This is a genomic window from Dysgonomonas sp. UBA7710, assembly GCF_002482385.1.
GTDB lineage: Bacteria > Bacteroidota > Bacteroidia > Bacteroidales > Dysgonomonadaceae > Dysgonomonas.
The window spans coordinates 1-57,671 of record NZ_DLFW01000045.1 but is presented as its reverse complement, the minus strand read 5'-3'; the positions used below and the strand labels follow the sequence as shown (position 1 = coordinate 57,671).

37 protein-coding genes, 1 tRNA gene and 1 pseudogene (1 of these 39 running past the window's edge) are annotated in these 57,671 nt (G+C 40.5%); 18 read left to right on the top strand and 21 right to left on the bottom strand.

The features are described from left to right. The 3 genes from nrfA to ccsA all read left to right on the top strand — a co-directional run. Positions 1–42, top strand: partial view of an ammonia-forming cytochrome c nitrite reductase gene (gene nrfA, locus B3317_RS14920; RefSeq protein ID WP_414647511.1) — the 3' portion only. The gene continues 1,458 nt to the left of window position 1, outside the view; 42 of the gene's 1,500 nt are visible here — the last part of the coding sequence; its start codon lies beyond the left edge, outside the window; it ends in the stop codon at positions 40–42. 78 nt (positions 43–120) lie between these two features. After that, positions 121–1,383 (top strand): cytochrome c biogenesis protein ResB, encoded by a 1,263-nt coding sequence (locus B3317_RS14915; RefSeq protein ID WP_291113022.1) that lies wholly within the window; start codon positions 121–123, stop codon positions 1,381–1,383. Continuing rightward, positions 1,370–2,155 (top strand): cytochrome c biogenesis protein CcsA, encoded by a 786-nt coding sequence (ccsA, locus tag B3317_RS14910; RefSeq protein WP_291113020.1) that lies wholly within the window; start codon positions 1,370–1,372, stop codon positions 2,153–2,155. The genes B3317_RS14915 and ccsA overlap by 14 nt, the downstream gene beginning before the upstream one ends. A 463-nt stretch (positions 2,156–2,618) precedes the next feature. Here ccsA and hcp read toward each other — a convergent pair whose 3' ends face one another. Beyond that, on the bottom strand, positions 2,619–4,259 hold the full coding sequence (gene hcp, locus B3317_RS14905) for a hydroxylamine reductase (protein WP_291113017.1): 1,641 nt from the start codon (positions 4,257–4,259) through the stop codon (positions 2,619–2,621). 22 nt (positions 4,260–4,281) lie between these two features. Then, complete coding sequence (locus B3317_RS14900; protein ID WP_291113015.1) at positions 4,282–5,145, bottom strand: ATP-binding protein; 864 nt, start codon at positions 5,143–5,145, stop codon at positions 4,282–4,284. Positions 5,146–5,260: 115 nt separating this feature from the next. On the opposite strand from B3317_RS14900, the gene B3317_RS14895 reads away from it, so the two are divergent. From B3317_RS14895 to B3317_RS14855, 8 genes are all read left to right on the top strand, one after another. After that, positions 5,261–5,935, top strand: a complete 675-nt coding sequence (locus tag B3317_RS14895) for a Crp/Fnr family transcriptional regulator (protein ID WP_291113013.1) — start codon at positions 5,261–5,263, stop codon at positions 5,933–5,935. Between the two features lie 85 nt (positions 5,936–6,020). Beyond that, positions 6,021–6,710 carry a Crp/Fnr family transcriptional regulator gene (locus B3317_RS14890; protein WP_291113011.1) on the top strand — a complete coding sequence of 230 codons (690 nt, stop codon included), beginning with the start codon at positions 6,021–6,023 and terminating at the stop codon, positions 6,708–6,710. 524 nt (positions 6,711–7,234) lie between these two features. After that, positions 7,235–8,923, top strand: coding sequence for a potassium-transporting ATPase subunit KdpA (gene kdpA / locus B3317_RS14880; protein ID WP_291113009.1), 1,689 nt, complete (start codon positions 7,235–7,237; stop codon positions 8,921–8,923). Between the two features lie 18 nt (positions 8,924–8,941). Beyond that, positions 8,942–10,957, top strand: coding sequence for a potassium-transporting ATPase subunit KdpB (gene kdpB / locus B3317_RS14875; protein ID WP_414647510.1), 2,016 nt, complete (start codon positions 8,942–8,944; stop codon positions 10,955–10,957). 14 nt (positions 10,958–10,971) lie between these two features. Further along, entirely contained in the window at positions 10,972–11,532 is a 561-nt protein-coding gene (locus tag B3317_RS14870) for a K(+)-transporting ATPase subunit C (protein ID WP_291113007.1), read from the top strand. A 574-nt stretch (positions 11,533–12,106) separates the two neighbouring features. Further along, positions 12,107–13,231: a sensor protein KdpD gene (locus B3317_RS14865; RefSeq protein ID WP_291113005.1), complete on the top strand. Its 1,125-nt coding sequence runs from the start codon at positions 12,107–12,109 to the stop codon at positions 13,229–13,231. Then, positions 13,228–14,994 (top strand): ATP-binding protein, encoded by a 1,767-nt coding sequence (locus B3317_RS14860; RefSeq protein WP_291113003.1) that lies wholly within the window; start codon positions 13,228–13,230, stop codon positions 14,992–14,994. Before B3317_RS14865 ends, B3317_RS14860 begins: the two co-directional genes overlap by 4 nt. Then, positions 14,972–16,309, top strand: coding sequence for a sigma-54-dependent transcriptional regulator (locus tag B3317_RS14855; protein WP_291113001.1), 1,338 nt, complete (start codon positions 14,972–14,974; stop codon positions 16,307–16,309). The genes B3317_RS14860 and B3317_RS14855 overlap by 23 nt, the downstream gene beginning before the upstream one ends. A gap of 454 nt (positions 16,310–16,763) precedes the next feature. On the opposite strand, the gene B3317_RS14850 is transcribed toward B3317_RS14855, so the two are convergent. From B3317_RS14850 to B3317_RS14815, 8 genes are all read right to left on the bottom strand, one after another. Then, entirely contained in the window at positions 16,764–19,322 is a 2,559-nt protein-coding gene (locus B3317_RS14850) for a hypothetical protein (RefSeq protein ID WP_291112999.1), read from the bottom strand. Between the two features lie 189 nt (positions 19,323–19,511). After that, positions 19,512–22,142 carry a glycoside hydrolase family 78 protein gene (locus B3317_RS14845; protein ID WP_291112997.1) on the bottom strand — a complete coding sequence of 877 codons (2,631 nt, stop codon included), beginning with the start codon at positions 22,140–22,142 and terminating at the stop codon, positions 19,512–19,514. 219 nt (positions 22,143–22,361) lie between these two features. After that, positions 22,362–23,792 carry a DUF3863 domain-containing protein gene (locus B3317_RS14840; RefSeq protein ID WP_291112995.1) on the bottom strand — a complete coding sequence of 477 codons (1,431 nt, stop codon included), beginning with the start codon at positions 23,790–23,792 and terminating at the stop codon, positions 22,362–22,364. Between the two features lie 85 nt (positions 23,793–23,877). Further along, positions 23,878–25,560, bottom strand: a complete 1,683-nt coding sequence (locus B3317_RS14835; protein WP_414647509.1) for a hypothetical protein — start codon at positions 25,558–25,560, stop codon at positions 23,878–23,880. Positions 25,561–25,672: 112 nt separating this feature from the next. Next, complete coding sequence (locus B3317_RS14830; RefSeq protein ID WP_291112993.1) at positions 25,673–27,031, bottom strand: DUF3863 domain-containing protein; 1,359 nt, start codon at positions 27,029–27,031, stop codon at positions 25,673–25,675. A gap of 20 nt (positions 27,032–27,051) precedes the next feature. Further along, positions 27,052–28,716: a RagB/SusD family nutrient uptake outer membrane protein gene (locus tag B3317_RS14825; RefSeq protein ID WP_291112991.1), complete on the bottom strand. Its 1,665-nt coding sequence runs from the start codon at positions 28,714–28,716 to the stop codon at positions 27,052–27,054. A gap of 21 nt (positions 28,717–28,737) precedes the next feature. Beyond that, positions 28,738–32,112: a SusC/RagA family TonB-linked outer membrane protein gene (locus B3317_RS14820; protein WP_291112989.1), complete on the bottom strand. Its 3,375-nt coding sequence runs from the start codon at positions 32,110–32,112 to the stop codon at positions 28,738–28,740. Between the two features lie 261 nt (positions 32,113–32,373). Further along, entirely contained in the window at positions 32,374–33,405 is a 1,032-nt protein-coding gene (locus B3317_RS14815) for a FecR family protein (protein WP_291112987.1), read from the bottom strand. 195 nt (positions 33,406–33,600) lie between these two features. Between B3317_RS14815 and B3317_RS14810 the strand changes: the two genes are divergently transcribed. Next, complete coding sequence (locus tag B3317_RS14810; RefSeq protein WP_291112985.1) at positions 33,601–34,137, top strand: RNA polymerase sigma-70 factor; 537 nt, start codon at positions 33,601–33,603, stop codon at positions 34,135–34,137. A gap of 61 nt (positions 34,138–34,198) precedes the next feature. On the opposite strand, the pseudogene B3317_RS14805 reads toward B3317_RS14810, so the two are convergent. The 5 genes and pseudogenes from B3317_RS14805 to B3317_RS14785 all read right to left on the bottom strand — a co-directional run. Beyond that, a pseudogene (locus tag B3317_RS14805) lies at positions 34,199–34,884 on the bottom strand (helix-turn-helix domain-containing protein); the annotation flags it as partial. A 121-nt stretch (positions 34,885–35,005) separates the two neighbouring features. Continuing rightward, positions 35,006–35,722, bottom strand: coding sequence for a hypothetical protein (locus tag B3317_RS14800; RefSeq protein WP_291112983.1), 717 nt, complete (start codon positions 35,720–35,722; stop codon positions 35,006–35,008). A 9-nt stretch (positions 35,723–35,731) separates the two neighbouring features. After that, positions 35,732–36,412, bottom strand: coding sequence for a hypothetical protein (locus B3317_RS14795; RefSeq protein ID WP_291112981.1), 681 nt, complete (start codon positions 36,410–36,412; stop codon positions 35,732–35,734). 10 nt (positions 36,413–36,422) lie between these two features. Next, entirely contained in the window at positions 36,423–37,283 is an 861-nt protein-coding gene (locus tag B3317_RS14790) for a hypothetical protein (protein ID WP_291112979.1), read from the bottom strand. Between the two features lie 330 nt (positions 37,284–37,613). Continuing rightward, positions 37,614–37,697: transfer RNA gene (locus tag B3317_RS14785), tRNA-Leu, on the bottom strand. Between the two features lie 153 nt (positions 37,698–37,850). Here B3317_RS14785 and B3317_RS14780 point away from each other — a divergent pair. Together B3317_RS14780 and ahcY are read left to right on the top strand one after the other, a co-directional pair. Then, the gene (locus tag B3317_RS14780) at positions 37,851–38,933 is read left to right on the top strand and encodes a mannose-1-phosphate guanylyltransferase (RefSeq protein WP_291112978.1); all 1,083 of its coding nucleotides are present in this window, start codon (positions 37,851–37,853) and stop codon (positions 38,931–38,933) included. A gap of 14 nt (positions 38,934–38,947) precedes the next feature. After that, positions 38,948–40,366, top strand: coding sequence for an adenosylhomocysteinase (gene ahcY, locus B3317_RS14775; protein ID WP_291112976.1), 1,419 nt, complete (start codon positions 38,948–38,950; stop codon positions 40,364–40,366). 501 nt (positions 40,367–40,867) lie between these two features. Here the strand turns inward: ahcY and B3317_RS14770 are convergent. From B3317_RS14770 to B3317_RS14760, 3 genes are all read right to left on the bottom strand, one after another. Next, positions 40,868–41,305, bottom strand: a complete 438-nt coding sequence (locus B3317_RS14770) for a hypothetical protein (RefSeq protein ID WP_291112974.1) — start codon at positions 41,303–41,305, stop codon at positions 40,868–40,870. A 935-nt stretch (positions 41,306–42,240) separates the two neighbouring features. Then, the gene (locus B3317_RS14765) at positions 42,241–45,741 is read right to left on the bottom strand and encodes a BACON domain-containing protein (RefSeq protein ID WP_291112971.1); all 3,501 of its coding nucleotides are present in this window, start codon (positions 45,739–45,741) and stop codon (positions 42,241–42,243) included. 800 nt (positions 45,742–46,541) lie between these two features. Then, a complete protein-coding gene (locus tag B3317_RS14760) occupies positions 46,542–48,713 on the bottom strand; it encodes a helix-turn-helix domain-containing protein (RefSeq protein WP_291112969.1) in 2,172 nt (723 codons plus the stop codon). Positions 48,714–48,941: 228 nt separating this feature from the next. Here B3317_RS14760 and B3317_RS14755 point away from each other — a divergent pair, with 228 nt between their 5' ends. Next, positions 48,942–49,997, top strand: a complete 1,056-nt coding sequence (locus B3317_RS14755; protein WP_291112968.1) for a DUF6340 family protein — start codon at positions 48,942–48,944, stop codon at positions 49,995–49,997. Between the two features lie 4 nt (positions 49,998–50,001). On the opposite strand, the gene argS is transcribed toward B3317_RS14755, so the two are convergent. Next, positions 50,002–51,798, bottom strand: coding sequence for an arginine--tRNA ligase (gene argS / locus B3317_RS14750; protein ID WP_291112967.1), 1,797 nt, complete (start codon positions 51,796–51,798; stop codon positions 50,002–50,004). 487 nt (positions 51,799–52,285) lie between these two features. Next, positions 52,286–52,552 carry an HU family DNA-binding protein gene (locus B3317_RS14745; RefSeq protein WP_006801109.1) on the bottom strand — a complete coding sequence of 89 codons (267 nt, stop codon included), beginning with the start codon at positions 52,550–52,552 and terminating at the stop codon, positions 52,286–52,288. A 227-nt stretch (positions 52,553–52,779) separates the two neighbouring features. Between B3317_RS14745 and B3317_RS14740 the strand changes: the two genes are divergently transcribed. Genes B3317_RS14740 through B3317_RS14730 form a run of 3 tightly spaced genes read left to right on the top strand, consistent with a single transcriptional unit; the run spans position 52,780 to position 55,538 of the window. Continuing rightward, positions 52,780–53,538, top strand: a complete 759-nt coding sequence (locus B3317_RS14740; protein WP_291112965.1) for a rhomboid family intramembrane serine protease — start codon at positions 52,780–52,782, stop codon at positions 53,536–53,538. After that, positions 53,519–54,406: a rhomboid family intramembrane serine protease gene (locus B3317_RS14735; RefSeq protein WP_291112963.1), complete on the top strand. Its 888-nt coding sequence runs from the start codon at positions 53,519–53,521 to the stop codon at positions 54,404–54,406. The genes B3317_RS14740 and B3317_RS14735 overlap by 20 nt, the downstream gene beginning before the upstream one ends. Next, positions 54,390–55,538 carry an endonuclease/exonuclease/phosphatase family protein gene (locus tag B3317_RS14730; RefSeq protein ID WP_291112961.1) on the top strand — a complete coding sequence of 383 codons (1,149 nt, stop codon included), beginning with the start codon at positions 54,390–54,392 and terminating at the stop codon, positions 55,536–55,538. The genes B3317_RS14735 and B3317_RS14730 overlap by 17 nt, the downstream gene beginning before the upstream one ends. Positions 55,539–55,553: 15 nt before the next feature. Here the strand turns inward: B3317_RS14730 and rlmD are convergent, their stop codons facing one another. Then, positions 55,554–56,969: a 23S rRNA (uracil(1939)-C(5))-methyltransferase RlmD gene (gene rlmD, locus B3317_RS14725; RefSeq protein WP_291112959.1), complete on the bottom strand. Its 1,416-nt coding sequence runs from the start codon at positions 56,967–56,969 to the stop codon at positions 55,554–55,556. Between the last annotated feature and the right edge of the window lie 702 nt (positions 56,970–57,671).

Genomic DNA, 57,671 nt, shown 5'->3' with positions numbered 1-57,671 from the left:
GAAAAAGCTAAAAAAGAAGGGAAATTAACAGCAAATATTTAAACAGGCCCTTAAACGGCAGATAAAAAAGAAGAGAGTGTCTGAGAAAGACTTCAGGTACTTTCTTCTCTTCATATACATATGGAACAAGGAAAACGTAAGATGTGGCAATTCCCGTGGCGGTACAAAGAAAGTATTGCTTTTGTGGCAGGTTTTGTCTTCATTGGTTTTATGCTTCAGATTACAGTAGGAAAGTTTGACTTTTACCTGCTACAGGCTCCGGTCAACCTTATCCTCGGTGGCGCGGTAATAGCATTTCTCATATTACTCTCATTCGCCCGCAAAAGTGCTTTCTACCAATGGATATCGGGTGTTCCGCTTTCGGTAACCCTCATTGCCACGCTGTTGGTATTGGGGCTGATAATGGGACTTACTCCGCAATTCGCGCGTCTCGATCCTCACGATAAAGATATATTCACGGTGCTTGGATTCAGGCAGGTAACAAGCAGCTGGCCTTTCGTTCTGATATATTTCCTTACGCTGATTTCCTTAGGTTCACTGATTGTAAGAAGGCTGGTCGCTTTCCGCAAGCAGGATTATGCTTTCTATTTCAATCATATAGGGCTCTGGATTCTCCTTTTTGCCGCAGGGCTGGGAGCCGCCGATATAAAAAGATATGTAATGCATGTCCGCGAAGGTGAAGTGGAATGGCGTGTCTATAGCGAAAACAAAGATGTGCTGGAACTTCCAGTCGCCATACAGCTCAATGATTTCGAGATGGAAGAATACCCGCCTAAACTCACAATAATAGACAGGGAAAGCGGCGAATCACAGCCTAAAAACAAACCTGATTATTTCCAGATAGACGAAAAGAGGCCTAACGGCACACTCGATAAATGGGATATCAGACTTGAAGAATATATCCATCAGGCAGTACGCAACAGTGACAGTACTTATCAGGCTGTGCCTATGCCCGGCTCCAGTCCGGCAGCAAAAGTATCGGCAAGGAACAAACAAACAGGCGAGATGCGTAAAGGATGGGTATGCGGAGGCAATATGGCACAGTTATATATGACATTACCTCTCGACTCTCAATATTGTATTGTAATGACACAACCCGAGCCAAAGAGATTCCTGTCGGACATAGATGTATTCATGGAAGACGGAAGCGAACAGCACGCGGTTCTGGAAGTAAATAAACCTTTAAGAATAGGCAGTTGGACTATCTACCAGTACGGATATGACAATCAGGCCGGCAGAATGTCCACATACAGCAGTATGGAACTGGTATACGACCCGTGGCTCTATCCTGTCTATGCCGGAATAATTCTATTATCCGTAGGTTCAATCTGTTTATTATGGTCGGGAAACAAAAAAAGAAAGGCGGAAGATGACTTGGGATGAATTTCTTTGGTTTGCAATACCTGCAATGATTTGCTGGATAAGCGCAGGAGCACTGGTATATAAATGTAAGAAAACATTTATCGTAGAAGGACTAATGATAGCCGGCATTGCTATTTTTGCCACGTTTATCATCGGCTTATGGATAGGACAGGAACGCCCTCCGCTCCGTACAATAGGTGAAACCCGGTTATGGTACTCATTCTTTCTGGCAACAGTTGGTTATTTTACATACAAGCATTGGAAATATAAATGGCTGTTGTCATTCTCCAGCCTGGTCGCCTGCGTTTTTGTCTGTGTAAATATATTCAAGCCGGAAATACATTCGACCAATCTGATGCCTGCCCTCCAAAGCTATTGGTTTGTGCCGCACGTTACAGTCTATATTTTATCCTATGCCATGCTTGGGGCTGCGACCATTGCTGCTATTATTCAGTTGGTAAATCTGAAAAAAGACAGGCTGGATGATAACCTGTACAAGCTGATGGATAATGTTGTTTATATCGGTTTCGGCTTCCTCATACTGGGAATGCTCATGGGAGCAGTATGGGCAAAGGAGGCATGGGGACACTACTGGTCGTGGGACCCGAAAGAGACATGGGCGTTTATTACATCGGCGGGATATTTAGTCTATATCCATATGCGGCTGCAAAAATATCATGTTAAGTTTGTTTTATGGATGCTGCCAATCGCGTTTGTTTTACTTATGATTACCTGGATCGGCGTCAATTATCTTCCTGCCGCACAGAATAGTATTCATGTTTATTCAAATTGAGAAAGTTCTTCCACATTAATAAGTTGAAAAAAGGTTCGATTTTTTTATCATATAAGCGTTGTTTGTAAAAACTTTTATTTTTCAGTTCATGTCTGCCGCGCCCTGCCGGGCTTGTCCTCACTTTTGGCATTGCCCAAAAGTAAGTAAAAGGCTAAAAAACGAAAACGTGTTTGAGCTTATCGACCGATTCGTATTATACTCTATTCAGAGCGAGTTTTTTCGTTTAGCCTTTAAGTCCGTTATGGGTCGGCCCATAAAGTGGGCGTAAAAGCATTTTTGGTTCCTTTTGGGGCTTTGGCCAAAAGGAACACAAGCAATCTTTGATTGCGCGTAGCTGAAAAAAAACAACAATTTTATACAACACTAATAATCTTAACAGCAGATTAATACCCCCATATAATCGCAAAATAAAAGCCGGATACATTAATGTATCCGGCTTTTATTATATACTTATCTGATATCCTTAGCTGGCAAGGAACATTTCAATATCCTCCTCAACAGAAGATATACCGCCGATTCCGAAATTCTCAACCAGTACTTTCGCTACATTCGGAGAAAGGAACCCCGGAAGAGTTGGCCCGAGGTGTATATTTTTCACTCCCAGATGAAGCAGAGCAAGTAACACTATTACCGCTTTTTGCTCATACCATGCTATATTGAAGGCGATAGGCAGGTCATTAATATCCTCCAGCCCGAATACTTCTTTCAGCTTGAGAGCGATAACTGCCAATGAATAACTATCGTTACACTGTCCGGCATCCAATACACGCGGAATACCGCCTATATCGCCCAATGGCAGTTTATTGTAACGGTATTTGGCACAACCGGCGGTAAGAATAACCGTATCGTTAGGCAATGCCTCTGCAAAGTCAGTGTAATAATTACGGCCTTTCATACGTCCGTCACAACCTGCCATTACAAAGAATTTCTTTATTGCACCCGATTTTACAGCATCCACAACCTTGTCGGCTAATGCCATTACCTGTGCATGGGCAAACCCTCCTACGATTGTTCCGTTTTCGATTTCCTTCGGAGTCTGGCAGTTTTTCGCCATTTGTATTATTTCCGAAAAGTCTTTCTGTTGCCCGTCTTTACGCTCCGGTATATGTTTTGCACCATCAAGGCCTGAAGCACCTGTGGTAAATATCCGCCCTCTGTATGCCGCATTTTTGGAAGGAGGTACGATACAGTTCGTAGTGAATAAGATTGGCCCGTTAAACGACTCAAAGTCTTCTTTTTGTTGCCACCATGCACCGCCATAATTACCGACCAGATGTTTATATTTTTTCAGATGCGGATAATAATGCGCCGGCAACATCTCGCTATGTGTGTAAACATCTACTCCCATACCTTCGGTCTGCTGTAAAAGTTCTTCAATATCCCTCAGGTCGTGTCCGCTGATAAGAATTCCCGGATTCTTTCCCACACCGATATTTACCTGTGTAATTTCAGGATTCCCGAATCGTCCGGTATTGGCCGCATCCAGCAATGCCATTACCTGTACACCGTATTTACCTGTTTCGAGAGCCAAAGCGACCAGTTCGTCAACAGAGATATCCTCTCTCGTAATTTCAGCTAATGCGCGCTGCATAAACATGTATATCTCATCATCCGTCTTATCCAGATTATAAGCATGCTCGGCATAGGCTGCCATACCTTTAAGCCCGTAATGCGTCAGTTCCTTCAGCGAGCGTATATCTTCATCTTTTGTACGCAACACTCCTACTTCAAGTGCTTTGTCCATGAATCCGGATTCATCGCCATTCCATGTACATTCGTCCGGAAGAATAATAGATGTATTTCCCAGCCGGGCAGATAATTCTGCTTTCAATGATAAACCTTCCTTTACTTTCTCCTTTATCGCTTCGAAATCGAAGTTAGCATTGGTAATACTGATAAACATAGCGTCAACAATAAACTTGTCCGCTGTAGATGAAGCTTTCCCTTCTTTTCTCAACTCGTTGTTGTATACAGCGATCCCTCTGGTTACAAACAACAGTAAATCCTGAATATTCGAAACTTCCGGAGTTTTACCGCACACACCCATTAATGCGCAACCTGTGCCTTTAGCTGTCTCCTGGCACTGAAAACAAAACATGTCCATGATAATATTTTTTAGTTAGTGATTATATCCATTCTTCTTTTTTCACATCGCCCTGCACCGAAAGGACGATTACTTTCACAGGGACATTCCTCTCAGCCTCTTCCCTTGCCATCTGTACTATCCGTACTAATCCTCCGCAACACGGAACCTCCATGATAAGCACGGTAAGGGTATCTATTTGGGCCTCATCAATCATCTCAATTAACTTATCTATATACGATTGCGTATTACTGTCTAACTTAGGACAGGCAATAGCAAGAGCCTTGCCTTTTAGGAAACGGCTATGGAACTCGCCACTGGCAAACGCTGTACAATCGGCAGCCAGTAACAGATTGGCTCCTCGAAGAAATCCGGCATTCGGATTTAGTAAATGAAGCTGTACAGGAAATTGTCTCAGTTCGGATGGTTGTACTATCACAGGCGCAGCCATCGTGAATCCGGATGGGGCAGGCCTTTTAATCTCCTGCATCATGCTGCCCGGACAGCCGCAAGCGGGTTTGTCCTGCGTAATTGAGTTTTGTTTATTTTCGGCAGGAAAGTTCACTTTCACATTATGCTTTTTCAGATACTCCAATCCCTGATGTAACAGTTCGTATTCCTCATGCTCTTTCAGATGGTTCAGGTGAGCGAGTATTACCTTCTCCCCTTTCGGGAGCATGCGTTCCATCACAGCATACTCGTCATAGGGTTCAGCTTCACGTTCTTCGAGAGTAATAGCACCGACGGGACATTCTCCTATACAAGCACCAAGACCGTCGCAATAGAGATCACTAATCATAACGGCTTTGTCATTGATAAGCTGTAAAGCTCCTTCATGGCAACCTGATACGCAGGCACCACAACCGTCACATAGTTCTTCATCTATTTTTATGATCGTTCTTTTCATTATTTACCCTTTTTATTTTTTACAAAATTAAGTTGGTAGTACGTTTGAAATATGTCACATATGCGACGTTAGCCAAAATAATTATATCTTTATCTTTGAATACACAGATTAGGATATGGATTTAACAGCATTAAAAAAGATTCCGCTTTTTCGTTCAATACATGAAGCAGAAATAGAAATGATATTTTCGGAACTGAAAATTACCGAAACAGAATTTAGAAAAGGAGAGGTCCTGGCCCTACAGGATGAACTATGTAACAGGCTCATTATACTACTTTCGGGCAGCGTAAAGGGTGAAATGACCGACCCTTCAGGAAAGGTAGTGAAAGTAGAAGACATATATGCGCCAAGCCCTCTTGCCATCCTGTTTCTATTCGGACCGGATAACCGTTTCCCGGTGCAGGCAATAGCACGGGAGGATGTCACCGCACTGGTGATACCAAAACAATCGGTGCTCAGAATGCTGAGTATGAACCAGACTCTATTAAAAAATTATCTGGATATATCTGCCGACTTCGCATCCCGGTTAAGTAAGAAGCTTCATTTTATGTCTTTCAGGACTATCCGTCAGAAACTGGCGGTATATATACTTAACTTATCGAAAATAAAACAGGAGGATACCATAGAACTGGATAAAACCAAAAGTGCACTGGCTGAATACTTCGGAGTTTCGCGCCAATCGCTGGAACGTGAACTCTCAAATATGCAGCACGACGGATTGTTAACAGCCGATAAAAAAATGATTACAATAACGGATAAAAACAGATTGATCCATATTGTCCGTTTTTAAGAAACATGCTTGCTAAAAAGCTGTAACTCTTTTTGTAAAATAAACAACTAGAATTATCTTTGATAAACCTTAAAGTACAAGATTGATGGAGCACAATAATTACCTGACCGACCAACAAATCAATATCATCCACAAAATCCCTTTATTCAGGGGATTGAATGAGGATGCAAAAAAGACTTTGTTAGACAGGTTGGATTATACTGTGACCGAAATATCCAAAGGCGAAATTATTATCCGTCAGAACACGCCCTGCCTGCACATGTACATCTTGCTGAAAGGAAATCTTGAGGTAAACATTATCGATGTGTCGGGTAATAACGTCAAGGTGGAAAACCTTATAGGCCCACGGGCATTTGCTACCCCTCATCTGTTTGACGGGAATAGTATATTTCCCGCTACCTTCACTGTTGTGGAAGATGGTATTTTATTTAAAGCGACGAAAGAGTCTGCATTTAAGCTGATAAGTTCAGAGCCCGAGCTTCTAAAAAACTTTTTGAGGCTTACCGGAAATTGTAATGCCTGTACGGTAAGCAGATTACGGATATTATCTTATAAGAGCATCAGAAGCCGCTTTATCTATTATCTGTTTGAGCACAAACAGAGCGACACATTATCTGTAATGGAACACAATCAGACTCAATTGGCCGAATATCTGAGTGTGACCCGGCCGGCATTAGCCAATGAAATAAAAAGAATGGCTGGCGAAGGTTTACTAAAGATAGATGGCAGAAATGTGGAATTGTTGTCTATTCCTTCTTTACTGAAATACGTCTGACAGATTTTTCATCTGTACCGACACAGCTTTGATTACCGGTTTGACAAATGGATGTAAAAGATCATTGTAGATGAAAAACATACCATTCAAGAGATTGAAAATATAAAGGATTCCTAACAAGCCATAATTTAATAGCCTATCATAATGAGAATATCCCTCTCATTATGATAGGCTATTCCGATTTAGCCGTCACGCCAAATTCGCCATAACACACTAACCAACAACACATTCCACATCAAGACATTTCTTTGGCATATAAATGGCATATAGAAAAGAAACAATTAAGAGAATTTTATATGTATAACTAAAAAAGAAGAATATGCTTACCGTGATATTAGTAATAGCAGGTATTACCTGCTTCGGACTATTTTATAGAACAATAGATTTTTTTGAAAAAATATAAAATTTACCATTATGATCCCATTATTCATTATAGCAATAGGGGTGTTTTGTTACATCTGCTACGTTTTGGTACGTCCGGAAAAATTCTGATAAAATAACAGACAAGAAAAATATAAGAAAATATGAACACAGAAATTTTAGGCATAATTGTAATGTTTGTTCTATCTGTAACTCTGGCAATACCTTTAGGAAAGTACATCGCAAAAGTTTATGGAGGGAAAAAGACATTCTTTGATCCCGTCTTCAATCCGATAGACAGGCTATTATATAAATTGGGAGGAATTAACCCTCTGGCAGAGATGACCTGGAAGCAACATCTTGTAGCATTACTCACCATTAATTTTGTCTGGTTTTTACTGGGGATGCTGATCTTAATGACACAAGGCAGTCTTCCTTTGAATCCGGATAGTAATCCGGATATGTCTCCTGATCTGGCATTCAATACAACTATATCCTTTGTGGTAAACTGCGACCTGCAACACTACTCAGGGGAAACAGGGATATCATATCTGGGACAAATGTGGCTGATGTTCCTTCAATTTGTTAGCGCAGGTACAGGTATGGCTGCGGCAGCAGTTGTATTCAGGGCATTCCGGGATAAAAGTACGACTCAGTTAGGTAATTTCTATAATTATTTCATAAAATCATGTACCCGTATTTTACTACCTGTATCTTTAGTTATAGCCATTATACTTGTGTTTGAAGGCACTCCAATGACATTCGAAGGAAAAGACAGTATCACAACATTACAAGGAAATACTGTAGAAGTATCCAGAGGACCCGCCGCTGCATTTATAGCCATTAAACATGTCGGAACAAACGGAGGCGGTTTCTTCGGGGCTAACTCAACTCATCCGTTCGAAAATCCTTCTTATCTGACCAACATGGCGGAAATGTTTGCCCAGTTTGTTATCCCGATAGCCATGATATTTGCTTTCGGCTATTTTACACGAAGACGACGACTCTCGCGAATGATACTTGGTGTAATGACAATCGGATTCTTACTACTTGTTATTCCGAATATAATAATGGAAATAAATGGTAATCCCGCCATATCGGCGATGGGCGTCGATAATTCATTGGGAGCAATGGAAGGAAAAGAAACCCGCATAGGAGCTGCTGCTTCGGGATTCTGGAGTATTGTCACCACCGTTATTTCCACAGGGTCTGTCAACTCTATGCACGATAGTACGATGCCACTGTCGGGTATGAACCAGTTATTAGCCATGATGGTCAACTGCTTTTATGGTGGAGTCGGTGCAGGTATACTAAACTTCCTGATATTTATAATCCTCGCTGTATTCATCAGTGGATTGATGGTAGGGCGCACTCCCGAATTCTTAGGGAAAAAGATAGAGGCCCGGGAAATGAAAATAGCGATGATAATTGCGCTGATACACCCGTTCCTTATTCTGACAGGAACAGCACTTGCGACAGCCTTTCCCGACCAGGGAGCATCCACTCTTAATAATCCCGGATTCCATGGCTTCAGTGAAATACTTTATGAATACACCTCATCCTCAGCAAACAACGGTAGTGGATTTGAAGGATTAGGTGATAACACCCTGTGGTGGAATATAAGTACCGGAATTGTGCTGATATTATCCCGTTTTCTTCCGATAATAGGGCCTGTTGCCATTGCCGGACTTTTAGCTGAAAAGAAATTTATCCCAGAAGGCGACGGTACATTAAGAACCGATACGGCGACGTTTGGCACAATGGTATTTGCCGTTATACTTATTATCGCATTATTGTCCTTTCTACCTGCTCTTGCCTTAGGGCCTGTTGCCGAATACTTTACCTTGTATTAATATAATATTAAAGAAAATATGAATAAGAATCAATCTTTGCTTCAGAAAGGATTAGTGCAGGAAGCACTTAAACAATCTTTTGTGAAACTGAATCCTAAAATAATGTTCCGCAACCCGATTATGTTTACAGTGGAGATCGGGACAATAATTATGTTTTTCGTTAGCCTATGGACTTTATCCGGAGAAACTTCGCAAGGTAGTTTCGCATACAATTTCATTGTCTTTCTCGTTCTCCTGGCGACTGTATTATTCGCCAATTTTGCTGAAGCTATTGCTGAAGCACGGGGAAAGGCCCAGGCTGATAGTCTACGGAAAACGAGAGAAGAAACCCCGGCAAAACTTCAAGGCGGGAGTGTCGTATCTTCCGCTCTATTAAAGAAAGGAGATATCTTTGTTTGTGAAGCCGGAGATATTATTCCTGCCGATGGGGAAATCATTGAAGGGCTGGCGACAATAGACGAGAGCGCCATTACCGGAGAATCCGCACCCGTTATCAGGGAAGCCGGAGGAGATAAAAGTTCGGTAACAGGAGGTACAAAAGTTTTGTCGGATAAAATAATAGTACAGGTTACAACCCGGTCCGGAGAAAGTTTTCTTGACAAGATGATCGCTCTGGTAGAAGGTGCAAGCCGTCAAAAAACGCCCAATGAGATCGCTTTAACTATACTGTTAGCGGGATTCACGCTTGTATTTATTATTGTCTGCGTTACGTTGAAGCCTTTTGCCGATTACGCGAATGTATCGATTACAATTGCAGCATTTATTTCCCTGTTTGTATGCCTGATTCCCACAACCATTGGCGGATTATTGTCTGCCATAGGTATTGCCGGTATGGACAGGGCATTACGGGCAAATGTAATTACTAAGAGCGGAAAGGCCGTAGAAACCGCGGGAGATATCGATGTCCTGCTTTTGGATAAGACAGGGACTATTACAATCGGCAACCGTAAAGCAACTCATTTTTACCCTGCCGATGGAGTAAATAATGATGAGTTTGTCAGAATTACCGTTCTAAGCTCATTAGCAGATCAGACACCCGAAGGCAAATCAATCGTCGAACTGGCTCAGGTGAATCCGTCTAATTACGATATGCCTGCATCCCGTTTCAAGTTTATAGAATTCACAGCAGAGACACGTTGCTCAGGTGTTGATGTCGGAGATATGCAGATACGCAAAGGAGCTGCCGATGCTATCCGGTCATTAGCTGAAAGAAACGGAAACCCATATCCGGAAGATGTTGCCAACATGGTTAAAATAATTTCAGAGAACGGAGGTACACCCTTGGTTGTAGCTGTTAATAATAAAATCGTTGGAACCATTGAATTGCAGGATATTATTAAACCGGGTATACATGAACGCTTTGAACGCTTACGCAAAATGGGAATAAAAACAGTGATGGTAACCGGAGATAATCCGCTGACTGCAAAATATATTTCGGAAAAAGCCGGAGTCGATGATTTTATCGCGGAAGCCAAACCCGAGGATAAGATGAACTATATAAAAAAGGAGCAGAATGAAGGACGGCTGGTTGCAATGATGGGTGACGGCACAAATGATGCACCTGCTCTTGCACAGGCCAATGTAGGTGTAGCCATGAATAGTGGAACGCAGGCAGCCAAAGAAGCCGGGAACATGGTCGATCTGGATAATGACCCCACTAAACTGATCGAGGTGGTAGAAATCGGTAAACAGTTATTAATGACTAGAGGTACGCTTACTACATTCAGTATTGCGAATGATGTCGCTAAGTATTTCGCCATTATTCCGGCATTGTTCATTACAGCCATCCCTGCTTTGCAAAGCCTCAATGTCATGAGACTGAGCAGTCCCGAAAGCGCTATCCTTTCAGCTATTATCTTTAATGCAATAATCATTCCCATTCTGATTCCGTTGGCATTAAAAGGAGTTGCCTATAAACCGATAGGAGCATCGGCTCTGTTAAGACGAAATTTACTTATCTATGGTTTAGGTGGAATCCTTGTTCCATTTGCAGGAATCAAATTGATAGACATAATCGTATCATTATTCATCTGATAAAAATATAAAAAATGAAACAGCATATTATTCCGGCCATCAGGCTGACAGTCGCTATACTATTACTCTTCGCGGTTATATATCCGGTTGCGGTTTGGGGGATCGCGCAACTTTCCCCAAATCAAGGCAAGGGAGAGATAATAGAACTCAATGGGAAAAAATATTACTCGAATATCGGGCAATCATTTACGGATGATAAATATTTCTGGTCACGACCATCGGCTATCGGTTACAATGCAGCGGGCTCCGGAGGAAGTAATAAAGGACCATCCAACGAAGAATATCTGACACAAGTTCAGGCTCGTATAGATACCTTCCTTGTACATAATCCCGAAATAAATAAATCTGAAATCCCGGTCGATCTGGTAACAGCCAGCGGAAGCGGCCTTGATCCCCATTTTTCGGTACAGGCAGCAAAAGTACAGGTAAAAAGAATAGCAAAGACCCGTAATATAGAAGAATCCAAATTGCTTGAGTTGATTGACCGGGAAACTGAAAAACCACTATTTGACTTATTCGGCCCTGAAAAGATCAATGTATTAAAGCTAAATATAGCATTGGATAGCTTGAAATAATAAAGCCAGTTAAGAGTCTGTTTAAATTTTGTAATGAATAATGAATTTAATTATCTGTATGTAAATCATTTGATGTGATATATAAAGAATAAAAAGTTACTGTCGGAAAATGAGTAAAAACTGTTACATGTGTTACTTTTTAACAGTTACGAGTTACTTTACCCTTCGGGCAGTTACGAGTTACGGGTTGGCTGGCGTCTTATTTTGTTTCACGCAGAGACGCAAAGGCGCAAAGTTTTTATATCTTATGAGTTGTTAACTGATGACTGATGACTGATAACTGTTCACTGCAAATAGTGTTACGTTTGTTACCTTTTTTGAAAGAGATACAAGTAGACGAGATACAAGATACAAGTTGTTGACTGTTAACTGAAAAACCTGTTACCTTTGTTACCTTTTTTTAGTTACGAGTAATGATTTACAAGTTGTTAACTGATAATTGTAATGCCATTTGCTAATTGAATTTACTGTTTACTGATATTTTTATACTTTTATTTTATATAAAAAACTACTTTTAAAGCAGATTGTTTTTATACTAAGTATTTAAGAACTAATTTGAAGATCGTACTAAACGATGGATGAGGATAGAAAAAACGCTGAATATTTTCTCAATTTGATAAAACAATCGAAAAGAGGTAAATTCAAATTATATATAGGAATGATTGCCGGGGTCGGCAAAACTTACAGGATGTTGCAGGAAGCACATATCCTTCTGGAAGGAGGTGTAGATGTCAAAATCGGATACATTGAAACTCACAACAGACGGGAAACTGTAGCGTTATTGAATGGAATACCTGTGATTCCCAGACGGAAAATCTTTTATAAAGGCAAAGAACTGGAAGAACTGGATGTGCAGGCTGTTATAAATTTACGTCCCGAGGCCGTGATTGTAGATGAACTGGCTCATACCAATATAGAGGGTAGCAAGAACGAAAAACGATGGCAGGATATACTTGAGATACTCGAAGCCGGCATTAATGTGATAAGTGCAGTAAATGTCCAGCATATAGAGGGGTTGAATGAGGAGGTAAGAAAAATTACAGGCATAGAAGTCAGTGAACGTATTCCCGACCGGGTTGTAGCTATGGCGGATGAAGTTGTAAATATTGACCTGTCTGAAGATGATCTGGTGACCCGGCTTAAAGATGGGAAAATATATCCGTTTGATAAGATACAGGCTGCGTTAACCAACTTCTTTAAGACCGAACATATACTTCGCTTACGTGAACTTGCCTTAAAAGAGGTAGCGAGCCATGTACTGAAAAAAGCTGATGATGAAACATTTTCATCTCAGTCAGGACTACATAAAAACTTTATGGCATGTATAGGTAGTAATGGCAAGAAAGCCAATAACATAATCCGTAAAACCGCCCGTCTGGCCAGTTATTACAGCGGCGAATGGTATGTGCTATATGTACAGACACCCCAGGAGGAAGTTGATAAGATAGCCTTGGACAGCCAGCGGAAATTAATAAACAGTTTCAAGATGGCTGTTGAATTAGGAGGGCAGGTAATACAATTAAAGCATAAAAATATACCGAAAGCTATTTTGGAACAAGCTATTAAGAAAAATGTATCTACAGTCTGTATCGGAATGCCTTACATTAGCAGATGGCGTATGCTATTATATGTCGCCACATATAAGAAGATATTAAGTGAATTAAAGAAAGAAGGTATAGATATAATTATTCTGTCATGAAAATAAAAACCAAATTAACATCCGGAGTAGGATTGCTTTTCTGCCTGATTATAGTATTGGCTGGCGTTAGCATCTGGTATATCAATGGACTGAGGAAAGATACCGGAAATATACTTATAGCCAATTACAATACATTGGAATATTCCCGTAATATGTTGCTTGCTTTGGATGAAATGAAAACTGATCCGGGAGCCGTATCCGCATTTGAAGCAAATTTAAAAAAGCAACTGAAAAATGAAACCGAAATAGGAGAATCTGATATAACATTACAGATTTCAAACCTTTTTTCGTATTTGAAGCATGATACAGGAAATGACAGCCTCAAGGTCATAATACGAAGGGATATTGCTACTTTAATGAAACTCAATATGGATGCTATTGTTCAAAAGAGTAAGATAGCAAATAATACCGCAGAGAATGCCATTATCTGGATCATTATAACAGGAGCTTTGTGTTTTCTTATTGCTTTCGTTCTGCTCGTCAAACTACCCGGGAACATAGCGAACCCAATCCTTCAATTGACCGAAAGTATAAGAGAAATAGCCAATCAGAATTACCGGCAACGTCTCAACTATGAAAGCCATAACGAATATGGGGATCTGGCTAAATCTTTCAATATAATGGCTGAAAAACTGGAAGAATATTCAAACAGCAGACTCGAAAAAATACTCAAGGAAAAGAAACGGGTTGAAACGCTTATCAATAATATGCATGATCCTGTTATCGGGCTTGATGAGAATAAAGTTATTATTTTCATCAACGATGAAGCATTAAAAATAACAGGACTGTCCCGCAATGAGATTTTAAATAAACCGGTTCAGGATATCGCTGTCACTAATGATCTGATCCGTACACTTATTGTTGATCTGATTAATCCTTCGACAAAAAAAGACGAGGCACCGTTAAAGATATTCTCTGATGATAAGCAATCTTATTTTGAAAAAGAAATCATCCATATAGAAATTAATAAAACAGGAGAAAATATAACTGAACTAATCGGCTATGTTATCCTGTTAAAGAATATCACTATTTTCAAAGAACTGGACTCGGCTAAGACGAACTTTATCGCTACTATATCGCACGAACTGAAGACTCCTATATCTTCGATAAAGATGAGTACACAATTGCTCGAACACAACGAAACCGGATTGCTGAACGATGAACAAAAACAACTAATAGACGGTATAAAAGAAGACAGTACACGACTTTTACAAATCACCGGAGAACTACTGAATATGTCTCAGGTAGAAACAGGAAATATTCAATTGAATATTCAGGCGACAGATCCCGGACTTATAGTCAGATATGCTATTGATACGATAAAACTACAGGCAGAGCAAAAGAAAATAAAACTTCAGGTGGATATGGAATCTGATATTCCCGATATTGTCGCCGATGCAGAAAAAACAGCATGGGTTCTTATTAATTTCCTGACTAATGCCATCCGTTATTCGATGGAAGATGGTGAAATTCTTGTTTCTTTGAAAAAAGAAAATAAAGGAGCTTTATTCTCCGTAAAGGATTTTGGGAAAGGAATCGATTCCAGATATAAGAAAAAAATATTTGAGCGTTATTTTCAAATACCGGGAAGTTTAAAATCGGGATCAGGGCTGGGGCTGGCTATCAGTAAAGAATTTATAGAGACACAGGGAGGAACAATAGATGTGGATAGCGCCCCCGGTATGGGAAGTACATTCTTCTTTATTATCCCTTATAATAAAATTAAAAAAAGAGACCAGGATGAAAAAGATATTATTGATTGACGATGAAGAAAAACTTCGTAAGCTGATGGCCCGGATCATTGAGCTTGAAAAGATAGAAGTATCTCAGGCAGAGAATGCAACAGCAGGGTTAAAATTATTAGAAAAACAGGATTTCGATGTTGTCATTTGTGATGTCAAGCTACCTGATGCTAACGGTGTTGAACTGATTCCCCAAATGAAAAGAATACAGCCTCTGGCTGAGATTATACTTCTGACCGCATATGGGAATATACCAGATGGTGTTCAGGCTATAAAAAACGGAGCTTTCGATTACATAACAAAAGGCGATGATAACAATCGGATAATACCTTTGGTATACAGAGCATTGGATAAAGTAGAATTATCGAAACGGGTTAGCCAGCTGGAAATGAAAATTGAGCAAAAATATTCTTTTGATAATATTATAGGGAGATCTGTCCCTATTCTTTCCGCTATAGAAATGGGTCGAAAAGTAGCGCAAACAGATGCGACTGTATTATTAACCGGAGAAACAGGCACAGGTAAAGAAGTATTTGCCCAATCGATACACTACGGAAGCCAGCGAAAGAATAAGCCTTTTGTCGCGATCAATTGTTCTGCATTTAGTAAAGAATTATTGGAAAGTGAGTTATTCGGACACAAAGCAGGAGCGTTTACAGGGGCTTTAAAAGATAAGAAAGGGCTTTTTGAAGAGGCTCACGAGGGTACTATCTTTCTGGACGAGATCGGAGAAATGCCGGTTAATTTACAGGCTAAAATATTAAGAGTACTAGAAACGAAAGAGTTTTTAAAAATAGGGGAAACCAAATCCCAAAAGGTAGATGTAAGGATCATTGCCGCAACAAACCGGATTTTAGAAAAAGAAATTGAGACGGAACATTTCCGCCGTGATTTATTTTATCGCTTATCTGTATTCCAGATACATTTACCGCCTCTAAGAGAACGCATTTCAGACATAAAATTATTTGTAAGTGAATTTGTAAATCTGTTTGCAACTAAATCCAACAAAAGAATCAATACAATTTCTCAGGATTATTTAAAACTATTGGAACAAAACAACTGGAAAGGGAATATAAGGGAATTAAGGAATGTCATAGAACGAAGTGTAATTCTAACAGATAATAACTCTTTAAGCATCGAGACATTACCTTTGGAGATACAATATCCTGACACAGATACCTCCGATCTTATAACGACTATGGCATTATGTGATATCGAAAAGCTGCATATCAAGAAGATTTTGGATTATACAAAAGGAAATAAGACTGAGGCAGCCAGAATTCTCAAAATCGGGGTCGCAACATTGTATCGTAAAATAGAGGAATATAAACTGTAACCCACAGACTTTGTTATACTAAGTTTAAAGTCTGTCTTTTTTATAGGCTTCTATCATATCTAAAATTCGCAACACAGGCGTGACATACATATTAACAGGTTAACCGACCAATAAAAAGATAAATCCCCAAAATAGAAGAAAAGCCACACAATCAGCACAATAACCTTACCGTGATGGAGTTAAAACTAAAGACTTCATAATTATCTTTGGAGAAAGAGTGAACCTATAAAACGAGAAATTCTTTCAAACTCCCTCATTTTTTGGGGTGAGGGAAATCTGAAAGAATTTATATGATAATACTTCAACCTTGTGGTTGACATTTAGACGAAGTTATTAACAGGCCCATAGTTTCTGTTATTGCTCTCGTTTAGACGAAAAGCAGAAGAGAACTTTTTGTATAAGAGAGAGAATATGTACATTGAAATATTTAGTTTGTATACTAAAACCCAAGAAATCACATTCTCTTTATACTAAACTTTGTTGGATTTATGCAATGATGGCTTATGAAAATGGAGCCATTATCTTCCGCCCTAATATTTTGGGCTTTACCATCAATTGAATATGTATAAATTATATCCGGTTCGAGACCCGTTAGACGGAATTCATAATTATCTAGAGATGAAATTTTCCATGAATATGTATCAGATTTCCATTCTACAATCTCCATATTGATTGGGATACCCGATTCCGCAACGATTGTTAATGTCATAGAGTCTTCATTATTAGGGAAGAATATGAGTGATAAGTCTGACATATCTGCTCCAAAATAGCTCTTACTCTTTATCTTAAATTTATTTGTTGACATAGTATAATCATTGACATTAAGTTTTAGATTATAATCTGTTCCGCGAAGTTTATAATTGAACTCTGTTCCATCAAGTTCTTTTAGCATATTAGGCTCGAGTCCCATTCTGTTCCACTTTGGTCGTATTCCATATATATCCCTATAAAGAGCTGTAACGCTGGTACAAATTCCAGCCAGAATATCACTGCCTAAACCCTTTTGAGTAGTTCTGGAATATCGCTGAGATGATAACCCATCTTCTTTATACTGTTTCAGAATATTCTTGATATATTTAAGTGCAATATCCTTTTTATATCCCACATAAGATCTTACTCCCAAATATCCCCATGTCGGAAAAATATCTCCATTTTCATAAGTAGGGAATGCCTTCTGACTGGCAGCAACCTCCTCTTTTTGGTAAGAGTCAAAGCATAGAGGCCAATGGAAAAGATTTTCAGCAGCTGTTCTCTTCTCTACTTCATCTAAAATTATCTTAATCCTTTTCTCGTCATCACATAATTCAAATGCTATGACAGCAAAATTTACAGGTGTGACGAAGTTGTCGCCATGCACTGATCCATCTTTGTCTCTCCAGTATATATATTGTTTCTTTTGTGGAGCCCAGAAACCTCCTTCACTAACAGGCTTGTTAAAATTTTCTTTCAATCTTGATCCTACCGAACGATAATAATCTGATTTTGTCCTATCTCCTAAAATTGCCTCGCAATCAGCCCATAAATTAAGAGCTTCATACATTTGTGCATTTACAAATGCATTCTCGAAACTAGCCCAAACAATATCTAACCAATCGCTGGCAATTCCTTGAGAAGTATAATCATTCATCATCTCAAATATCCCGTTATCATTAGAATCTCGCTTTATCAGCCAGTCTAATGCTTTCTCACAGCTTTCTTTATGTGAGCGTAGCCAATTTAGGTCTCCACACAAATCAAACTGTTCGGTGGTATTAATTACATATCCAGTCTGCGAATCTATAGTATATCCCCAGCGGGCTTCATAATATCCTGTTTTGTAGTTATATGTACCGGGCATTTGGTCTTCGTCCGTATTATGCCAGCGCGATAGCACACGTCCTTCGCCAGTTAGTGCATAATCTCTTTCTGCGTCAAGAGTCGACGACATATTTTTTGTATAATTTTCATCATTAAGAGCCATTCCTATTTGAGAAAAGAAAGGCTCGTGTAAGCATTTCCAATTGGTTATCCAGCCATTAGCTCCTACGATAGTATTATCGACTACACCATATCTACCTGTTGTGTTCATCAGCTCACGAACAGCGTCAGCATCTATACCGGGCAGATTTCCTCTTGAATAGTCTGTAAGATAATCAACATATTGAATTTCCAGATCAATAGACACAGATCCTTTCTGAACATCGAAAGGAACAAATACATCCGATTTCTGGTGTACAAACCTGTTCCGATTGTAACGAGGTTCTAGTTCTGTGTCTGTAACAAATTGAGTACATGTAAATTCATTTTTATCACTTTTAGAATATTTTGTGGCTATGTATTTCCCATCTTTTGGTTGTGCCGTTATACGTAAACCATTGCCGGACTCTGGATTCCAAAACGTAACACCTCCTGTATGAACTCCGTATGTATCATTTATGTTTGATAAATACTTACACCAAACCATTCCGCCGTTATCTATGATTCCACCTTTCCATACAGATAAATCAGCAAAGTTCCATTGAGGAAATGCCGTTTCTTCCAACTTGGCAAGAGTACTGTATTTGCGATCAATATTCCATAATATTTTGTTGTTCGTAATGCTGAAAGTCCATGTCTCGTTTACTTCAATGGCATTATCTCCGTATATGATATTACTTAATTTAATCATACTCTGTGCTACTTCTACTTTCATTTGCTCTGCATCAACTGAAGAAAAAACACCTCCTCTAGTACTAAATGCTGTATAAACACCTGCAGGAGATAATGTATTTTTCCCTTTTATATTTAATTGACTGATTTTAGAGCCTTTTGAATAATCAATGAGGATACTGAGTTCGCGATCCGGAACGGAAAGTAAAATGTTTTTTGCTCCGGCATTATGAATAATAGCGGGTTCTATATCCAATCTATTAATGATATTGCTTCCAAATAAGGTCGGGGGCGGTATAGTTCCTTCTGATGCACATAGTCTCGTAGGGGGTAGGAATAAAATTAAGATAATAGCAAAAAAATGCTTTAGCTGTAATTGTTTCATTTTTTTAGAGTTGTATTTTGTATATAAATTTCGTTGTCAATATATTACTTGCCTAGGTTAGCGGAGACCAGTACTATAGACTATAAAGGGATTACCTCTAATTAGTTTTGAATCAGATTTTCGCTGCCATCTCTAAATATACCGGTTTTAGTCATTTTTTAATAATGCAGGTAACCTCTTTGTATGATATTATTTAACTACCTTCAAATTCAGGATATATTTGCCAGCTTCTAGTTTCATTACCTTCTCTCCCTTCACATTTTCGGGTAGGTAGAGTGTTGCCGTACTGTTTGCAGGTATAAGAACTTCATATATCACATCTTTTTTCTTCCATTCCCATTTTGAGATTATTTTTCCATAAGGAGATTTGTATTCTGCCTGGAAGTGTGTCAATTCTTTGACAAAGTTCGGGCGAAGAATTATGTGTTTGAATCCCGGTTTCTGCACATCAGGAAAAATACCGCCTAATCCTTTGAAAAACCATCCGCCGATTTCACCAAACATCATGTGATTATCCGATATATCACGCTCAGCCTTTAAATCCCAGTTTTCGAGTAAGGTTGTAGCTCCGTTTACAATCCACCACCCCCACGAAGGGTAAGTATCTTGAGCTGCCACTTTATAGGCTGTTTCAGCATAGCCGTTTTCACTCAGAGCGTTAAGTATCGCTTTAGCACCTAATACACCCACGTCTAAATGGAAGTCAGCCTCTTCAACCTTCTTTGCCAGATTTTGTGCAACCATATGAATCATATCTTCGGGCACAACTCTCCATTGCAGAGGAACACTTAATTCAGTTTGCGATCCGTCGGCATAAATACCTGTTTCTCTATTCAGGTATTTGTCATTTATAGCTTTTCTTATTTTCCCGGCCAATGCAGAGTAATACCGATAATCGTTTTCTTTGTTGAATAGTTTAGCTGCATCAGCCAATATTCTGGCATCTACATAAAAATATACAGAGGAAGTCAATTCTTTATTAGAACGGGACTTAACAGGTACCCAGTCGCCACGTCCCCAGGATGACAAATGCTCCGGACTGTTTCTATCGACATAATCTACATATCGCTTTATATTATCATAACAATCGTATAGAGGTTTACTCTCTCCATAGAATAAATAAAGGTTCCAAGGGATAATTGCTATAGTACTTGTCCAATCCAGTCCGTTGTCGGTTCCGTATCCCCAGCCTCCGGTAGGTATAATGTCGGGTAGAACCCCGTTTGGTTGTTGTTCATCCCGATGGTCTGCAAGCCATTTTTCGTATATAGTTATCCCATCGAAATTATATAAACCCGTTTCTATGGCAAAATGGCCATCTCCGGTCCAGCCATTTTTTTCACGCTGCGGACAATCGGTAGGATAACCCATCAAGTTTGACAGATAGGCATTGTTTGTAGCCCGCCATAATTTATCGATAAGGGGATTAGATGTTTTTATTTCTCCCACGGGAGAGACATCGCTATGCATAAAATAGGCGGTAAGGCTGTTCTTACCCAATTCAACAGGTTTGTTGCTTGTTATTTCCACATAGCGGAAACCTTTATAGTTGAATTTTGCCATAAACTCATCCTCTCCTTTGCCACTGAGTATCATTATATCAGTCTGGAAAGGATCTTTTTCTTTGTCGCCTCTGTAATATACATCTATATTAGACATGTCGAGACGTCCATTTTCATATAACCGCTCTCCATGCTTTATTCTTACTTCTGTTCCTTCTTCTCCTGTTATTCTTATCTTGGTTACGCCTGACATATTTTGCCCGAAATCAAAGAGGTAAGTTGTATCATCGAACTTTTTAATCGATTTTGCCGGAATTTCCAAGACATTCCGTATGGGCCTAAGTTGTTGAGACGTCAAAACCCGAGAAGGCGCAGCTCTGTAACCTACTCCATGCCATCCGGAATCGTCAAAACCAGGAGTGCTCCAGCCTTTCTGTTCAAGTCTGGCATCATAATGTTCGCCAGTATATATGCTATTAAAGATAACCGGAGAGCCCGATTTTCGCCAGCTCCGGTCAGTCACGATAGTTTCTGTACTGCCGTCTGTGTAAGTTATACGGAGGTCCATGCAGAAAGCAGGGCGATTACGCCATGGGGCACGGTCAAAATCCCATACAGCTTGGGATTGATGGTTGTACCAACCATTACCCAGCAGCACACCCATGACATTGTCCCCATTCTGGAGTTGAGAAGTTACATCATAAGTTACATAAAGGTTTCTTCTGTCAAAACGGGTATATATAGGGTCAAGGCGGTGGTTGCCTATTTTCTCTCCATTGATATAAAGCTCATATAGTCCTGCAACAGCTATATACGCACGGGCAGATTTTATTGTCTTTTTTGCCATAAACTTTTTGCGGAAATAAGGAGCCGGCTTGTAGTGGATATCCCTTCCGTCCCCGATCCACGAACCTTGCCAGTTCTTGATATCCATCATTCCTGTTTCGAATGAATTGACCGGCGATGAGCTTTCCGCACCATTCATATCCCAACTTATTACCTTCCAGTAATAGTGGGTGAATGGCTCCAGTTTTTTACCTGCATAAGGGACTATAACATCTTCAGAGTCGGTCTTTCCTGTGTCCCACATACTACCCTGATTATTGACTATTCTCAGTGAATCTGTATCTACAATGAGCCGGAAAGCTTTTTGTACAGCTCCCTGTCTGCCATCATCAAGCATCCATGTCAGCCGTGGAGATTCGGCATCGATACCTAAAGGGTTGGTGAGATGTTCGCACCGCAGGTTTATCGGTTGCGCCGCCCATAACGTATTGAAAAATATGAGGCTTGGTATATATAAAAGTGATTTGAGCATAGGTTATGTTTTTTATGTCGGATTTGGTATGATGCTTATTGTTTTAAGTGATAAAGACGTTTTACTAAAAGCTATGGAGCCATTGCATACGATATTTAGAGTGATAAAAGCTATTTCGTTTCTATTTAAGCATTAACAATTGAGGGATATACATGAATGAGTAATATCATTATAATAAAATAAGCTCTTAAAGTTTTATTCATAAGACTAAAAGGCTATTTACAATAAGCCCTTTTTATCATCAAATAACTCGGGATAATACTTTCTTATCAAATCCTGATCTTTCTTGTCCAGCTGTTCTAAAAGTTTTGGTTCGTCTTGGGGCCGTAATCCTTTTTGGTTCATCACATTTATTAAACTCCAGTCTTTGACAGGTTTTAGAGGTGTAGGGTTAGATGGTTCTTTTGCTTCGATATCGTAGCGAGTAAAATCAATAACACGGAACGGTGTCTTTCTATGCCAATCGCGCAATAAAGCCAACCGGAATTCTTTATTCATAAACCACTTTATCTCCAGATTATTATACGAATCGCCAAGTCCCGATCCCCTTTCCTCGAATTTGTAGTTCCAGTCGTCATTCGTCTTATTATGTTCACGCCAGATGTTTCCAAATTCTCCAAAACTTATAAAATGGGTATCAGGCCAGCGTTCTTTTGTCCCGCTCACCCACATTTCCATAGCTTTGCATATAAATTCCTTTCCAAATTCATGTATCATTTGTGCTTCCCAAATATTGGTCACCCATCCAAATCCGTTTAGTTCAACACCTTTATCGAAATGAATGGATTGTGTATGCATAACTTCCAGATGTCCCAAGTCGAGTCCCCAACCTTTATATGTCTCTATCGGGCCTACCCCGCGCCGGCTATTATATCCTTCAATACCATGTCCGCTTTGCCCACTACGACGTGCACAGAGGAAATCCATTGTCCAGCCATCGAGATTCACGCAGTCTATAAAATCTTTTTCGCCCTGCGCCGGCTTGCAGAAATGCTCTGTTGACGGATAGAATGGGTATGACGGGGAACCGTCAGCTCCGCCTCCGTCTATATTGTGCTGACTCCAGATGACAGCATGTGCCGTATGTATCTTTTCTTTTTCGGCAAGGTATTTTAAGTTGTCGGCTGATAAAAATCCACCGATAATTGACTGGGGGCGATATCCATTCCCAACCATATCGGATATGAGTTGAATTGCTTCAGACATTTCACGGTTTACCCTCTCACGGGGCAGATACATCGCCGGAAAATAACCCGGAAAGTAAGATACCTCGTCACCATATTTTTTCTGACATTCTACAATATACTGACGGATCTGCTTGTAATTTTCACGCTGGTCTTCCAATGCATTCATCGTAAACCCCCAGGTCAATCGTCCATCCGGATTGTTCTTGGCAAAGGCCTCTCTCAATGAACGAACCCCGTCCAGAGTATGCCAGTCTCCCTCGTCACGTGGATGCAGTTTTACATCGCGCGATACTTCCCAAGGGGTGGTACGTATCATTATACAGAGGGTTACAAATCTATTCCCCTTGAGCGGGATAGTTTCATTATTGGAGCCAAAGAAAGGTTCTGAGGCTTTTAGTAAGTTGGTAAAAGCAAAGATTACAAAGAGAATTATAATCTTTGGCAAAAGAATCTTTTTGTTCATATTTATTTGTTTTTACAACATCTTTCGGAAGGAATTAGAAACACAGTGCATCCTAAAAAAGCGAATGCACTGTGAGGTATTCATTTCATAGTTTATTTGTACAATCAATAACTAGTTTATTATTTACAGGTATCAGACGAAAGACATAGTTGGCAGTAATTCCCCTGTCTACTATCCCTTCTTTACATGTAATACTGTATTTATAGTTCATAAATTCAGCATCGATGCGATTGTTGTTTATGGAGCGGAATGGCAATTCTTTTCCTTCGGCAGTTTTAAGTTCGAGTACCCAGCTAAATTCTTTTTCAGCAGCTTCGCAGTTTACCTCAAACATATCTTCATGGAATACTATTCTGAAAACATTCTTGTTCTCATCCTTACATTCCACTTGCAGCACATCTTTAGCTATTTCTGTTACTACAGGCTCGTTCAGCAGTACTTCTTTCTTATTTCCATCTTTATCTATACTGTTTATGTACAATCCTGCACGGTCGTCGTTTACACTCCACATGAAGCCGTCGACAACCGGAAGCGTATAATATAAGAATTGGTTTCCTTCTCCGGGTTTATTCAGATAAGGAGATTCGAATTTCTCATCGAAAAGATGGATGTCGCGGAAACGGAAAGATTTTCCTTCCCATAAAAGATTGGTACGATAGTACCGGCTGTTGAACCAGACTGTTTTTCTACCCTCATTACGGATATCGGTCATGGTAGTCACTGCAGTAGCCGGAGTGGTTGAGAACTTCTCTTTAAACCATTTGCCCGATTCGCCCAATGTCTGTATCTTGATTTTATCTAATTTCTTTAGTGAATCGAATATCGGGAACTGCATTTCCAGTCCTTTCTGCATGCCATTCCATGTGAAAGAATTTTCCTGTCCGGCCTGTGCATAATTGAATGCCAGACAAGGCTGGTTGACAATTGATTCCAGGAAATATTCCACCCATTTCTTATCCATACCCGACTCGCGGTAAACAGGTTCCAAAGATATGACACCCTGCCTGTCGTGTCCCAGTCCGGTATCGTATTGATAAATAGGGTCGCTTCCCAGCATGCGGAAGATAGGTACAGGTATCTGTCTTTCTGCAGTTTGGGCAGGCATATAAGCATTTAGTTTGCTAGGATAATAAGCTTGGTTCCAATATCCTCCCCAAAGTGTGTAGCCGTCGGTACCCACCTGGTCTTTACAGTTGCATGAAGCTATTATTTTATACTTGTCGTACATGTAGGCCAATGTATGCGAATCGATATACCATGAGCCTACCGATTGCGGATATTTCCCGAATATTTCCTTAAATTTCTCCATGTATACATCTACCAGCTTTTCCCTTTCCTGTGGTGTATATCCTGTAGTGAAAGCAATATTGGCATGAGAAACCCATGAATGTTCCCCTCGCCACTTTATACCTGCTGCTTCCACATGAGGCTGGGTAATTTCCCACCACGCACCGACTTCAGAATCCGGTTTCAGTCCGTTCTTGAGTAAATCCTGATATTTAGGGTTAATCAAAGCATCGTATTGAAGCAGGAATGTCGCCGGAAAAGAATACTTATCCAGTAGTTTAATCTGCTCCTGAACTGTTTCGAACAGAAGACTATCGGCATTTTCGACACGGTAGTCGGTCTGGCGGATAAAATTTACAATATTGATTATCCGGGGAGCATCCGACGTCCCTTCCTGTTTGGTTTTACCGGTATTGGTAGTACAACTCATGCTCACGACGGAGAAGAGTAATACCAGAGCAGTCAGTTTTCTTAGACTCATAAATATCATTTGTTAATTAGAAATTTTATTTTAGAACCAGCTACCTATAAAAAGAATAAATAGCCGGTTATTATTATTTACTTAATCAGGGCATATTTAGTAACTGTGCAAATCAGTCAACAAGCAAATATGGGTAATATTTCTTAATTAGAGCAAGTCCATCCGGAGATATTTTATCAATTGTCTTCGGTTTATCTTGCGAACGGCTCTGTTTTTGATTGATTTCTCCCATCAGGCTCCATTTTCTGGTCATATCCTTAGGTTCTTCTGCCTTGAGATTATAGTTGGTAAAATCAATTACATTTTCCCGTCTGTTCTTCTGCCAATCTTTAATCAGTGCCAGACGGAAATCCTTGTTCATAAACCATCTGATTTTCAGATTAGAATCAGAGCCTCCGATACCTGAGCCTTTCTGCTCGAAACGGTAATTGAAAGAATTATCTTTGTAATGATCTCTCCATAATAAGCCGAATTCGCCCTGAGTGATGAACTTAACATCTGGCCAGTTTCGCTTTATCTCATTCAACCAGTCTTTCAGTCCTGAAATATCGATTGGAAGGGACAACTCCCAGCAATTAGTTACCCATGCAAAGCCGTTGAGCTCAAAACCCCTGTCATAGTGCATAGCGGTAGTATATAGCATCTGTGTCAGTCCTGTCAATTTCCCATAAGCCATTAAGGTCTCGATAGGGCCTACACCCATACGGCTGTTGAAGCCATCGGCAAAACCATCTCTACGAGCCGAGAGGAAGTCCATTGTCCATCCGTCCAGATTCACACAGTCAATAAAGTCATCTTTGCCTTGAGCGGGCTTACAAAAATGTTCCTTCGATGGATAGAAAGGATAAGAAACTGCCCCGTCGCCATCCTGATTATCGATAGAGAATTGGCTCCATATATTGCCCTGGCATACATGGATTCCCTCTTTTTCAGCTAAATATTGCTGATTTTCGGCAGCCAGAAAGCCGGCAAGAACACTCTTGGGGCGGAATCCGTTCCCGACTATTTCGCTCACCTTAGCCAGTCCATCGTGTAAATCTTTATTTACCTGTTCGCGTGTGTTATAAGCATTGGCAAAGTATGCACCCGGTATGAATGTAATATCGTCACCATACTTATGGTGATACCCGACTACCAGTTCACGAATCTTCTTATAATTTTCGGTTTGGTCATGCAATGCCAGCCAACTGAATGCCCATGTTATTCTTGCACCCGGAAACTCTGATGATACAGCTTCCCTGAATGCAATTACGCGTTCGGGAGTATGCTCCGAACGTTCGTCCATACCTTCGTTTCTGTCCCTGCTTACCTCAATCTGATTTACACGGATTATAGTATTCAGGGTGAGAAACCGGTTTCCCATCAGCCCTGCCGGTGCAGGCTCCCCCCTACCCTGTCCTTTCAGGGAAGATAGAGAGCCACACCAAACAAAAGTGAAGGTTAATAGAATTAATAAGTTTTTCTTTATCATCTTATAACCGTTAATATATTTTACCAGCCTGGATTATTGGGCAATAAATTCGGATTGAGCTTTGTTTCATCCAAAGGTAGAGAATAATAATAATTTTTAGGTGCCACAAACTTACGGTTTGTAGCAGGTTCTACGATATAGAAACCATTCTCATCCAGTTTTTTTGCACTTTCATCATCCAGCACCTTCAATTCTGCATACTCACTATCTTTATACCTGAAGCCTTTCAAAGCTCCGACCAATTCAGCTTCTGCAGTTTTCCAACGTCTGAGGTCATCACGTCTGAACCCTTCGAATGCAAGTTCTATAGTACGTTCCCTCCGTATCTCGGTCTGCATGTTCAGCCCGTTTGCCTGTACAAATTCGTTTGTAAGGGCAGGCATCTCTACTCCCTTTCGCGAGCGGACTACATTAATTGTATTATTCAGGACTTCATTGCTGATTTTATCATCTTTTTCGAATGTGGCTTCTGCCAGGATAAGTAATACTTCCGCGTAACGGATGATATGATAATCATAGTATGAATCGTTTACCCCGGTTCTTTCTTCTCCCATAAACTTCCAAAGCTTATATCCTGTCTTGGTATTAGGACGGGTCTCAAAACCCGGAGCACTGACCAACTGGCCATCCTGCGGGCTCAGGAATGTTGTCCCAGGTGTCAGGAATGTCTGAGTCATACGCGGGTCGCGATTCTTAAATTCATCTGCCATTCTGCTGTATCCTTCGAATCCGGAACTTGGATCATCTATAGGCAAGCCCGTACTTTTGCACAGATACATCTCAGCCAGCTTTTTTGTCGGAGTACCTCTCTGTCCCCAATATACTCCGTGCGCCTGCGAATGCATGCGTATATCCTTAAAGTAACGGTTGGAAAGAATCGCTTCCGGGGCATCGTCCCCTTCTTCGATAAACAGGTAACGGTAGCTTTCGGCTCCTGAGCCTTCGTACAGGGAATATTCACCACTTGTCCTTACCTTTTCGGCAGCAACGATAGCCTGTTCCAGTACATCCTTATAGTCGGTCCGGTGATTATGATATTTAGCCCAAGTGCCGGCGAACAATGCCACTCTTGCTTTCAGTGCTAATACCGCACCCTGAGTGATACGGCCCTTATCATCGGCTGCCAGCTCACTCTGTTTTGGCAATTTTGTATAGATTGCTTCCAGTTCCGAAAGTATAAAATCTTCTACTTTGGCCTGAGAATCCCTATGAGCAAATAATTCAGGGGAATCCACATTTAATGTTTTAGTAATGACAGGCACGTCAGCGAATCTCTTCATCAAACGCCAGTAGGTATAAGCCCTGAAGAAACGGGCTTCGGCGACATAGCGTTCTATTTCGGAAGGATTGCCTTCGTAGACTTCACTTTTCTCTATAATTTTATTACAATTACGGATATCAGTAAACCGGTCATTCCAATTCCCATCCGAAGGATTTGCGATATATGTCCCATTACTTACACTATTTGCTCCTTCGCCGTAAGCAATATCACTTTCACTGTCGCTTGTATTAAAACTTTCCATCCTGTCATACAAGAGATTTGCCGCTTTCTTATAATCGGCCGGGGTTTTCCAAAACTGAGGATCGCTTAGGTTTTCTTTCGGAAGCAAATCCATATCCTGGCAACCTGACATTACCATTAAAATAGCAATGAGCGCAGAAATTATTGATATATATTTTTTCATGATTATTTACTTTAGCGAAATTTAGAAAACAATATTAACACCTAACGAGTAATTACGGGCAAACGGATAACTCACAAAACTGCCTCCGTCTTCAGGGTCCCATCCGCCGGGCGCATTGTGTATTTCAAAGAGGTCTTCCCCACTGAAGTATATCCTGACTTTCTCCAGTTTCGCTTTCAGTGTATACTTTTTAGGGATAGTATAGCCGACCTGCAAGTTCTTCAACCTGATATACCCTACATTATGTTTGGTGTTGGTAGAGATATAATAGTTATAATTTTTTCTGGTACCATCGTTTGATATAGCCGGATACTTGGCATCGGTTCTTTCTGGCGTCCATGTTTTTCCATACCAGTATTCTGCCGACTGATACCATGGTGCATTAAAAGGTTTACTGGCATCTCCTTCGAGGAACATCGTGCGTTTGCCTACTCCCTGGAAGAATGCGCCTAAGTCGAATCCTTTATATTCAGCATTGAGATTGAATCCGAAGTTGTACCGCGGATTAGTGTTCCCTAAATAAACAAGGTCGCCATCCCCGTCGGCATATTCAGTCAGGTTACCATCGCCGTTCAGGTCTTTGTACTTGGCATCCCCTACTTGTATCCTCTTATCCTGTACGGTTCCGCTATTAGGGAAACGGGACTTGTATTCGGCGAGTTCCTGTTCATTTTGGATAATACCATCAAATACATATCCGAAATATGAATCCATCGGATAGCCGACAGGTGTCCTGTTATTCCCATATCCTATTATAGAGTTCCCGATTCTTTTGGCTATTTCATTCTGAGCATCACTTAAACTCGCTCTTACCGAATATTTGAAATCACCGATCTGGTCTCTCCATCCTAATATGATTTCCCAACCGTGGATTTTCAGTTCTCCACTGTTCGTTGAAGGAGCTGCAATCCCCAAAATGGAAGGATAAGTAATGGAAATCAACATATTCTCATTGGTTTTCCAGAAGTAGTCGAAAGACCCGTATAATCTGTTATTCAGGAAGCTGAAATCTGTACCGACGTTCACAGACCTGATAGTCTCCCATGTACGGGAAGTAGAAACCAGGTTCGACTGATTCGCCATCTGACCTTTTGCTCCATTGCCGAACGGATAATAATTTCTGCTGATATTAATTAGTTCAATGAAATCATAAGGGCCTATATTAGACTGATTTCCCATTTCTCCATAAGAAGCCCTGAATTTGAGGTCGTCGAAGATATTCAGTGGCTTTATAAATGATTCCTCGCCTATACGCCATGTTGCATTTACGCCCGGGAAATATCCCCAACGTTCACCCGGGGCAAACCGGGAACAACCGTCGCCGCGTAATGTACCTTCGATAAAATACTTATTGGCGAATCCATAATTAAGCCTCGAGAAGAAAGAGTTGATGGTCCATGCGTTACCATCACTGGCTGCATCCTGGTCTTCGGGGCTCCCCATGCTGACAGGCATCTGTTCCTGCTGATCGAAATTGATACGCTTTGCCCAGAATTTGTCATAGTCGGCGGATTCATGAGACCCTCCGAACATTATACCTATATCATGTTTTTCAGCAAATATCTTTTTGTACTCTCCATATAACGTAAAGTTTTTAGACAGCGTTTTGGCATAATTACGCTCGGCGCTATTGGGTTTTCTTGCTGTCCTATGATTTACATTTTCCCAATTGTAGCTGTAAAGCATCTTCTGGACTATATACTCATCGGCATCGCTCTTGCGAACTATAGCCCGGCCTATAAGGTTTAGCCCGTCTATGACCTGCCAACGCAATTGGTTGTTGAAAGTAAAATTTCCGGTTGTTCGCCGAGACTCTCCTCCATCTTCCAATACTTGTGCCGGATTATCAAAACCTTCGAAAGTATAGAAGTTTCCTGCCGGATTATATACAGGTGCCCAGCTGCGGGTTTTGTATATCAATTCCCATATATTCTGTCCCTGGCTAATGCCGGAAGAATAGTCCCTGTCGCTAGCCTCATAGGATATATTAAGGTCGTAATTCAGGTTTTTTATTATTTCTATATTGGATTTTGCACGCACAAAATAACGCTTGTCCGAATCTATTCCGAATTTAGGTAATCCCTCTTCTTTCTGGTAACCCAAAGAAATGAGATAGGTATATTTATCTCCCCCTCCGGAAAAGCTGACATTATAATTCTGAATATTGCCATTTCCTATAATATGTTCATTCCAATTCTGGTCTTTATAAAATTTGGGATATGCATTGCCCCAGCGTCCCCATGTGGTTCCGGATGGTATGACTTTATCGCTGCCCTCAAGAATGAGTTGCAATTCGTCCTGTGTATATTCTATCGGAAAGCTGCCGTCTGTGATTTCAAGAGCCATAGCAGCATGTTGATAAAGATTGGCAGATTTTTTCAACAATGCAGGTTTTTTTATCGAATAGTATGCATCGAGGGTTACTTTCAGCTTTTGATTCCTATTTGCTCCTTTCGTGGTAATCAGAACCACCCCGTCGGCAGCACGCGCCCCGTAGATAGCTGCTGTCCCGTCTTTCAGAACAGATATGTTCTCAATATCGGCAGGATTTATCGTACTCAGATCACCTTCTGCTCCATCAATTAAAATTAACGGAGAACCGCCATTGGTTGAAGATATATCACGTACACGCAAAACCGGACTGCTACCTGGGGCTCCGCTTGTACGTATCACGGTAAGGCCCGGAACCTCACCCTGAAGCGCAGAGGCTGCATTTTGTACAGGACGGGACTGGAATACTTTCGAGTCGGCTGTTGCGACAGCTCCTCCCAGATTGGCTCTTTTTACAGTACCGTAACCAATCACAACTACTTCATCCATTTCGCGAACTTCTTCTTTCAGTGATATATTTATAGATCTTCTATTGCCCACAGGCTCTTCATGTTTCAGAAAACCTATCATCGAATAAATCAGAACAGCATTTCCGTCGGGAACATTTATGGAATACTTGCCATCTGTATCGGTGATTGTACCTAATGTAGTATTTTTCAGGACAACACTTACCCCGGGTAATACTTCCCCGTTTGCATCTGTCACTACACCCATTATATTCATTTGCTGCTGATGGGCTTCGCGGGTCTTATTTTCTCCCCTGTTTTTTTCAGTAAGAATAACATCTTTATCAATTACTTTGTATTCTACATTGTAATTTGAAAACAATTCGTCCAGAATAGAAAACACGGCTTTCTTTTTCACTTTTACAGATACCGTACGCTCTACATCGACCAGTTTATTATTGTAGTAAAAGCGAAATTCCGATTGTTTTTCGATTTCGTCCAAAACATCAACTACTTTCTTGTTTTGGATGTCAAGTGATAATGTTACTTGTTGAGCATACGAATGAGCTGCAAAAGAGACATTAATTGACAAAATAAGTAATGCCAACGATAATTTCATAGTAAGAGGAATTTGGTGTAACTTGAGGAAACGGTTACAATATCCCCAAGTTTGTTGGAGATGATGGATTTTTCTCATATTTTTGTTATGCTTTAAGTAAAAAATAAATTGTTTTTCGAATTTGTTTTTTAGCGCGGAAATATGCTGGTAACATGTTTCCGTGTTTTTTTATTAGATTTCTTCCGGTTATTTTTTCATAGGCTGTTAAATTTTTAAGGTTAGTTGGTTTTCAATATATATTCGAGTTGTTTTCCTTTCGTTCTATCGTCTTAATACCACGACAGATTTGGTACCTTTTTCATCTTTCTGGTAAGTTATATTATAATCTATCTGCGATGATATTCTCATATAATCCAGCACCTGATACAATGGTTTGTCTTCGAAGGTTCCGGTGAATGTATAAGTATTTATGATTTTATTTCTCACATCGAACTCCACATTATAGAAACGGGACAATCGCGCCAGTACCTCCGGCATAGGTGTTTTCTTGAATACCAGACGGCTATACATCCAGTCTGTCTCTCTATCCGTATTGGCAGTTACGACCTGCAATTCGTTATCCTGTACAGAATAGATTGCTTTTTGTGAAGGCGACAAGACCGTCTTCGTATCCTTTCCCTGAATATCGACCTGAACACTACCGGCTATAAGCGTTGTCTGAATAACGTTGTCGTCCCTATAGGCCTGCATATTGAATTCTGTTCCGAGCACCTTAATCTGATACTTCTTATCCAGGGTGCTCACTACAAAAGGTATCTCTTCATTATGAGTCACTTTAAAATATGCTTCACCCGTGAGAGTAACATTGCGTTCACTGTCGGTATAATGGGACGGATATGTGATGCTGCTTCCTGAATTAAGACAGACTTCCGTTCCATCGGGAAGCACCAGACGGGTGCGGGAATTGTCATTCGATTCTACTGTAATCATGGATGGAAGGAAGCTCTCCTGCAAGCCCGAATATTGAAAGAAGAAAGAACCTATACCAAGAACTCCGATAATGAAAGATGCTGCTACAGCAACCCGCTGGAGAAATACACGCCTTACTTTTTTCTTAATTTTATTATTTACTATTCGAAATGCGGCTTCGGTATCACGGTTTTTAATCCGTTGCTGTGTCTTTTGAGCATAATATATACGGGCCAGCTGAATAAGGAGTTCTTCATTTCCGGTATCTTTCCTGCTCCATTCTTTGACCAATAACTTCTCCTCTTGCGTTACTTCTCCGGTAATATATCTAAGGAGCAACGACTCATCTGGCATTTCAATATGTGATTTTTCCTCTAATTCCATTTTTTAATATAAGCCTATTTACTATAGGTTTAATTTGCTTTTTATATATACGACACATATATTGTGCACCACCCTAAACTACAAGTCAAGTTTTTTATTAATTTTAATGGCCCTACTTTTCTTGAAAGTTTTATATGCTCATTATTAATGCTTATTATTGATGAAAAAATTATCTTTGTCTGTACCTTAAATATTATGGATGAACAATTGCTTCTAAACGGGATTCAAGAAGGGGATACTAGGGCTTACAAAGAAATGTTTGTTAAGTTCTACTCGCCTCTTTGCGAATATGTCTCACAATTTATTTCTGACGTTGAGGCTGAAGAATTAGTTCAGGATCTCATGTTGCATATATGGGAGAAGAGGAAATATCTGGCTGTCGAAACGTCCCTGAAATCGTATCTGTTCGTTGCTGCCAGAAACCGTACTTTTAATGCAATCAGGAGTCAACAATACAGAAAAAAAGTACATACGATATTATATGAAAAAATAAAAGAGCAATTCGAAGACCCCGATTATTACATGGTAGAAGAACTGGCAATCAGAATACAGTCCGCTATTAAAGAATTGCCTGAAAAATACAAAGAAGTTTTTGAAATGAGCAGGTTTGGAGAAAATACGAATGCAGAAATCGCTGCAAACCTCGGAATATCTATAAAAACGGTGGAATATCGCATAACAAAATCTTTAAAAATACTTCGTATCAAGTTGAAGGATTATATTATTCTGTAAACCAATCAGCTATAGGCAGTGTGCTATAGATGTCGGGATTAGGTATATATAAAGAACTACTTCTATAGCATCTTAGTTCATGTTCGTCAAAGAATGAAACAACTTGGTCATTCAGCATATCAGCAGCCACCAAAGCATTCTTCCTGTCGTAAAGCTTAGTAAATGCGAATTTAGAATAGGTATCAATAAAGGTTTGCTGATAAATATGTCCAACACCTTTGATGTCCCCAACATAATAGGTATCCTGTGCCCCCAAATAGCATGGATGATAAGTTTCTATTTCCCCATGAGCAACCTTTTCTTCTTTAGCTTTTTCTAAGACTATAAGCTGTGATCCAGTCAATATATATCCTTCTTGAGCTACTTTCGCTTCCAATGCTTTTAAACGTAATTGGAAGGTTTGTAAGTTGTGTCTGAGCCAAATACTACGAACACCACCTGCTGAGGCAGCCCACCCTTTTTCTTTAGTTCGTTACTAACTCTTACTTGTCCTAAAGCGGGGTTGTCGATAGCTAAGACTACCACCTGTTCTTCAATAGCTGTGTCAATACGATTTTTAAGAACAGATTTACCGCGAGATATTTCTTGTAATGCTAATTCTCCGCCTTGTTCATATAGCTCTTTAAAGCGATAGAAACTATCCCGACTATAGTCCATAATCTTACAAGCCCTGGATGCATTGCCTAATTGTTGAGCTAATCCTAAAACGCCTAATTTGTTCTTAATGATTTTTTGTGAAGTAGTCATTATTTAATCTTTTTATAATGTTACTGTTTTTATTAGTAACTGTCAGATTAAATCGTGACTATTTCAATTCATTGCCGGAAATAAAGTTCTAAAACAATATGTATCTTTACTATAATATCACTCATTTTTTAAGGTTAACTAATTCGTTTTTTATTGAAATGTTTTCTTTTTGTAGAATTTTTATCTTTTTATCCTGTTCGATGACATATAAAGTCAACTCTTCGATCTTTTGTAAAAGCTTAGCTTGCATTTCTCCTACACTGATGCCATTTTCCAGAATTTCTTTTTCCGATGGAATACCGGGCAGGTGCTGTTTCTCGTTTATATGTTTTTCTACATCCGAAAGTTTCGGTAAATCATAATTCTTATCGAAAACGAAATCAGACCAGCCAGAGGCTTCTATCTTCACTTCTTTAGAACGGATAGTACCATTGACATCGAGGGCGCAACTGGGATTAGATGTTTTTATACCAACACCAAATTCAGTCACAACGAACCAGTCTTTCCATGTATTGTTTGAATCCCATTTTATATTACCAACAACGAATCTGTCGGATATACCAGAATCATCTCCAATATTTACTCTAAGTTCTGTGCGTGCTTTATCCTCACTCACGAATTTTGCCAACCAAATAAAATCAGTATTAAAGTCATTTCCTCCAAAATATAACTTAGAGCCTAAACCCATTTTACCGGGGACTTCAAACTCTCCTACATATATATCGGCTTTTGTTACTATACTATGATTAACCCGCAGATTACCTGTAACCGTCTGGTCTTGTGCATATGTTGCAACAGATAATATAAATAGGATAATCAGTATTATATTATTTTTCATAGTAATATATTATTTTAATGTCTTTTTCAAATTGTTTAACTCTGTTTCCTGAATACTTAATCTTTCCTTTAGTTCTTTGTTCTGTCTATCTTGTTCTATCATATATAGAGTCAGTTCTTCGATCTTCTGTAAAAGTTTAGCTTGTATTTCTCCTACACTGATGCCATTTTCCAGAATTTCATTCTCTGATGGAATATCGGGCAAATGCCCTTTGTCTTTGATGTGTTGTTCTACAGCTTGCAGTGTTGGTAGTTTATAATTCTTGTTGAACACAAAGTCCGCCCATCCTGTAGCTTCTATCTTCACTTCTTTGGAACGTATAGTGCCGTTGACTTCCAGGCGCTCTTTAGGATTTTCAATTCCAATTCCAATGTTACCAATAGAATAGATTGATGATGATTTCATTTTCTTGTTGAAGACAATAGGAGCAGATTCATTAATATCAAAATACGCTAAAGCATCCAATCTATTCCCCCAACCTCCAAAAACAACTCCTCCAGAGAAGTCATTCGCAAAATTTATTGTTACTGAATTGCCTACAGTAGGCACCAATACTCGCCCACCTGTTCCTCTGTCTGAGTTTCTTAATAAAACATCCCCATACACCTTATCTTGATAAAACACGCACTTATCCTGAGCTAATACACTGAAAGTTATCGATATAGAAATTAGCAAAAAAATCTTCCTCATATTTTTTGAATTATTGGTTACTCTTCAATGATTTTATTTCTTTCTCTAGTTCTATCACATACAATGTCAGCTCCTCTATTTTCTGCAATAACTTAGCCTGCATTTCCCCCATACTAATACCATTTTCCAATACATCCGATTCCGATGGCATATCAGGAAGATGCCGATACTCTTTGATATGAGTTTCGACATCTGAAAGTGCAGGGAGTTTATAATCTTTTGCAAAAACAAAATCCGACCACCCTGTAGCTTCTATTTTTACTTCCTTTGCCCGAATAGTACCATTAATGTCAAGTTCTGATTTTGGAAAAGAAACACCAATGCCTATCTTACCATTAACTCCTAAATTTTTATTTACGATTAAATTCCCTTCTGTATTCTGATCTTCATAATATGTAACTATCAAATTTGAGATTTGGCAACCAACAGAACCATCATAAGTCTCTGCAATAAATCTCTGAGATAGACCAAATCCATATCCATTCGGCCGATCCACTGTAAAAACTTTCATATAGTGCAATGACTCATCTGTATTGGAAGTTATATGAAACTCATTGTGCTGTATCCTGAAAGACCAAGAATCTCCATGCGGGCTTTTCCCTACAACCATATTTGTAAATGGCTTCTTTCCTTTTTCATTAGAAACCAAGTCAAATTCTATTTTATATATATCCTTTTCTGTTGAGGTTGTAATTTCCTTACGAACTGAATAAGCTACTTGACCATATACAGTAGAGCTTGCCTTTGGTGGTAGCACTAAAGAACGACTATTTTCCAAGATAAGGTTCGGATCAAATTTTAAAGGATTTTGGGAAGATACATGAACAACACAAAATAAATATACCAAAATCAACAATATCGTCTTGTTCATACTACTTAAGGTTTTAAGATTTAAAGTATGAATATAATTGTTTATTTTTTAACTATTGTTATATAATGTGAAATATTTTAAATAAAATTATATTATCGCAAAAATTTTCCGCTATATATAAAAATAATAAGGATATAAAGCCAAAGAGTCCCTCTTATATAAAGGGTAACAATTAATTGTGATATTTTATTATAGTACAATATGAAGTAATTCTCAGGGGAATCTATAACTTTTTTGAATTAAGTTTGACTAATTAGCAATTTGCGGACACGTACGTCAAAACAAAAACGCTAAATATTTATATATAAATAATTTAGCGTTTGATATTTGTACCCAGAGCCGGGATCGAACCGGCATGGAAGTGAATCCACTGGTGTTTGAGACCAGCGCGTCTACCAATTCCGCCATCTGGGCTTGTGAGGTGCAAAAGTAAACAATATTTTCATATATCAAATACCCTTTCTTAACTTTTTTATAAAAGAGTTGTATATTTTTCTCAATGCTATTGTTCTCTTTTGTTTTGTTTGTACATTCGTATAATGTAACTTTGCATAAATTATAATCAGTATGGATAATAAGAACAACTATTGTGTAATAATGAGTGGCGGTATAGGCAGCCGCTTCTGGCCTTTTAGTAGAGAGGCCCGTCCGAAACAATTTCTGGATTTCTTTGGCACAGGCCGTTCTCTCTTACAAATGACCGTAGATAGGTTCAAGAAAATACTCCCCCTTGAAAATATATACATCGTCACAAATAATGAGTACGCCCAGATGGTTATGGATGAACTCCCTGAACTGAATCAAAGTCAGGTTCTGCTAGAGCCTATGCGCCGAAACACTGCACCCTGCATTGCTTTTGCCACCTATCATATAAATTCTTTTAATCCTGATGCAAATATAGTTGTTGCCCCTTCCGATCATCTGATACTCAAAGAAGATGAGTTCCTTGCAATTATTCAAAAAGCATTCACCTTTGTTGAAAAACATAATACTCTTCTGACTCTTGGCATTCGCCCAAGCCGTCCCGAAACAGGATATGGATACATACAAATGAGTGAAGAACAATTAGATGGGGTAACTAAAGTAAAAGTATTTACAGAGAAACCAAATCTCGAATTGGCTAAAGTATTCTACGAAAGTGGAGAATTCCTATGGAACTCCGGTATTTTTATCTGGAACAACCGTACAATTCTTGATGCATTCCATCAATATCTGCCTGAAATAACAAATCGTTTCGACCTGGGATTAGATGTATTCGGAACCGACAAAGAAAAAGCATTTATTGATGAAAATTTCCCATTCTGCCCCAATATATCCATAGACTATGGAGTGATGGAAAAAGCTGCCAATGTATATGTACAGGCAGCAGATTTCGGATGGTCAGACCTGGGAACATGGGGGTCTTTGTATGAAATATCAGATAAAGACGAAAATGCCAACGCCACATTAATTGCCGAAACCCTATTTTTCGACAGTTCCGAGAATGTAGTTACCCTCCCGTCCGGAAAATTAGCCGTTGTGCAAGGATTAGAGGGCTATATAGTGGCCGAAGCCGACGGCGTCCTTCTTATCTGCAAGAAAGAAGAGGAGCAACGCATCAAACAATTTGTTGCTGACGTTAAACTGAAATATGGAGAAAAATATATTTAAAATAAAATAGATACATGTCAAAACAACTTTTACCCGGTTTACCATATCTGGTAGCAGACATTAGTCTTGCCGACTTTGGAAGAAAAGAAATCGAAATAGCAGAACACGAAATGCCCGGACTAATGGCGCTTCGTAAAAAATATGGTGCAACAAAGCCCCTAAAAGGAGCACGCATTATGGGTTCACTCCATATGACCATCCAGACTGCTGTACTTATCGAAACCCTAAAGGAATTGGGAGCTGACATACGCTGGTGCAGCTGTAATATATTCTCTACTCAGGATCATGCCGCTGCCGCGATAGCTGCCGCAGGCATACCTGTATTCGCGTGGAAAGGCGAAACACTCGAAGAGTACTGGTGGTGTACAGAGCAAGCTCTTGCTTTTCCCGAAGGGAAAGGGCCAAATCTGATTGTAGATGATGGTGGTGATGCAACATTACTTATCCACTGGGGATATAAAGCTGAAGAAAATTCAGAAACCATAAACCGTAAAGGCTCCAACCACGAAGAACAGGTTATTTTAGATACCTTATCCCGCATATTGAAGGAAGACAACAACCGCTGGCATCGCACGGTTGCCGAATGGAAAGGAGTTTCGGAAGAAACTACAACAGGCGTTCACCGTCTGTATCAGATGATGGAACGGGGTGAACTGCTAATCCCTGCCATCAATGTGAACGATTCGGTAACCAAATCGAAATTCGATAACCTGTATGGTTGCCGCGAATCTCTCGCCGATGGGATCAAACGCGCTACCGATGTAATGATAGCAGGAAAAGTCGCTGTAGTAGCAGGATATGGTGATGTAGGCAAAGGCTGTGCACACTCTATGCGTTCATACGGAGCACGTGTGATCGTCACCGAAATAGATCCAATCTGCGCATTACAGGCAGCAATGGAAGGGTTCGAAGTGACAACTATGGAAGATGCCGTAAAAGAAGGCAATATCTTTGTTACTACAACAGGGAATAAGGATATTATTACTATCGAGCACATGGCACGCATGAAAGACCAGGCTATTGTCTGCAATATCGGTCACTTCGACAATGAAATACAAGTAGAAAAGCTGGTTAATTTCCCTAATATCAAACATATCAATATTAAGCCTCAAGTTGATAAATACGTCTTCCCTGACGGACATTCAATCTTCCTGCTGGCAGAAGGCCGTTTGGTAAATCTGGGATGTGCTACCGGACACCCGTCGTTTGTGATGAGTAATTCATTTACAAACCAGACTCTGGCTCAGATAGAACTTTGGCTGAACGATTATGAAGTGAACGTATACCGCTTACCAAAACATCTGGATGAAGAAGTTGCCCGCTTGCATCTTGAGCAAATTGGCGTAAAGCTCACTAAATTATCACAAGAGCAAGCCGATTATCTGGGAGTACCGGTGGAAGGTCCGTTCAAACCGGAACATTACAGATATTAATCGTGATTAAATAATCAACAAAAAAGTTGATTCCCGGCATAATAATCTTTTCAAACCTTATTTTCAAGAACAAGGATTTGAAAAGATTATTTTTTTTACTGGGATTTTCACTGTTAAGTATAAGATGAAAATCAGCTTATATTATTTTGCATAGTACATGACAAAAAAATATAAAAAACTTATAGCTTTATAATATAGATAAACTTTAAGAAAAATATTTCGCGACTCACAGAAAAAAGCAATGTGCCCCATAAAAAAATCTGCGGATCATCCCGACCCACAGATTTCCAATAGTGAAGTATTACGAATGCTTTTGGCATTCATTTCACGGATTATATAACTGACTTTACCTAAATTTTTCTATTTCCGTCATTTTTCCGGATAATAGTTTATCTTATTCGCGCTCCGGTAGATGATGCACATAATGAATACGGGATAACATACACAAGCGTCTGAAAAACCGACCGATATTTTTTGAACATCACGCAACCGACAACGCTTTCAGTACCTGAACTCCGTAAAATGGACGATACAGAACTCCCGCGAGCCTACATGCTTTCTCAATTCCAGAAAATCATCCACGCTGTATCCCTCGTTACGGGCAACCTTATCTACCGCCACTTCCCACCCGTCTATCAGGATATGATCCTTTCCTTCGATGGGAAAACGCCCAACCTGGATATGCAGGTAACAGGCATGTTTCAACGGATAAAACTTCCTCTCTTCCGGATCATCGCCCTTATAACAGATAAGCAGGTCGTACTTTCCCGTGCTAAACTTGCAGGCCGCGTCGCGCCAATAACCGATATTGAATTTTATGGCGTGTATCTTCGCATCCCTGCTCCGCGACAGCCGTGTAACAAGTTGAGTATCTTCCCCGTATCGGCTGTGCCAGACGGGATAATAGGCAGGAACAGTGAGCAGGAAGCATTTCCTCATCCCTAAAAATTTCTTTACTGTCTTAAGCATCTTATGTAAAAAAATAAAAGTTAGTTCATTCTAAAAGACCTATCAGTACACCTCTACAAAGAATAGATTTACTTCGAGCATAATCATTTGTATAAATTTATACGCTTATACGCGCAAAGGATTTCGTGTCCTGTGAATTAGCTCTCTCTAATAAAACGGGGCCAACCGACAAACTTTCAGAAGAAAAAAACGAAAAAAAACGGACGTAATACTCTCTCCTTCCGGCGTTATCTGTTACCGAAAAAAAAGAAATCAACTTCATATATTTAATAGCCATAATACTTCTCATATCCGGATAATCCGGTTTTTCTATTATTTCGCGGTGCAAGTATATGGGTCAATTTTGTAGAAATTCTGAATTTTTGGAAAATATGAAATATTTTTTGAAAAGAAACACAAAATATTTATTGCCCATTGTGTGTCCCCTTTGGCGTAGGCTCTGCCTGCGTTATAGTTAAAAGTAAAGTTTAGCTTTATAAATATAATAATGAGTACAGGATAGAGAATAGGAGAATAAGCAGGAGCTTTTGATAATCATTTTAATGTTTTCGTACATGGTAGCTTTTCCTTTGCCAGCGCGAACTTATAATCCGTCTCTTACTCAATAGAGCGCCGCTCGCGCGGACATCTTGTCCGTGTCTTGCTCATAGAGCAAACTTTTTGCTTCGCAACACACAGACGGGACGTCTACGCGAGCAGGAGCCTGATAAGCAAAAACCTGCGGATCATCACGACCCACAGGCTTACAATAAACTTAATACAATAAATAATGAATCGAATGTTATTATTTACAAGGGAAACTTTTTTCCTTTATAGCAAGGGTTGCCTCCTGTGTGTTGAAAAAAAACACCGCTCACGCGGACATCTTTTGCAACAAGCACAGGACGTCTGCGCGAGCACGAGTCTCACTGCATCCGCACATACCCTAGTATATAAGCTAGTCCGTCAAAAGCAACACTTGGTATTCCGGTGTCCCCTTGATCGCCATAAGGATCAGAGCCAATCGGAGTCCATGCCTCAGGTATCACTATCTCGAAAACGCACCAATTATACCAAACTTGGCTCTGTCTTTTGGCAAAAGCGGGTGACATCAGGGCCATCATGGCCACACGTTCACCGTCTGTCGTAAGATTAGAAGCAGATATAGAACCATCGTTCAGGCTTCCGTAATCAACCAGTGTTCTACTAACAGAGTTGTTTGCGCGTCCATTCACGCTGTACCAGACGCGAGCTGGCCATGTGGATTCTTTTGAAAGCCAGCCGTACACGCGATACTTGCCAGCGGGGAAGGATTGGTTCAAGACAGCCGCCCAACCGTCTATGCCCCTCACGGCGCGGCCGGGAATAAACTGACCAACAGAGCCCATCCCGTTTACGGCAGCCTTCGCTTTCTGCACTACTGTAAAAGTTCCTGCATTGCCGCAGCCGTCCTTTACCCTTACCACTACTATACGGTCGTCGGTTTCAGATGTATTCGCGGCAAAGGTAACGTTAAGCGTAGTGCCGCTAATAGTGGCCGAACCGCCCGTTACTGTTCCGTCAATACTGAATGTTTGATTCGTACAGCAAGAGGAGGAAGAGAGATTCGTAAAAGATGCCGATGTCGCTGATGAGGCAACAACTTTCACCCGCTCGGTGGCTGTTATCTCGCAGAGTGGGGGTGTCCCTTTCTGGATAGCTACGAAGTAGCCTTCATTGCCGCAAGGGTCGACAGCCTTTATCACGGCTACGCGATCGCTCTGCCCCGTATTGCTCCCGTCGAACGATACGCCGGTGATCGAGCCGGTAGATGACGACTGCGGAAGTCCCCTGAGGATACCGGAGGTGCCGGAGAATGTCCAGCTACCCGATTGGGTACAACAATTCACCGGACTGTAAGCGGCTGTTATATTACCGGTAATAGCTGTTTCGGCCGGATTGAGAATCACATATGGCAGGCCAGACGTACCAGTGACGGTTATATTGCAGGCGGAAGCAGCCGAAGAGGCGGCTTTTGCTTTTTGCACTACCGTAAAATACCCTGTGTTGCCGCATGCATCGGTGACTGTTACCACAGCCGTACGGTCGTCGGTTTCAGACGTATTTGCGGTAAAGGTAACGGTAAGCGTACCGTTGCTGACCGAAGCGGAAGCATAGTTGCCGGCAGGGAGAAGTGAAACGGGAAGATTCGTCTTATTGGCTATCGTGCAACAGGACGATACGCCTGTTGTGGCGGAGGTTGCAGTTGACGCAATTATCGCATACGGCCTGCTATTGGAAAATGTTACCGGGCATACCGCGCCTTTCTGTATGATGACGTAGTAGCCGTAATTATCGCAAGGGTCTTTGATTGTCAGGAGGATCGTACGCGGGTCGGCAGAGGTGTTCGCCGGAACGTTTACACGGTAGGTAGCCGTTCCGTTGCCTGAAACAGTTCCGCTACCGATCACGCCTGGGTCGCCGGATGTGAAACTCCAGTTGCCGGAGATAGTGCAACATGTACTTGACGCTGTTATCTCAATATTGTTTTCTCCGGCTGCCGCCACGTCCCTGTATGCATTGCCGCCGGAAAATGTCATATGGCACTTGTCTGTCGAACCCGAAGAGGCCTGTCCTTTCTGCACGGCGGTAAAGTAACCGATGTTGTCGCAGTCATCCACTATTTTTACCACAGCTACGCGCGGGTCTGAAGACGTATTTGGCGTTTTCCACTGTAGACGGAATGTCCCCGTATTATTACGGGCATTTTCATTAGGTGTGGTGGTGAAATCCAGAAAAGCGTTGCCACTGTTGTCGAAGTTTCCGCCTATTATACTTATTGATCTGAATGGGTTTTCGTCCGACGGGCATTTTTCACTTATAGCCGTCACTATATTTGCATTAGCCAGCGTAGCGCCACCGGCATCGGATATCCAATACGGTTTGTCGGCATAATTATTGCCTTCGGGCGACGGCGCAGTACCCTTGAATGTCAGGGCGCCTGTCGAATCCTTACCTCTCTGTATGACTGTAAAATAACCAGAGTTTCCGCAATCATCCGTTACTTTTACCACAGCCACGCGTGGGTCTATATTCGGATTTGGCGTTTTCCACTGGAGACGGAATGTCCCCGTATTTTTACGGGTATTTTCATTAGGAGTGGTCATGAAGTCGAGATGAACGTTGCCACTGTTGTCGAAGTTTCCACCGGTTATGCTCATTGAAAATGGCGTTGCCGGGTCTGCGGAGCAACAACTGCTTACGGCTGTTACAATATTTGCGTTATTTAATGAAACATACGCTTCCGGGTCGAATATTGCATACGGCTTGTCAGCGTATGAATCGTTTGCGGGTGACGTACCGTTAAATGTCATGGAACAAGCCGTCGAAGCGGTAGCGGTAACGGGTCCTTGCTGTACGGCTGCAAAATAAGCGGCATTACCGCAGTCGTCGGTTACTTTTACCACCGTCACGCGGGGAGCCGCGCTTGTATTGGCCGCGTTGTACGTTACGGTAAACTCGCCGCTGGTATTCGTGGTAACGGACAGAGTTCCGTCTCCCGATATTTTCGTATAAGTGTAGTTGGCGCCTGAACAGCACGAACCTTTTGTTGCGGTTATAGTGCTATGAGCCAGCGCCGTTGACGCAACAGTCTCCGTATAATTATCCAGGGTTAAAGGGCAATTGGCAGATGTAGAAGTTCCTTTCTGCACGGCAGTAAAATAAGCCGTATTGCCGCAGGGATCGGCTACCTTAACCAGTGTTACACGCGGCGCGGCACCCGGATTCGCAGTCCTGAACGTAACGGAAAACACTCCCGAAGTATTTTGCGGCGACACTTCCACATCAGTGCCCGAGGAGGTTAAACCTGTGCCGGAGAGAATCGTATATGTGTAGTTGCCACTTGTAGTACAACATTGCCCTTTGATGGCGTATGTTGCCGTAGTCGATTGATTCGTTGTAGCCTCGACGGTTTCTGTGTATTTATCCTGACCTCCCGAGGCCGCGCTTTTCAACTCCAGCGGACAGACGGTAGAAGTATTACCGTCACACAGGCTGACCCACTTATTCCCCACCCATACATAGACGCACTTGACAAAGCCGTTCGCTTCATTGACGTTATACACGGTCAACCCGGTATGTATGGCATCCTGGGCTGCCTTTTTATCCGAAGCATTGTAATCGCTGTTTGCTATACCCGATCCGGGAGCAGTCTCAAACATGGGGTAAAGGTTGTTCCGGTCGGTGAGCCTGACCCGTGAAAGGTTCAACCCCTTTTCAGATGTGACGCCTCCCGAAGGGTCATCCTTCTCTTTGAGGTCGAGCAAGGCGCCCTGAACCGGCTCGAGACCCGAGCCTATCGTGACTTGCGCGTAAGTAGTGCCGATACATGCAGTCAGCAGGATTAGGATAATTGTTAGTTTCAGTTTGTTTTGTTTTTGTTTCATACTTAGTGTAGTGTTTTAAGATTTATCGTTTGTGAATAAAAAAAGCTGTGCGGCATATTTATAGCCGCACAGCCAAAATTTGTGTGTAAAGTTGGAAACATCCTGCCGAAATAGTATCATCCTCCCGGATACCGGTGACAGCAGGATATTCGTATGTTACCGGAAAATATATTACGCGCGTGTGCGCAAAGGATTTGTGTTTCGGGGATTGGTGTAATGTCCGTATGCTCTCTCTCTCTCTCTCTCTCTCTCTCTCTCTCTCTCTCTCTCTCTCTAGTAAAATACAGCTAACCATCAAATTTTCAGAGAAAAAAATGAGGGAAAAAGTTGTATAATTATTATATATTTCTGGTGTTATCATATGCCGGAAAAAGAAAAAAGCCTATTTTGTATTATAATATACTATGCAAGTATAATGTGCAATTTTGTAGAGCCTGTTTAAATTTTATCCGTTCCAATTTTTAGAGTTATTTTTGAGATGTTTTCTCTGTTCGCAGAATGATAATAACGGGTTATTTGAATTGAGTGAACAGAGAAACCGGCCAAAAAGAGACTGAAAATGAACGAAAAGAAAGTCATAATAAAACATTCAGTTAAAATTTAAACAGACGCCTACAAAGAGAAATAAAAAAAATAAAGCAGTCAATAGTTAATTATCACTGTTTTTTGAGGAGAATATCATAGTACATGACAAAAGATTCCGTAATTAAATCGTCGCCTTGCGAAAACGGCCTTTATTTCAAAGGCGGGGCAACCAATCCGGTGAAGTCGGCGTAGAGCAAAGAAAAAGATAATTAATCCTAACCGACCGTGCCCTCTGTATATCTAATATAATTCATCACCGCCTTAATATCAAGATAAGAGCATTCTTTGGACAATCTCTCCTTTATCTCGGACAACGGAGTCTGAGGTGCCGTCTCTCTCAATATAGGAAGCATATATTCCATTCTGGTTTCATCAACCAGACGCCCAACAGCCAGCTCTCCTGTAAGTACGAAACCGGCCAGATGACCTTCGATTGTTGTCACAGCCAGATTACGTTCCTTGGAAATCTCTTTCACCGACTTCCCGTCGTTGAAGAGAGATAGAGTCAGGCGTTGCGAATCACCTTTCTGCGGCCGTTCCTTTTTCTCCGGTTTTGTTTCTGTAATTTCTTCTTCAGGCAATGTTATCTTATTAAAAGATAGCCCTTCAGTAAGATTGACGTCACCATAGCGGACAAACTCCAAGCGTTCGAGTAAACGAAGTAAAGTAACATGTATCTCTTTAGCTTTCTTCAGATATTGTTTTACTTTCGACGCATTTTTAAGACTGTTCAGATGCTCTTCCACAGGCAGTATTATATATTGCTGCACATCTTTATGGAAATACAGGATTCCTTTCTGTACACGTTCCCGGAGATGGTTAATATCTGGATTCGGTGCCGACAGTATCCGGTTCAGTTCCTTCGTAAAATTCAGGGCTATCTCCTGCTGCTCCACAGCTCTGCTGCACAATCTGGCAATCATCGCCTGCGTTTCTTCCTGCCTGGGAATTTTCTTTTCTGTCGCAAGGTCATACAAAGAATGCAAGCTACGGATAAATGGTGTCCAGTCGAAATATTTCTTTATCTGTCCGGCACAATAACGAGGTTTTTCCCGGATTAATATCTGACGGAGATATTCCGGACTTTGCTCTTTATCCGCGAACTCCAAAGCAAACTGGTCGGTGCTTATGCTTTGCGCCGTGATACGCGAAAACAATACAATCCCCTCCAAGGAAGTACAACGGCTAAGCGCCACATATACCTGACCCGCGGCAAAAGCCTGTCCCGCATCTATCACCACCCGGTCGAATGTAAGCCCCTGACTTTTGTGGATAGTGATTGCCCATGCAAGGCGTATCGGGTATTGAGTGAATGATCCCAGTTCCTCCTCTTCTATTTCTCCGGATTCCTCGTTCAGTTTGTAACGGACATTACGCCATGTTTCACTTTCCAATTCCATTTCCTCCCCGTTTTCGAAGCGTACCTGTATCTTATCTTCCGTCAAGAGGCAAATGGTAGCCAGTTTTCCGTTATAATACCTGCGTTTTTCTCCTGCGTCATTCTTCACGAACATGACCTGCGCTCCTTCTTTAAGCGTTAGACTGGCTTCGGTTGGAAGGGAATTTTCGGAGAAATCCCCTTTCACGTCCCCGTTGAATTTATATTCTTTACCTGCTAATCTCGATAACTCTTCACTATTGATACGGTCGGCCTTATAGTTGTGTGTGCAAAGAACAATATAGCGGTTTTCTTCGGGCAGTCTGAATGTGGGATTATAACGCTGGTTGAGCACCTGCAAATCCTGAGATGTGGCGCAATTGTTACGGATACGGTTGAGTATATCGATAAATTGCTGATCCTGCTGCCTGTATATCGTTTTCAGCTCTATATAAAGAGGTGTATAATCGGCCAGTACCTGCGCATGGAAAAAGAACGGGGATGGATAATGATGCTTCAGCAGTTCCCATTCCGAAGTTTGCACGACAGGTGGCAACTGGAACATATCCCCGATAAACAGGATCTGCACCCCGCCAAAGGCCTGCTGGTTGTTTCTGTAGCGGCGCAGCATATAATCGATGGCGTCGAGCATATCGGCACGCAACATACTCACCTCATCTATAATCAGCAGATCGAGTTCACGCAACATTTCTATTTTAGACTTGCGCAGCTTGAAATGATAGTCCAGTTTCTTCTTTCCTTCAAAGTTGGGAATAAACGGTTCGAACGGCAATTGAAGCAGGGAATGTAATGTCACTCCCCCTGCATTGATGGCGGCAACACCCGTAGGGGCGGCCACAACGACATTCTTATCTACATTTTGTCGTATATAATGAAGAAATGTAGTTTTACCTGTTCCGGCTTTTCCCGTAAGGAATACACTTTGTGAAGTATTGCTTACTATATCGGCAGCCAGCCTGAAAACTTCGTTTGCGGAAAGTTGATTCATTTATTTTAGTAATTAAGGTCACAGACCTATTTACTGCTTTCGTATCTGAAACAGCAATAGTTAGTTATGACTAAATAATGTAGCATTAAACATTTTCTTTTACTTATATTACAAATATAATGCTTATTTTGTACATTTAGGGTCGAAGAGTCATTTGTTATCTTCCGGCATTTATGCCCTGTCGCGATGAGATTGAAAATAAAGAGTTAGCATCAAATGAAACGTATTATGAAACAGATATTAACCTCCATTATATTGATATATATATTGAGTTCGTGTACCACAACCAATTTTATTTCAATAGATATACGGCAACCCGCATTTATATCTTTCCCTCCGGAAGTTACGAATGTAGTTATTGTAGACAACAGCCCTACATTAGACAATGACGACGAAACCGAAAACCCAAATAACGGCCCGTCTATCTTATCGATGGACAGCGCACGCACAATATTCCTGAACTCACTGACTAAGTTTATGAGTGAGGAAAAATACTTCAACAAAGTAGAACTATATCCTTATAAAACATATGATGGATCGAACAATGATATAACTCTACTGCCGGTAAGGAAAGTTCAAGCCATTTGCCACGAGAAAGATGCGGATGCATTATTATCTCTCAATCTGTTCGCCATTTCCGCTCAACTGGAAACAGAAAACACGGCATATTTTAGTAATTACAGTATTCTTGGCTCTAAACTAGGCGTTATTATGAGAGTGTACGCCAAAGATGGTTCCCAATACGCCGGCCCAATCGGACTTATAGATAGCCTTTTCAGACAGGAAATGACAGACTGGAGCCGGATAAAGAACAACGTAGACGAAATAAACAGCCTTGTTACCGAAATGTCGGTAGTAGGCGCCGATAAAATGACCGGCAACTTTATACCTTCATGGAAGACAAGTCAGCGATGGTATTATTCGGACAACTCTTCGGAGATGAAGCAAGCCGCGAAATATGTAGAACAGGGAAAGTGGCCGGAAGCCGCGGATATCTGGGGTAAACTGTACGACAATAATAAACCCACAAAGAAAATACGTCTGGCATCCAATATCGCTTTAGCAAATGAATCCCTCGATGACATAGAAAATGCCGTAAAATGGATAAACACAGCTTTTGAGATGTTACCCGAAAAGAGCCGGTCGGAACTGGCCATTCAGGTAGCCCTATATAAGACAGAACTGGAAACAAGGCTAAAAAATATACCCAAGCTGAAAGAACAGCTTGGGATAGAGGAAGAACCCCTTGATCTTGAAAGAGATTCTGATTCTGTTTCCGAATAAAATATTACATTCTGTCCGGAACTTCTATACCTAACAGCGACATACCGCTTTTTACTATTTTACCCACTTCGTGCGAAAGAACGAGGCGGAAATCCTTCAACGCCGTATTTTCTTCTTTCAGTATTGTATAGTCGTGGTAGAATTGGTTATATTCCTTTACCAGATCGTATATGTAATTCGCGATTAACGCAGGGTTGTACTCATCTCCGGCCTGCTTCACTACGGAAGCATAATCGGAAAGCAACTGTATAAGGTTTTCTTCTTTGGCTGTCAATTCCGTATCAACAGGCAACGATGCAGGAATAGACAATCCCTGTTCACCGGCTTTACGGATTACCGATTGGATACGTGCGTAGGTATATTGTATAAACGGCCCTGTATTTCCGTTAAAGTCGATAGATTCTTTCGGATTAAAGGTCATGTTCTTCTTCGGATCTACTTTAAGGATAAAATATTTCAGAGCGCCCATCCCTACGATACGGGCAATATTGTTTGCTTCATCTTCTGTAGCCCCGTCCAGTTTACCCAACTCTTCGGACGTTATTTTGGCAGTGGATACCATTTCTTCGACAAGGTCATCGGCATCTACAACCGTGCCTTCACGCGATTTCATCTTACCTTCGGGAAGTTCCACCATACCATACGAGAAATGTACAAGTCCCTTACCAAATTCGTAACCCAGCTTGTCCAAAACGATGGATAGCACCTGAAAATGATAATTCTGCTCGTTACCCACTACATAAATCATCTCGTTCAGTTCGGGATGCTTCTTAAACCGTTGCTGCGCAGTACCTATATCCTGAGTCATATAAACCGAAGTACCATCGCTACGCAGAAGCAATTTATGATCCAGCCCTTCGGCTGTAAGATCAGCCCATACCGAACCATCTTCTTTCTGATAGAAGACACCTCTTTTTAAACCGTCGAGAACTGTCTCTTTTCCATCCAGATAAGTTTCCGATTCGTAATATATCTCATTAAAGTCTACTCCCAGCTTCTTATATGTTTCATCAAAACCTGCATAAACCCATGAATTCATCATTTTCCATAAGTAAACCGTATCGGCGTCTCCGGCTTCCCACTTGCGAAGCATTTCGCGGGCTGCACCCATCAATTCGGACTGAGCCTCGGCCTCTTCTTTCGACAATCCTTTTTCTTGCAACTCCGCCAACTCGGCTTTATAATGCCTGTCGAACAATACATAATAGTCACCTACCAGATGGTCTCCTTTTTTACCGCTCGATTCGGGGGTTTCTCCATTACCCCACTTCTGCCATGCCAACATGGATTTGCAGATATGGATACCACGGTCGTTTACGATATTGGTCTTCAATACCCTTTTGCCATTTGCTTTTAACACTTCGGACAAAGCGAATCCAAGCAGATTGTTACGCACATGTCCCAAATGTAAGGGTTTATTTGTATTTGGAGAAGAATATTCTACCATAACCAACGGGGCATCTGCTTTAACCTCATGAATCCCGTAATTCTCAACAGAACGTACAGAATTAAGTTCCTGCAACCAACATGCTCCGGCTATAGTCAGGTTAAGGAAGCCCTTTATTACATTAAAGCTTTCTACTTCAGAGGTGTTTGCAACAAGCCACTCCCCTATTTCCTGCGCAGTTTGCTCGGGTCCTTTCTTTGACATTTTCAAAAAAGGGAAAACTACAAGGGTAAGGTGACCTTCAAACTCTTTTTTCGTTTTTTGTAATGAGGCCTGCCCGGGCGATACCGTTTGTCCGTAAAGGATTTCAATTCCCTTTATTACGTTTTCCTGCAACTTGGCTTCAATCTTCATATATCAGTTATTTATTACTTTCATTATTAAGTTTGCAAAATTATAAAAAACTATCTATAAAGCTTATAAAAGCGGAGAAGTTTTATCTATGGAATAAGAAGTAGCTTTCGGGTACCAGCTTAGAGTTCTTTGAAGTATTGATTGGCCCCTCCAACCTCCCCAAGGGGAGGCTACAAAGAGGGTAAAAAGTAATAGGTAGAAAAAGTGTTACTTTTGTTACCTTTTTTAAGAGTTACGGGTTACTGCGCTCTGCGGGCAGTTACGGGTTGGCTTGCGTCTTATTTTGTTTCACGCAGAGACGCAAAGGCGCAAAGTTTTTACATCTTACGATACGAGTTGTTAACTGATGACTGTTAACTGTTCACTGAAAAAAGTGTTACCTTTGTTACCTTTTTCAGATTACAAAAAGGTCCGGTAATGGATATAAAGAAAAAGCAGAGAAGGATTTCTTCTCTGCTCTTTATCTTTTAGAAATGTAATAGTTAAATTACAATGCAGCTAAATCAGCTCCAGCTTTAAATTTAACAGTTTTCTTAGCAGGAATGTTGATAACTGCTTTAGTTCTAGGATTAATACCTTTTCTAGCAGCTTTTTGAGTTACAGAGAATGTTCCGAAACCAACTAGGGCTACTTTTCCACCTGCTTTAACTTCACCTGTTACTGATTCGATAAAAGCTTCTAAAGCTTTTTTAGAATCTACTTTGCTCAAGCCTGATTTTTCAGCAATAGCATTGATAAGTTCTGTCTTGTTCATAATAAATTTTGTAATGATTAATTAAACATTATATAACTGAAATTACGTTTTACTCTATTTCCGTTTCTAGTTTTCAAATATAAGTGTTTTATTTAATAATCATAAAAAAAAAACGGAAAAACTCATGCTAAATCGCAAAATATCTAAATGTAGACATCATTTTAGAATGAAAAAGAAAAAATATAAGTACTTTTGGGCTTTGAAAAAACAATTTTTAAGAAAAGATAATGAATCAGAATAGTGCGGGCTTTATGAGTTCCATTCCGGTTGTTACCCGGAATCTACTTATCATAAATGTATTAGCGTATTTTGCGACTGTGATGCTGAAAGATGTAGTGAACCTGAACAATTACCTGTCTCTTCATTACGTCACCTCATCCCTTTTTATGCCTCACCAGATTATAACATACATGTTTATGCATGGTGGCATTAGCCATTTATTCTTCAATATGTTTGCAGTTTTTATGTTTGGGCGCGTATTGGAAACAGTGTGGGGGCCTAAGAAATTCTTTGTATATTACATAATTACAGGAATAGGAGCGGCTGCGCTGCAGATGATTGTTACATATTTTCGCTTGCAATCGCTGGAAGCTACTCTACCGGCAGAGGTCATTTCTACTGTATATAATGAAGGCGCTGCAATAATAGCACAGGGTTTAAATTATACGAATCCTTTATATGGTGATTTAAATGGGCTGCTAAATGGTGCAATGCTGGGCGCATCAGGCGCTGTTTTTGGAATACTGGTTGCATTCGGCATGCTATTCCCTAATGCGGAACTTATGCTCTTGTTTCCACCGATACCAATCAAAGCAAAGTGGTTTGTTATCGGATATGGTGTTATTGAGCTTTCATTAGGCGTAGTGGATAGAGTTGGTGATAATGTGGCGCACTTTGCCCATCTCGGAGGGCTTATAACAGGTCTCATTATATTACTTTACTGGCGTAAAAAAGGATTTACTACAAATGGGAATATTTTCGGATAATATAAAACCGATACTTAAGCGAAAAGATGTATTGATACGATTGATTGTCATCAATATATGTGTTTTCCTGATATTGATAGCGGTCAACGTCACCAAGCTCTTCAATATAGATATCACTGATTACATTATCAGCTATATAGCCATACCGGCCCAACTGGAGTTATTGAAAACGCATTTATGGACACCGTTAACATATATGTTTGTTCATGAGGGCTTTTTCCATATACTATTCAATATGTTGATGCTGTATTGGTTCGGGCAGATATTTCTTTCGTATTTCAATGCCAAAAGTCTCGGTAGCTTGTATATACTCGGAGGATTGGCCGGCGCAGCCCTTTTCGTACTGACATTCAACACGATTCCAATGTTTGTACTTATGAGCGACGCCCCGATGATCGGAGCATCAGCTTCGGTAATGGCAATTATATTTGCGGTTGCATTTTATCGGCCTAATACTGAAATCGGACTCCTTTTTTTGGGACGGATAAAAATTATCTATATAGCTTTGGTAATCTTCGTTCTCGATTTCATCGGCCTTACCAGTACCAGTAATCCCGGAGGCCATATAGCCCACATCGGCGGCGCATTAATGGGATATATATATGCAAAGCAATATCTGAGAGGGAAAGATATAACCCGTTGGATAAACAAAATAATGGATTCTATCGTTAATTTAACGAAACCTAAGTCCAAGAAAAATCCCAAGATGAAGGTTAAATACAAAAATCAGGCTGACCACGAATATAATCAGCGAAAATATAACGAATCCGAAGAGATAGACCGCATTCTGGATAAGCTCAAGGCCTCTGGCTACAATAGTCTTAGTTCAGCAGAAAAAAAACGATTATTCGATGCCAGCAACAAGTAGCCTTTTAGGGAAGAAGATCGGCAAAGTGATTAAATATACTGTCTTTGCGACTAACATCGTAGCAATCATATTATTGCTGCTGTCGTTACTAGCATGGTCAGTAGTACCGTCCAAAGTAACCTTCATTGCTTACTTAGGGTTAATATTCCCTATTCTGTTGTTTATCAACATCGCTTACCTCATTCTCTGGACTGTTTTCTTTCGGTGGAAGTACGCTTTAATACAGTTGGTTGTAATCCTTGCCTGCTGGCAGCCTATATCTACCTGCTTTCCCGTACATATGGAAACCAAGGAAAAAGATATACCCGCAAACAAGATAAAGGTCCTCACTTATAATGTCAGGGGCTTCAATTGGCTGACAGGAGAAAAGGCTCAGAATAACCCCATATTCGACTATGTAACTCAGAGTAATGCCGACATTGTTTGCTTCCAGGAGTTTGCAGTAGCAACTAAGAAGAGTAAGGGCAGCATCATTTCAGTGCAGGAGTTAAATGAGATAATGAAAGACTATCCATACCATTCTATTATTGAATTAGGGAAATCAAGAAAGACAAAAAGGTCTTATATTTACGGCATTGCCTGCTATTCAAAGTTCCCCATCACAGAATCCATAAAGATACCTATCCAAAGCACATACAACGGTTCTGTTATACACAAACTGGAAATAGACCACCGTACTGTAACTCTCGTTGTAAACCACTTGGAATCGAACAGGCTAACCACAGAAGACAAAAAGCTATATAAAGACTTTCTGAAAACAAGGGACAGGGAATCGTTCGACGAAATGGCCAGTACTCTTCAGGACAGATTGGGCGCAGCATATCAGATACGGGAATCGCAGGTAAACCTTATCAGAAGTTTTATGGATAAGCAGGATGCTAAAGCAACTATTGTATGCGGCGACTTCAATGATACGCCCATATCATACGCCTATCGCACGATGAAGGGCGATTTGGTCGATTCATATGCTAATTCGGGCTTTGGACAGGGGATTACTTATCACGAAAACTATTTCTGGGTGAGAATAGACTTTATACTACACTCCCGCGCCTTCGAATCCTATAATTGCACAGTAGATAAGGTTAAGTATTCCGATCACTACCCTGTGTGGACATATCTTGCCTTCAAGTAATACTTCGCTCTTGGATTACCGTATCTCCAACAGAACCACATTCTCTACATGGTGAGTATGGGGAAACATATCTACCGGCTGAACTTTCGTAACTTTATATTTTTCGTCCAATAAAGACAGATCCCGGGCCTGGGTAGCAGGATTACAGCTTACATACACAATCCGCTGAGGTTCGGCAAACAGTATGGACTTGATAACATCGTCATGCATACCTGCGCGTGGAGGGTCTGTAATAATTACATCCGGACGGCCATGTTCATTAATGAAGTCCTGAGTAAGTATATCCTTCATATCCCCGGCATAGAACAGTGTATTATCTATCTTATTATTCTGTGAATTGAACTTAGCATCCTCAATAGCATCTTCCACATACTCTATCCCAACAACCTTTTTAGACTGGCGTGCCACAAAGTTAGCAATTGTGCCTGTTCCCGTGTATAAGTCATACACAAGCTCATCCCCATTCAACTGCGCAAAATCCCGTGCAATTTTATATAGATTATAAGCCTGCTCACTATTTGTCTGATAGAATGATTTCGGGCCAATCTTGAATTTAAGGCCTTCCATCTCTTCATAGATAAAGTCATTGCCTTTCCATGTCAGTACTTCCTGATCGGTGATCGTATCATTCGCCTTTTGGTTGATAATATACAGCAGGGCTGTAATCTGAGGAAACTTGTCGGCAATGGCTTTCAGCAAATCTTCCTGCTGTTGTTTCCCGTCATCATAGAATACAACAATAACCATCAATTCGCCGGTAGTAGATGTGCGGATGATTAGGTTACGCATCAATCCCCGCCTGTTCCGCAGGTCAAAAAAAGCATACTCTTTTTCATGGCAGTACTGACGGATAAAGTTGCGTATCTGGTTTGAAACATCATCTTGCAACCAGCACTTATTGATATCCAGTACCTTGTCGAACATCCCCGGAATATGAAAACCCAATGCATCCATATTCATATCAGCAAAGTCCCCTGCCGAACGTAATTGCTCCAAAGTCAGCCATTTTTTATTAGAGAAAGTGTATTCCAGTTTATTCCGGTAAAACTCTGTCTTTTCCGAACCCAAAATAGACTGAATTTCAGGTAATTCTATTTTCCCTATACGGGTAAGATTATCAGTTACCTGTTTTTGTTTGAATTTCAACTGTTCCGGATATGGTAGTATCTGCCATTTACATCCGCCACAGATACCGAAATGTTCACAGAATGCGTCTACCCGGTCAGGAGAGTATGTTACAAACCGGACCGGTTTACCCTCCGCATACTTATTTTTCTTACGGGTGATCTGTAAATCGACTATATCACCCGGTACTACATACGGGATAAACACTACCAAATCATCGACTTTAGCTATGGCCTTGCCTTCAGCAGCTATATCTACAATCTGTACATTCTCTATCAGAGGAAGTTCTTTTTTCTTTCGGCTCATTGATGTTTCTTTAGTTTCGGAAATGGATGCAAAGATAGGGAAATAGTTAGGAATTATGAATAATAAGTGTAAGTTATGGATATAAAAGCTAATACATCTTTCAGCGTTTAGCTGATACTATATCAGTCGGTGGTTTTGGCTATTGTATAAGTGGCCGTTATCAGTCATCAGTTAACAACTGATAAGATATAAAAACTTGCGCCTTTGCATTTCTGCGTGAAACAAAATAAGACGCCAGCAAACCCGTAACTGCCCGCAGAGCGCAGTTACCCGTAACTCTTAAAAAAAGTAACAAAGGTAACACTTGTTTCAGTCAACAGCAAACAGTCTGCCAACTCGTAACTACAAAAAAGGTAACAAAGGTAACAGTCTTTATCATTTTCTACTTTTGGCACATCACTTTTCGTTTTTCACTTTTCACTTACTACATTTTATCAAAGAACGATAAGTCATTAACTAAATGCTAACAACTCCTATCTATAGATAAAGCAATATAGATTATATTACTTTTCCGGCTTATTATTTTTCATCTGATTATTCAGGTTCTGCAAGAGCTTTTAAATTGAATAAGCAATTTACTGGAGGAAGGCAATTACAACCACAAAGCAGGCAAGAAGTGGCTTTCATTGAAAAATAAAAAGCGACCTTTTGGTCGCTCATTTATTACTGGAGTCTTAATTTTGCGGAAGCGGGGGCTTGTGA

What these genes read in the sequence shown, in the direction of transcription:
- B3317_RS14795 (WP_291112981.1), bottom strand. Translation starts at nt 36,412, where the DNA reads ATGAGGAAGATTTTTTTGCTAATTTCTATATCGATAACTTTCAGTGTA.
- B3317_RS14820 (WP_291112989.1), bottom strand. Translation starts at nt 32,112, where the DNA reads ATGAAATTATCGTTGGCATTACTTATTTTGTCAATTAATGTCTCTTTT.
- B3317_RS14800 (WP_291112983.1), bottom strand. Translation starts at nt 35,722, where the DNA reads ATGAAAAATAATATAATACTGATTATCCTATTTATATTATCTGTTGCA.
- B3317_RS14840 (WP_291112995.1), bottom strand. Translation starts at nt 23,792, where the DNA reads ATGAACAAAAAGATTCTTTTGCCAAAGATTATAATTCTCTTTGTAATC.
- B3317_RS14860 (WP_291113003.1), top strand. Translation starts at nt 13,228, where the DNA reads ATGAAAATAAAAACCAAATTAACATCCGGAGTAGGATTGCTTTTCTGC.
- B3317_RS14825 (WP_291112991.1), bottom strand. Translation starts at nt 28,716, where the DNA reads ATGAAAAAATATATATCAATAATTTCTGCGCTCATTGCTATTTTAATG.
- ahcY (WP_291112976.1), top strand. Translation starts at nt 38,948, where the DNA reads ATGTCAAAACAACTTTTACCCGGTTTACCATATCTGGTAGCAGACATT.
- B3317_RS14730 (WP_291112961.1), top strand. Translation starts at nt 54,390, where the DNA reads ATGCCAGCAACAAGTAGCCTTTTAGGGAAGAAGATCGGCAAAGTGATT.
- B3317_RS14765 (WP_291112971.1), bottom strand. Translation starts at nt 45,741, where the DNA reads ATGAAACAAAAACAAAACAAACTGAAACTAACAATTATCCTAATCCTG.
- kdpA (WP_291113009.1), top strand. Translation starts at nt 7,235, where the DNA reads ATGAACACAGAAATTTTAGGCATAATTGTAATGTTTGTTCTATCTGTA.
- B3317_RS14755 (WP_291112968.1), top strand. Translation starts at nt 48,942, where the DNA reads ATGAAACAGATATTAACCTCCATTATATTGATATATATATTGAGTTCG.
- B3317_RS14810 (WP_291112985.1), top strand. Translation starts at nt 33,601, where the DNA reads ATGGATGAACAATTGCTTCTAAACGGGATTCAAGAAGGGGATACTAGG.
- B3317_RS14815 (WP_291112987.1), bottom strand. Translation starts at nt 33,405, where the DNA reads ATGGAATTAGAGGAAAAATCACATATTGAAATGCCAGATGAGTCGTTG.
- B3317_RS14915 (WP_291113022.1), top strand. Translation starts at nt 121, where the DNA reads ATGGAACAAGGAAAACGTAAGATGTGGCAATTCCCGTGGCGGTACAAA.
- B3317_RS14790 (WP_291112979.1), bottom strand. Translation starts at nt 37,283, where the DNA reads ATGAACAAGACGATATTGTTGATTTTGGTATATTTATTTTGTGTTGTT.
- rlmD (WP_291112959.1), bottom strand. Translation starts at nt 56,969, where the DNA reads ATGAGCCGAAAGAAAAAAGAACTTCCTCTGATAGAGAATGTACAGATT.
- B3317_RS14830 (WP_291112993.1), bottom strand. Translation starts at nt 27,031, where the DNA reads ATGATAAAGAAAAACTTATTAATTCTATTAACCTTCACTTTTGTTTGG.
- B3317_RS14735 (WP_291112963.1), top strand. Translation starts at nt 53,519, where the DNA reads ATGGGAATATTTTCGGATAATATAAAACCGATACTTAAGCGAAAAGAT.
- B3317_RS14870 (WP_291113007.1), top strand. Translation starts at nt 10,972, where the DNA reads ATGAAACAGCATATTATTCCGGCCATCAGGCTGACAGTCGCTATACTA.
- B3317_RS14855 (WP_291113001.1), top strand. Translation starts at nt 14,972, where the DNA reads ATGAAAAAGATATTATTGATTGACGATGAAGAAAAACTTCGTAAGCTG.
- B3317_RS14850 (WP_291112999.1), bottom strand. Translation starts at nt 19,322, where the DNA reads ATGAAACAATTACAGCTAAAGCATTTTTTTGCTATTATCTTAATTTTA.
- ccsA (WP_291113020.1), top strand. Translation starts at nt 1,370, where the DNA reads ATGACTTGGGATGAATTTCTTTGGTTTGCAATACCTGCAATGATTTGC.
- hcp (WP_291113017.1), bottom strand. Translation starts at nt 4,259, where the DNA reads ATGGACATGTTTTGTTTTCAGTGCCAGGAGACAGCTAAAGGCACAGGT.
- B3317_RS14760 (WP_291112969.1), bottom strand. Translation starts at nt 48,713, where the DNA reads ATGAATCAACTTTCCGCAAACGAAGTTTTCAGGCTGGCTGCCGATATA.
- B3317_RS14845 (WP_291112997.1), bottom strand. Translation starts at nt 22,142, where the DNA reads ATGCTCAAATCACTTTTATATATACCAAGCCTCATATTTTTCAATACG.
- B3317_RS14780 (WP_291112978.1), top strand. Translation starts at nt 37,851, where the DNA reads ATGGATAATAAGAACAACTATTGTGTAATAATGAGTGGCGGTATAGGC.
- B3317_RS14865 (WP_291113005.1), top strand. Translation starts at nt 12,107, where the DNA reads ATGGATGAGGATAGAAAAAACGCTGAATATTTTCTCAATTTGATAAAA.
- B3317_RS14895 (WP_291113013.1), top strand. Translation starts at nt 5,261, where the DNA reads ATGGATTTAACAGCATTAAAAAAGATTCCGCTTTTTCGTTCAATACAT.
- kdpB (WP_414647510.1), top strand. Translation starts at nt 8,942, where the DNA reads ATGAATAAGAATCAATCTTTGCTTCAGAAAGGATTAGTGCAGGAAGCA.
- B3317_RS14770 (WP_291112974.1), bottom strand. Translation starts at nt 41,305, where the DNA reads ATGAGGAAATGCTTCCTGCTCACTGTTCCTGCCTATTATCCCGTCTGG.
- argS (WP_291112967.1), bottom strand. Translation starts at nt 51,798, where the DNA reads ATGAAGATTGAAGCCAAGTTGCAGGAAAACGTAATAAAGGGAATTGAA.
- B3317_RS14835 (WP_414647509.1), bottom strand. Translation starts at nt 25,560, where the DNA reads ATGAGTCTAAGAAAACTGACTGCTCTGGTATTACTCTTCTCCGTCGTG.
- B3317_RS14745 (WP_006801109.1), bottom strand. Translation starts at nt 52,552, where the DNA reads ATGAACAAGACAGAACTTATCAATGCTATTGCTGAAAAATCAGGCTTG.
- B3317_RS14740 (WP_291112965.1), top strand. Translation starts at nt 52,780, where the DNA reads ATGAATCAGAATAGTGCGGGCTTTATGAGTTCCATTCCGGTTGTTACC.
- B3317_RS14890 (WP_291113011.1), top strand. Translation starts at nt 6,021, where the DNA reads ATGGAGCACAATAATTACCTGACCGACCAACAAATCAATATCATCCAC.
- B3317_RS14900 (WP_291113015.1), bottom strand. Translation starts at nt 5,145, where the DNA reads ATGAAAAGAACGATCATAAAAATAGATGAAGAACTATGTGACGGTTGT.